Origin of the sequence: Streptomyces sp. NPDC101132, from assembly GCF_044759225.1 — a bacterium.
GTDB lineage: Bacteria > Actinomycetota > Actinomycetes > Streptomycetales > Streptomycetaceae > Streptomyces.
In genome coordinates, this window is the sequence record NZ_JBIVYX010000006.1 from 336,851 (window position 1) to 393,704 (window position 56,854).

General features: G+C 72.5%; 45 protein-coding genes (2 of these 45 cut by a window edge). 22 read left to right on the forward strand and 23 right to left on the reverse strand.

Features of this window, described 5'->3' with window-relative positions; translation table 11 throughout:
- From ACIQUR_RS16835 to ACIQUR_RS16845, 3 genes are all read left to right on the forward strand, one after another.
- Window positions 1–1,078, forward strand: partial view of an FUSC family protein gene (locus tag ACIQUR_RS16835; RefSeq protein WP_403664639.1) — the 3' portion only. 923 nt of this gene lie to the left of the window's left edge; only the last 1,078 of its 2,001 coding nucleotides appear in the window; the start codon falls outside the window, past its left edge; it ends in the stop codon at window positions 1,076–1,078.
- Between the two features lie 66 nt (window positions 1,079–1,144).
- The gene (locus tag ACIQUR_RS16840) at window positions 1,145–1,873 is read left to right on the forward strand and encodes a hypothetical protein (RefSeq protein ID WP_403664641.1); all 729 of its coding nucleotides are present in this window, start codon (window positions 1,145–1,147) and stop codon (window positions 1,871–1,873) included.
- A gap of 12 nt (window positions 1,874–1,885) precedes the next feature.
- Window positions 1,886–3,127: a sensor histidine kinase gene (locus ACIQUR_RS16845; protein ID WP_403664643.1), complete on the forward strand. Its 1,242-nt coding sequence runs from the start codon at window positions 1,886–1,888 to the stop codon at window positions 3,125–3,127.
- Window positions 3,128–3,180: 53 nt separating this feature from the next.
- Here ACIQUR_RS16845 and ACIQUR_RS16850 read toward each other — a convergent pair whose 3' ends face one another.
- Entirely contained in the window at window positions 3,181–5,286 is a 2,106-nt protein-coding gene (locus ACIQUR_RS16850) for a PhoX family protein (RefSeq protein WP_403664645.1), read from the reverse strand.
- Between the two features lie 309 nt (window positions 5,287–5,595).
- Here ACIQUR_RS16850 and ACIQUR_RS16855 point away from each other — a divergent pair, with 309 nt between their 5' ends.
- Window positions 5,596–7,032, forward strand: coding sequence for a VWA domain-containing protein (locus tag ACIQUR_RS16855; RefSeq protein WP_403664647.1), 1,437 nt, complete (start codon window positions 5,596–5,598; stop codon window positions 7,030–7,032).
- Between the two features lie 89 nt (window positions 7,033–7,121).
- Here the strand turns inward: ACIQUR_RS16855 and ACIQUR_RS16860 are convergent, their stop codons facing one another.
- The 5 genes from ACIQUR_RS16860 to ACIQUR_RS16880 form a co-directional block, all read right to left on the reverse strand.
- Window positions 7,122–8,777, reverse strand: coding sequence for an endonuclease/exonuclease/phosphatase family protein (locus ACIQUR_RS16860; protein ID WP_403664649.1), 1,656 nt, complete (start codon window positions 8,775–8,777; stop codon window positions 7,122–7,124).
- Window positions 8,774–9,925 carry a transglycosylase family protein gene (locus ACIQUR_RS16865; protein ID WP_403664651.1) on the reverse strand — a complete coding sequence of 384 codons (1,152 nt, stop codon included), beginning with the start codon at window positions 9,923–9,925 and terminating at the stop codon, window positions 8,774–8,776. Before ACIQUR_RS16865 ends, ACIQUR_RS16860 begins: the two co-directional genes overlap by 4 nt.
- A gap of 152 nt (window positions 9,926–10,077) precedes the next feature.
- Entirely contained in the window at window positions 10,078–11,421 is a 1,344-nt protein-coding gene (locus tag ACIQUR_RS16870) for an FG-GAP repeat domain-containing protein (RefSeq protein ID WP_403664653.1), read from the reverse strand.
- Between the two features lie 300 nt (window positions 11,422–11,721).
- Window positions 11,722–11,991 (reverse strand): hypothetical protein, encoded by a 270-nt coding sequence (locus ACIQUR_RS16875; RefSeq protein WP_403664654.1) that lies wholly within the window; start codon window positions 11,989–11,991, stop codon window positions 11,722–11,724.
- Window positions 11,992–12,002: 11 nt separating this feature from the next.
- Window positions 12,003–12,209, reverse strand: a complete 207-nt coding sequence (locus ACIQUR_RS16880; protein ID WP_403664656.1) for a hypothetical protein — start codon at window positions 12,207–12,209, stop codon at window positions 12,003–12,005.
- Between the two features lie 283 nt (window positions 12,210–12,492).
- Here ACIQUR_RS16880 and ACIQUR_RS16885 point away from each other — a divergent pair, with 283 nt between their 5' ends.
- The 3 genes from ACIQUR_RS16885 to ACIQUR_RS16895 all read left to right on the forward strand — a co-directional run bounded on the left by ACIQUR_RS16885 (window position 12,493) and on the right by ACIQUR_RS16895 (window position 18,852).
- Window positions 12,493–13,479: a LuxR C-terminal-related transcriptional regulator gene (locus ACIQUR_RS16885; RefSeq protein WP_403664658.1), complete on the forward strand. Its 987-nt coding sequence runs from the start codon at window positions 12,493–12,495 to the stop codon at window positions 13,477–13,479.
- A 109-nt stretch (window positions 13,480–13,588) separates the two neighbouring features.
- The gene (locus tag ACIQUR_RS16890; protein ID WP_403664660.1) at window positions 13,589–16,108 is read left to right on the forward strand and encodes an FG-GAP repeat domain-containing protein; all 2,520 of its coding nucleotides are present in this window, start codon (window positions 13,589–13,591) and stop codon (window positions 16,106–16,108) included.
- Between the two features lie 179 nt (window positions 16,109–16,287).
- Window positions 16,288–18,852, forward strand: coding sequence for an FG-GAP-like repeat-containing protein (locus ACIQUR_RS16895; protein ID WP_403664662.1), 2,565 nt, complete (start codon window positions 16,288–16,290; stop codon window positions 18,850–18,852).
- A 118-nt stretch (window positions 18,853–18,970) separates the two neighbouring features.
- Here the strand turns inward: ACIQUR_RS16895 and aspS are convergent, their stop codons facing one another.
- Window positions 18,971–20,788: an aspartate--tRNA ligase gene (gene aspS, locus ACIQUR_RS16900; protein WP_403664664.1), complete on the reverse strand. Its 1,818-nt coding sequence runs from the start codon at window positions 20,786–20,788 to the stop codon at window positions 18,971–18,973.
- A gap of 182 nt (window positions 20,789–20,970) precedes the next feature.
- Here aspS and ACIQUR_RS16905 point away from each other — a divergent pair, with 182 nt between their 5' ends.
- Window positions 20,971–23,214: a SpoIIE family protein phosphatase gene (locus ACIQUR_RS16905; RefSeq protein ID WP_403664666.1), complete on the forward strand. Its 2,244-nt coding sequence runs from the start codon at window positions 20,971–20,973 to the stop codon at window positions 23,212–23,214.
- Between the two features lie 23 nt (window positions 23,215–23,237).
- Complete coding sequence (locus tag ACIQUR_RS16910; protein ID WP_403664668.1) at window positions 23,238–24,305, forward strand: AI-2E family transporter; 1,068 nt, start codon at window positions 23,238–23,240, stop codon at window positions 24,303–24,305.
- A gap of 101 nt (window positions 24,306–24,406) precedes the next feature.
- Here the strand turns inward: ACIQUR_RS16910 and ACIQUR_RS16915 are convergent, their stop codons facing one another.
- The 4 genes from ACIQUR_RS16915 to ACIQUR_RS16930 all read right to left on the reverse strand — a co-directional run bounded on the left by ACIQUR_RS16915 (window position 24,407) and on the right by ACIQUR_RS16930 (window position 27,629).
- Window positions 24,407–25,405 carry a pirin family protein gene (locus ACIQUR_RS16915; protein ID WP_403664670.1) on the reverse strand — a complete coding sequence of 333 codons (999 nt, stop codon included), beginning with the start codon at window positions 25,403–25,405 and terminating at the stop codon, window positions 24,407–24,409.
- Between the two features lie 173 nt (window positions 25,406–25,578).
- Window positions 25,579–25,725 (reverse strand): hypothetical protein, encoded by a 147-nt coding sequence (locus ACIQUR_RS16920; protein ID WP_403664672.1) that lies wholly within the window; start codon window positions 25,723–25,725, stop codon window positions 25,579–25,581.
- A 263-nt stretch (window positions 25,726–25,988) separates the two neighbouring features.
- Window positions 25,989–26,948, reverse strand: coding sequence for a DUF5937 family protein (locus ACIQUR_RS16925; protein ID WP_403664674.1), 960 nt, complete (start codon window positions 26,946–26,948; stop codon window positions 25,989–25,991).
- A gap of 189 nt (window positions 26,949–27,137) precedes the next feature.
- Window positions 27,138–27,629 (reverse strand): SseB family protein, encoded by a 492-nt coding sequence (locus ACIQUR_RS16930; protein WP_403664676.1) that lies wholly within the window; start codon window positions 27,627–27,629, stop codon window positions 27,138–27,140.
- Window positions 27,630–27,749: 120 nt separating this feature from the next.
- Here ACIQUR_RS16930 and ACIQUR_RS16935 point away from each other — a divergent pair, with 120 nt between their 5' ends.
- From ACIQUR_RS16935 to ACIQUR_RS16945, 3 genes are all read left to right on the forward strand, one after another.
- Entirely contained in the window at window positions 27,750–29,576 is a 1,827-nt protein-coding gene (locus tag ACIQUR_RS16935) for an acyl-CoA dehydrogenase (protein WP_403664885.1), read from the forward strand.
- 91 nt (window positions 29,577–29,667) lie between these two features.
- Complete coding sequence (locus ACIQUR_RS16940; protein WP_403664678.1) at window positions 29,668–30,402, forward strand: hypothetical protein; 735 nt, start codon at window positions 29,668–29,670, stop codon at window positions 30,400–30,402.
- A gap of 112 nt (window positions 30,403–30,514) precedes the next feature.
- Window positions 30,515–31,807 (forward strand): M18 family aminopeptidase, encoded by a 1,293-nt coding sequence (locus ACIQUR_RS16945; protein WP_403664680.1) that lies wholly within the window; start codon window positions 30,515–30,517, stop codon window positions 31,805–31,807.
- 63 nt (window positions 31,808–31,870) lie between these two features.
- On the opposite strand, the gene ACIQUR_RS16950 is transcribed toward ACIQUR_RS16945, so the two are convergent.
- On the reverse strand, window positions 31,871–33,718 hold the full coding sequence (locus ACIQUR_RS16950; RefSeq protein ID WP_403664682.1) for a thioredoxin-like domain-containing protein: 1,848 nt from the start codon (window positions 33,716–33,718) through the stop codon (window positions 31,871–31,873).
- Between the two features lie 118 nt (window positions 33,719–33,836).
- Between ACIQUR_RS16950 and ACIQUR_RS16955 the strand changes: the two genes are divergently transcribed.
- Window positions 33,837–34,391 (forward strand): Uma2 family endonuclease, encoded by a 555-nt coding sequence (locus tag ACIQUR_RS16955; RefSeq protein ID WP_403664684.1) that lies wholly within the window; start codon window positions 33,837–33,839, stop codon window positions 34,389–34,391.
- Here the strand turns inward: ACIQUR_RS16955 and ACIQUR_RS16960 are convergent.
- The gene (locus tag ACIQUR_RS16960) at window positions 34,388–35,188 is read right to left on the reverse strand and encodes a hypothetical protein (RefSeq protein ID WP_403664686.1); all 801 of its coding nucleotides are present in this window, start codon (window positions 35,186–35,188) and stop codon (window positions 34,388–34,390) included. The two genes, ACIQUR_RS16955 and ACIQUR_RS16960, sit on opposite strands and share 4 nt — an antisense overlap.
- A 32-nt stretch (window positions 35,189–35,220) precedes the next feature.
- On the opposite strand from ACIQUR_RS16960, the gene ACIQUR_RS16965 reads away from it, so the two are divergent.
- A complete protein-coding gene (locus ACIQUR_RS16965; protein ID WP_403664688.1) occupies window positions 35,221–35,715 on the forward strand; it encodes an LURP-one-related/scramblase family protein in 495 nt (164 codons plus the stop codon).
- A gap of 10 nt (window positions 35,716–35,725) precedes the next feature.
- On the opposite strand, the gene ACIQUR_RS16970 is transcribed toward ACIQUR_RS16965, so the two are convergent.
- The 3 genes from ACIQUR_RS16970 to ACIQUR_RS16980 all read right to left on the reverse strand — a co-directional run bounded on the left by ACIQUR_RS16970 (window position 35,726) and on the right by ACIQUR_RS16980 (window position 39,371).
- Window positions 35,726–37,099: a cytochrome P450 gene (locus ACIQUR_RS16970; protein ID WP_403664690.1), complete on the reverse strand. Its 1,374-nt coding sequence runs from the start codon at window positions 37,097–37,099 to the stop codon at window positions 35,726–35,728.
- 196 nt (window positions 37,100–37,295) lie between these two features.
- Window positions 37,296–38,513, reverse strand: a complete 1,218-nt coding sequence (locus ACIQUR_RS16975; RefSeq protein ID WP_403664692.1) for a low temperature requirement protein A — start codon at window positions 38,511–38,513, stop codon at window positions 37,296–37,298.
- Window positions 38,514–38,591: 78 nt separating this feature from the next.
- Window positions 38,592–39,371 (reverse strand): carbon-nitrogen family hydrolase, encoded by a 780-nt coding sequence (locus ACIQUR_RS16980; RefSeq protein ID WP_403664694.1) that lies wholly within the window; start codon window positions 39,369–39,371, stop codon window positions 38,592–38,594.
- Between the two features lie 203 nt (window positions 39,372–39,574).
- Between ACIQUR_RS16980 and ACIQUR_RS16985 the strand changes: the two genes are divergently transcribed.
- Window positions 39,575–40,408: a maleylpyruvate isomerase family mycothiol-dependent enzyme gene (locus tag ACIQUR_RS16985; protein ID WP_403664696.1), complete on the forward strand. Its 834-nt coding sequence runs from the start codon at window positions 39,575–39,577 to the stop codon at window positions 40,406–40,408.
- Here ACIQUR_RS16985 and ACIQUR_RS16990 read toward each other — a convergent pair.
- On the reverse strand, window positions 40,360–41,784 hold the full coding sequence (locus tag ACIQUR_RS16990; protein WP_403664698.1) for a nitrate/nitrite transporter: 1,425 nt from the start codon (window positions 41,782–41,784) through the stop codon (window positions 40,360–40,362). The two genes, ACIQUR_RS16985 and ACIQUR_RS16990, sit on opposite strands and share 49 nt — an antisense overlap.
- Window positions 41,781–42,470: a GntR family transcriptional regulator gene (locus ACIQUR_RS16995; RefSeq protein WP_403664699.1), complete on the reverse strand. Its 690-nt coding sequence runs from the start codon at window positions 42,468–42,470 to the stop codon at window positions 41,781–41,783. The genes ACIQUR_RS16990 and ACIQUR_RS16995 overlap by 4 nt, the downstream gene beginning before the upstream one ends.
- Before the next feature lie 157 nt (window positions 42,471–42,627).
- Here ACIQUR_RS16995 and ACIQUR_RS17000 point away from each other — a divergent pair, with 157 nt between their 5' ends.
- The 5 genes from ACIQUR_RS17000 to ACIQUR_RS17020 all read left to right on the forward strand — a co-directional run bounded on the left by ACIQUR_RS17000 (window position 42,628) and on the right by ACIQUR_RS17020 (window position 48,210).
- Window positions 42,628–43,818, forward strand: a complete 1,191-nt coding sequence (locus tag ACIQUR_RS17000) for a DUF418 domain-containing protein (protein WP_403664701.1) — start codon at window positions 42,628–42,630, stop codon at window positions 43,816–43,818.
- 168 nt (window positions 43,819–43,986) lie between these two features.
- On the forward strand, window positions 43,987–44,940 hold the full coding sequence (locus ACIQUR_RS17005; protein WP_403664703.1) for a D-alanyl-D-alanine carboxypeptidase family protein: 954 nt from the start codon (window positions 43,987–43,989) through the stop codon (window positions 44,938–44,940).
- Between the two features lie 73 nt (window positions 44,941–45,013).
- Complete coding sequence (locus tag ACIQUR_RS17010; protein WP_403664705.1) at window positions 45,014–45,790, forward strand: hypothetical protein; 777 nt, start codon at window positions 45,014–45,016, stop codon at window positions 45,788–45,790.
- Window positions 45,791–45,839: 49 nt separating this feature from the next.
- Window positions 45,840–47,621, forward strand: coding sequence for an RNase A-like domain-containing protein (locus ACIQUR_RS17015; protein ID WP_403664707.1), 1,782 nt, complete (start codon window positions 45,840–45,842; stop codon window positions 47,619–47,621).
- A gap of 28 nt (window positions 47,622–47,649) precedes the next feature.
- Entirely contained in the window at window positions 47,650–48,210 is a 561-nt protein-coding gene (locus ACIQUR_RS17020) for a hypothetical protein (RefSeq protein WP_403664708.1), read from the forward strand.
- Window positions 48,211–48,539: 329 nt separating this feature from the next.
- Here ACIQUR_RS17020 and ACIQUR_RS17025 read toward each other — a convergent pair whose 3' ends face one another.
- The 4 genes from ACIQUR_RS17025 to pdhA all read right to left on the reverse strand — a co-directional run bounded on the left by ACIQUR_RS17025 (window position 48,540) and on the right by pdhA (window position 54,581).
- A complete protein-coding gene (locus ACIQUR_RS17025) occupies window positions 48,540–50,675 on the reverse strand; it encodes a choice-of-anchor A family protein (protein ID WP_403664710.1) in 2,136 nt (711 codons plus the stop codon).
- 263 nt (window positions 50,676–50,938) lie between these two features.
- Window positions 50,939–52,411, reverse strand: a complete 1,473-nt coding sequence (locus tag ACIQUR_RS17030; protein ID WP_403664887.1) for a dihydrolipoamide acetyltransferase family protein — start codon at window positions 52,409–52,411, stop codon at window positions 50,939–50,941.
- Between the two features lie 20 nt (window positions 52,412–52,431).
- Window positions 52,432–53,412: an alpha-ketoacid dehydrogenase subunit beta gene (locus ACIQUR_RS17035; protein WP_403664712.1), complete on the reverse strand. Its 981-nt coding sequence runs from the start codon at window positions 53,410–53,412 to the stop codon at window positions 52,432–52,434.
- A 2-nt stretch (window positions 53,413–53,414) separates the two neighbouring features.
- A complete protein-coding gene (pdhA, locus tag ACIQUR_RS17040) occupies window positions 53,415–54,581 on the reverse strand; it encodes a pyruvate dehydrogenase (acetyl-transferring) E1 component subunit alpha (protein WP_399943852.1) in 1,167 nt (388 codons plus the stop codon).
- A 321-nt stretch (window positions 54,582–54,902) separates the two neighbouring features.
- Here pdhA and ACIQUR_RS17045 point away from each other — a divergent pair, with 321 nt between their 5' ends.
- Both ACIQUR_RS17045 and ACIQUR_RS17050 read left to right on the forward strand, forming a co-directional pair.
- The gene (locus ACIQUR_RS17045) at window positions 54,903–55,562 is read left to right on the forward strand and encodes a response regulator (protein ID WP_403664715.1); all 660 of its coding nucleotides are present in this window, start codon (window positions 54,903–54,905) and stop codon (window positions 55,560–55,562) included.
- A gap of 167 nt (window positions 55,563–55,729) precedes the next feature.
- A complete protein-coding gene (locus ACIQUR_RS17050) occupies window positions 55,730–56,146 on the forward strand; it encodes a pyridoxamine 5'-phosphate oxidase family protein (RefSeq protein WP_403664717.1) in 417 nt (138 codons plus the stop codon).
- Window positions 56,147–56,237: 91 nt separating this feature from the next.
- On the opposite strand, the gene ACIQUR_RS17055 is transcribed toward ACIQUR_RS17050, so the two are convergent.
- Window positions 56,238–56,854 carry the end of a protein kinase gene (locus ACIQUR_RS17055; protein WP_403664719.1) on the reverse strand. 976 nt of this gene lie beyond the right edge of the window, so the window shows 617 of its 1,593 coding nt (coding positions 977–1,593); the start codon falls outside the window, past its right edge; it ends in the stop codon at window positions 56,238–56,240.

A 56,854-nucleotide genomic window follows, 5' to 3' on the forward strand; every position in this document is an offset into this window, starting at 1 on the left:
CATCGAGTCGGCCCTGCGCCACGCGGCGGCCATCGTGCACGCCCCCGACCCCGACCCGTACCACGTCGACGACCGGCTCGGCCGCCCCGCCGCCCTGCGCACCAGGGCCCGGCACGCGGTGCGGGACGTGATGCTGTCCGGCGACTCCTGGCGCTACGGGCTGCGGCTCGCCCTGTGCATCGGGCTGGCCCAGTCCCTGGTCTCCCTGGTCGAGGTGGAGCGCTCGTACTGGGTGGCGCTCACCGTCACCTTCGTCCTCAAGCCGGACTTCGGCTCCGTCTTCTCCCGGGCCGTGCTGCGCGCCGTGGGCACGGCCGTGGGCCTGGTGCTGGCCGCGGGGGTGCTCGGCGAGGTGCCGCGCGGCTGGTGGGACGTGCCCGTGATGCTGGTGCTCGGCGCCCTGATCCCGGCCTTCTCGGCCAAGGGGTACGCCTTCCAGACCGCCGCCATCACGCCGGTGATCCTGCTGCTCTCCGACCTGCTCAACCACCAGGGCTTCGACCTGATCAGGCCCCGGCTGACGGACAGCCTGATCGGCTGCGCGATCGCCCTGGTCGCGGGCTACCTGCTGTGGCCGGAGAGCTGGCGGACCCGGATCGGCGACCGGCTGGCCGACGCGGTCGACGACGCCGCCCGGTACGTCGAGCGGTCGTTCCGTACGGACCTCGGCGACGACCCGGAGGCGCTGCGGGCCGCCCGGGTGGCGCGGATCCAGGCCCGCCGGCGGATCTACCGCGACCTGTCCTCCGTACGGTCGGAGTTCCAGCGGGCCCTGACCGAGCCGCCGCCCGCCGGCACGCGGGCGGCCGCCTGGTGGCCGCTGGTGGTGGCCGTGGAGCGGATCGTGGACGCCACCACCGCCGCCCGGGTGCGGGTCAACCACGGGGCCGAACCGCCCCGTCCCGAGGAGGTGGAGCGGATCGCCGCACACCTGCGGGAGCTGGCCTCGGAGGTGCGGGACGACCTGGCGGCGCTCCCGGTCCGGCCGCGCCCGGAGGACTCCGACGAGGAGGGCGTGCTGGGACCGCTCCGCCAGGAGGTCGTGGCCGCCCGGGCGATCGCCTCGGACCAGGTCTGAGCGCCGGGTCCCCCGAACGGGCCCGTCACCCACGCCCGGCCCGCGCGGCCGGGGGACCATCGGAACATGTGGCACCCCAGTGAGCGCGTCCTCGGCCCGGTGCTTCCGGCCGTGCTGCTGGCCGTGCCGCTGTCCCTGGCCCTGGCGGGATGTGCCGACGAGTCCGGGCTCCGCAGCCGGGGCAACCTCGGGGAGGTGCACGCGCCGGAGAGCCTGTGGACCGACATCCACCCCTCGCCCCCGGCCCCCGGTGAGCGTCCGGGGCGGCCGGCCGCCGTGCCGGGCCTGCCGCGGGTGCCGGGCGGCGACATGCGGGGCACGGACGTGCTGCGGGTGGTGCGGGCCGACATCGGCTCAGCGACCCGGGAGGACGGGGGCACCGGACGGCTGGTGGACCCCCGGGCGGTGCAGCGGCTGGCGCTCTGCCCCGAGAGCGGGAACCCGGACGAGGGCTGCCCGGTGCGCCGGGCGGTCTTCCACGACCTCACCGGCGACGGCAAGGACGAGCTGATCACGGCCGTGGACGTGGACGGGCGGCTGAGCGAGCTGCGCGTCTACACCGTCCGGGACGGCCGGGTGACGCGCGTGCTGTCCCGGCGCGCGGTGCTGGAGGGGGTCGAGGTCGCCGCCGAGCACCTCGCCGTCCGGGAGCCGACCTCCAACCCGGACCTCGTCTCCATCTCCGACTACGTCTGGGAGCCCGAGAGCGGCAGCATGGCCCTGTCCCAGCTGACCCTCGACGAGTGCCGCCTGCTCAAGGAGGCGTCCACGCCCTGCCCGCCGAGCGAGATCTGAGCGGGGCGGCCCATGTGGACCAGCCTGCGCTGGAAGATCGCCGCGACGACCACGGCGGTGTGCTGCGCCGTCGCGGCCGTCCTCGGGATCCTCGTGCACAACGTCGTCGCCCGGCAGATCTCCGGGGAGGTGCGCAAGGAGGTCGACGAGAAGCTGGAACACGCCATGGGCCACTATCAGTACGGCACCACCCACGGCGACGTGAACAGCTCCCTCGACCCGCCGGACCTGCCCCGCGACCTCGCCGAGCTGGTCGCGCGCGGGGAGACCGGAAGCATGGTCGGCACGGCCGGCGGCAAGCCGGTGATGTGGGCGGCCACCCCGGCCGACGGCAGACCGCTGGCCGTCTGGGTGCCGTACGGGGAGACGCGGGACCGGCTGAACTCCGTCGACGCCGCCATCCTCGCCTCGGCCGCGCTGGCCGCCGGGCTGGTCGCGCTGGCCGGCCTCTTCCTCGCCGACCGGATCAGCCGCCGGCTGGCACTGACCGCGGCGGTGGCCCGCCGGATCACCGAGGGCGACCTGGACGCGCGGGCCGGCTTCCCGACGGACGGCACCCGGCGGCACCGGGACGAGGTGCGGGACGTGGCGGTCGCGCTGGACTCGATGGCCGAGGCGCTGAAGGACCGTCTGGAGGCGGAGAAGAGGTTCACCGCCGACGTGGCGCACGAGCTGCGCACCCCGCTGACCGGTTCGATCGCCGCGGCGGGGCTGCTGCCCGAGGGCCGGCCCAAGGAGATGATCCAGGACCGGCTGCGGGCCCTGCACGGGCTCACCGAGGACCTGCTGGAGATCTCCCGGCTGGACGCGGGCGTCGAGCAGGCGGACCTGGCGCGGATCCAGCTCGGGGCCACCGTCACCCGGATCGTGGCCGGCTCCCGGCTCGACGCCGAGGTCAGGGTGGTGCGCGAGGCCGTGGTGCTCACCGACCGGCGGCGGCTCGACCGGATCCTGGTCAACCTGATCGTGAACGCCCACAAGCACGGGGCACCGCCGGTCGTGGTCACGGTGACCGGTCCGGTGGTCGAGGTCCGCGACCACGGGCCGGGCTATCCGAGCGACCTCGTGGACCGGGGGCCGCAGCGCTTCCGCACCGGGGACCCGGGCCGCGGGAAGGGGCACGGGCTGGGCCTGACCATCGTGGCGGGCCAGGCGGCCGTCCTGGAGATCGGGCTGGACTTCGCCAACGCACCGGACGGCGGCGCGGTGACCACCCTGCGGCTGCCGGCCCGGGTGCCGCCCGACGGGAGCTGAGCCGGGGTGTGTTTCACGTGAAACACACCCCGGCCCACCCCTCAACTACCGGATCAGACGCCGATGTTCTTGCCGTCCTTGCGCCAGACCGCGACGACCGCGGGGCGGACGATCTTGCCCGGTCCGTCGGGCCAGACCGACATCGGGTTCTCGACGGAGGCCCCGTCGAGCTCGCCCGGGTGCTGCACGGCGACCAGGACGCGGCGGTCCTGGACCAGCGGGCCGCAGGTCTCGGCACCGCGCGGGACGGTGAGGAACTGCTTCAGCTCACCGCGGCGCTCGCCGCGGGTGGCCACGCCGAACAGGCCGTCGTGGGAGCCGAGCTGGTTGCCGTCCGTGGAGATCCACAGGTTGCCGTGCGAGTCGAAGGCCACGTTGTCCGGGCAGGAGATCGGGCTGACCTTCTCCTTCGGGAAGCCCGCGAAGTAGGTGGCCGGGTCGTTCGGGTCGCCGGCGACCAGGAACAGGCGCCAGGCGAAGCCGTCCGAGGCCGGGTCGTTCCAGTTCTCCGCGAGCTCCAGGATCTGCCCGTGCTTGTTGGCGTTGCGCGGGTTGGCCTCGTCGGCGGCGGCCTTGCCCGCGGCACCGCGGTCCTTGTTGTTGGTCAGCGCGACGTAGACGCGGCCGGTGCGCGGGGACGGCTCGATGTCCTCGGGGCGGTCCATCTTCGTGGCGCCCACCTTGTCGCCGGCCTGGCGCGTGAAGACGAAGACCTCTTCCGCGGTCATGCCCTCGACGTGCGAGACGGCGCCGTCGGCGGTGGCGGTGGCCAGCGGGATCCACACGCCGGTGCCGTCGAACTCGCCGTCGTTCGGAAGCTTTCCGGTGCCGTCGATCTGGGCGGCCGGGGAGTCGCCGGTGAGCTTGGCGACGTACAGGGTGCCCTCGTCGAGGAGGGTCAGGTTGTGCTCGCGGGCGGCGCGGGACTTGCCCTTCTTCATCCGCTTGCTGGAGACGAACTTGTAGAAGTAGTCGAAGCGCTCGTCGTCACCGGAGTAGACGACCGGGCGGCCGTCCTCGGTCAGGCGCGGCTGGGCACCCTCGTGCTTGAAGCGGCCGAGCGCGGTGTGCTTGCGCGGGGTCGACGTCGGGTCGTACGGGTCGAGCTCGACGACGTAGCCGAAGCGGTTGACCTCGTTGGGCTCCTGGAGCACGTCGAAGCGCTTGTCGAAGCGCTCCCACTTGCGCTCGGAGGCGGCACCGCCGATGCCGTAGCGCTTCAGGCGGGCGGCCTGGACGGGCTCGGTCACGGCGCCGCCGTTGGCGAAGTACTGGTTGAAGTTCTCCTCGCCGTGGAGGGTGGTGCCCCACGGGGTGGTGCCGCCGGAGCAGTTGTTCAGCGTGCCGAGCACCTTGGTGCCGGTCGGGTCGGCGGAGGTCTTCACCAGGTCGCTGCCGGCCACCGGGCCGGTCAGGCGGAACTCGCTGGTGGCGGTGAGGCGGCGGTTCAGCTCGTGGCGGCGGACCGGGGTGAGCTTGCCGCTGCGGTGGTCCTCCTGGACCACGACGACGCCGAGGCCGTGCGCGGCCCAGGCGATCTCGACCTGCTCGCGGGTCGGGTTGTTCGCGTCGTAGTTCGCGAACATCAGGACCTCGTCGGTGTACTCGTGGTTCGCGACGAGGACCTGGCGGCGCGCGTACGCGTCGTCCAGCGGGAGGAGCGCGAGGAAGTCGTTGTTGTAGCCGAACTGGCCGGCCTGGGCGGCGGCGGTCTGGTTCTTCTCGTCGAAGGCCGGGGCACCGCGCAGGATCGGGTCGCCCCAGCGGATCACGACGCCCTGCTCGTAGCCGGCGGGGACGGTGACCTTGTCGTCGGTGTTGGGCGCGACGGGGGCGAAGCGCAGGCCCCGGGCGGCACCGGCGTCCACGGCGGTGGCGGCGGCCCCGGCGCCGGCGGCGGCACCCTCGGCGGCCACGGCCGGGGTCGCGCCCTGGCCGACGACGGCGGTGGTGCCGGCGGCGGTGGCGACGGTCACGACGGCGGCGGCGCGGAGCATCGAGCGGCGCGAGAGCGCACCGGCTATGACGTCGCCGACGTACTCGTTGTCGCTGGTGTTCGGCACCTCGTGGAAGCAGGCGTCACCACAGCGGAAGCGGCAGGTGAGCGCCGAGCGGCCACCCGCGTGCGGGGTGCTGATGAGCGGCAGGAGCTTGCGCACGTATGTCCTCCGGTGAATACACGGCGACGCTTCCCTGCGCCGACATCGTGTCGGAACGAATCCAGCCGCGACGGTAGGAGGCAGTTGCGCCACGGCGGCGGCGTGCGGATGAACGGTGGGTGAATCCGGCACGAAGGGGCGGAAGTTCACTCCGGCGGACCCCGGGACGGGCGCGTGGGGCCTCCCCTCCCTTGTTACGGGGAGCGGTCCCGATAACCTTACGTGTCCACTCTGGTCAGGGATCTTTCGCCAATTCCCCCGCAGTACGGACAAACATCGCACCCCCAGCTCATGCGAAAGGCCTCGCTCATGGGTATTCGGAGTTTGTTGCGCAAGGTGTTCGGCCGCGAGCGTGCGGAGTCCGTCACCGCCACGGGTACCGATCAGCCGGAGCGAGCCGAACCGATGGTCCCGGCCCAGTCCCCGGCCTCGGACAAGGCGCCCCTGGCCCCCCTGGACGCCGCCGCGGAACTCGTCGCGGCGTCCTTCGACAACCCCACCGTCCCCTCCCAGTCCGCCCCGCGCGACTCCGACCCGGTGCCGGTGGGCGCCCCGGAGCAGCGCGCCTCGCTCGGCGTCACGCCCCCGGCGGACGCCACCGTCCCGGAGGCCCGGCGCGAATCCCCGGCGCCGGCCGCTGCCGGGTCCGCTCCCGCCGAGGTCGCGGAGCCCGAGCCCGCCGCCGAGCCCGCGCCTGAGGCGGAGGCCCCCGTGGCGGAGGCCGACCCCGAGCCGGTCGCCGAAGCAGAGCCCGTCACCGCCGAGGCCGAGCCGGCCGTGGAGGCGGAGGCCCCGGTGGCCGAAGCAGAGCCCGTCACTGCCGAGGCCGAGCAGCCGGTGGCCGCCGAGCCCGAGCCGGTCGTGGAGGCCGAGCCGGTCGCCGCCGAGGCCGCATCGGAGCCGGTCGTGGAAGCCGAGCCCGAGCCGGTCGCCCAGGCCGAGCCCGAGCCGGTCGCGGAAGCCGAGCCCGAGCCGGTCGCCGAGGCGGAGCCCGCGGTCGAGGCCGAGCCGGTGGCCGCCGAAACCGCGGAGCCCGAGCCCGTCGCCGAGGCCGAGCCGCCGGCCGCCGGGGCCGAGGTCGTCGAGGGGCCCGCGCGGACCCTCGCGCAGGTGCGGGCCGCGTCCAAGGAGCTCGCCGACCCCTACAAGGCCGCCGGCAGCGTGCTGCGCGGCCGTGGTGCCGCGGGTGCCCGCGCCAAGGTGTACCTGGTGCTGGACCGCTCCGGGTCGATGCGCCCGTTCTACAAGGACGGCAGCGCCCAGTACCTCGCCGACCACGCCGTCGCCCTCGCCGCGCACCTGGACGAGGACGCCACCGTGCACACCGTGTTCTTCTCCACGGACATCGACGGCACCCACGACCTCACCCCCGCCAACCACGCGACCGTGGACGAGACCCACGCGGGCCTCGGCCGCATGGGCCGCACCAGCTACCACCGGGCCGTCGAGCAGGTCCTGGAGCACGTCGGCGGCTCCGACGTGCCCACCCTGGTCGTCTTCCAGACCGACGGCGCCCCGGACGCCAAGCAGCCCGCCCGCCAGGCCGTGGCGGACGCGGCGAGCTCCGCGAAGAACGTCCACTGGCAGTTCGTGGCCTTCGGCGACCACGACAACAAGGCCTTCGACTTCCTGCGCAAGCTCGAAGCGGACGCGGACAACGCCGGCTTCTTCCACGCGGGCCCCGAGCCCCGGGAGCTGACCTCCGCCGCGCTGGTCAAGGGCATCCTGGGCGACTTCCTGCGCTGATCCGGCAGGACGCCCCCGGCACGGCGCAGGGCCCGGAACCGACCTCGACGGTTCCGGGCCCTGCGCGTTTTCCACCTCACCAAGTGGTCCTAGAAGAGCAGCTCCCCGGCCGGGTAGCCGCTGCCGGTCCGGACGCGGGGCGCGTAGCCGCCCGCCCCGTCGCCCTTGTAGAAGTACAGGTCGCCGGCCGCGTCGCGGCCGAGCAGGTCGGCGCGGCCGTCGCCGGTCACGTCGCCGGGCGAGGTGAGGGCGGTGTAGACGTCCCAGTTGGTGCCGATCCTGACCCGGGCCTCGTACCCGCCCTGTCCGGTGCCGCGGAACAGCCACAGGTCGCCGGCGGCGTCGCGGGCCAGCAGGTCGGGCCGCCCGTCGCCGGAGAAGTCCCCGGGGCTCAGCAGGGCCTCGTACCCGGCCCAGCCGGTGCCGATCCGGACGGGCGCCGCGTAGGAGTGCGCACCGGTGCCGGCGTGCAGCCACAGGTCGCCCGCCGTGTCGCGGGTGATCAGGTCGGCGCGGCCGTCCCCGTTGGTGTCGCCGGGCGCGACGAGCCGGTCGTACGCGCCCCAGCCGGTGGCCGCCTGGACCCGGGTGGAGCCCGAGTACGTGCCGGCCGCGTCCGCCGGGTAGTGCCACAGGACACCGCCCGCGTCCAGGGCGGCCAGGGTGGTGCCGCCCGTGGGGCGGGCCACCTGGCGCATCCCCGCCCAGCCGGTGCCGGTCTTGCAGGCGCCGGAGAGGGTGCCGTCGCCCTTGCCCGTGTACCGGAAGAGGGCGCCCGAGGCGTCGCGGCGGAACAGCGCGCCGGTGGCCGGGGCGAAGGCGCCGCAGTCGGCCCAGGAGGCCGCGCCGCGCACCATCCGGTGGTCGGAGACCGCGGGGTCGAGCGGCAGGGCGTCGCCCTTGGGGGTCTTGAAGTGGGCCCGGCTGAAGAACACGTAGTCGAGCTTCTTGTCCAGGCGGGTGGTCTCGCCGGACCGGCAGCGGGTCTGCGTCCCCGGCGTGCAGGCCGCCGGGTCGAAGAACTCCGTGTCGGTCTCGTCGGCCTCCACGAAGGTCCCCTCGGCGGCGTCGCCGATGGTCCTGTCGTAGAAGGGCCGCAGGGAGGTCGTGCGGGGCGTGTGGTTGAAGTCGCCGCCCAGCACCACGGGGATGCCCTGGGCCTGCCACGCCTCGGCCTGCGCCGCGAGCTTCTCCGCCTCCGGGGCGGCGAGTGTGCCGTCGTCCCAGTAGAGGTGGACGGAGCAGGCCCAGTTGGCCCGGCTCTGGATGTAGTTCCTGACGCAGGGGATCTTGATCGGCTCCGCCTCTCCGCCGACCGTCAGGTCGAGGTCGGCGGTGGCCGTGACCGGCCCCTTCACCAGGACGGCGTTGCCGTAGTCGGCGCCGCCGCAGACGGTCGCCTTCCCGGAGACCGTGGGCGTGTAGTGGCCCTTGAAGCCGAGCGGCGCCAGGCGGGAGAGGATCTCGTCGTACTGCGGCCGGCAGACCTCCTGGAGGAAGATCTGGTCGGCGTTCCAGGTGCCGACGGCGGCCTGGGCGACGACGCTGTCGATCCGCTTCGCGTTGTCGTGGTCGGCGCCGACGCACATGTTGCCGCAGATGTTGTAGCTGACGAAGCGCAGCGGCGGTGCGGTGGCCGAGCCGACCGTGTCCGCCTGGGCGGGGGCGGCCAGGCCGACGGCCGCGGTGAGGGCGAGTACGGCCGAACCGAGGGCGGTCCAGGCGGACGCGGTGCGGCGGCTCACCAGTTCGTACCGATCTGGACCGCGCCGCCGCCGGTGAAGGACGGGCCGGAGTAGCGGTACAGGTTGCCCGTGGAGGCGTTGACCGCGACCAGGTCGCCCTTGCCGTCGCCGGTAACGTCGCCCACGCCGGCGAGGCCGCGCATGGTGTCCCAGTTGGTGCCGACCTTGACGCGGGCCGCGCCGCCGACGAAGTTCGGGCCCGAGTAGCGGTACAGGTCGCCGGTGGCCTTCTCGACCGCGACCAGGTCGGCCGTGCCGTCACCGGTCACGTCGTCGACGCCGACGACGGTGGAGTAGATGTTCCAGCCGGTGCCGATCTGCACGCGGGAGCCGCCGCCGAAGGACGGTCCGGCGTAGCGGTACAGGTTCCCGGTGGCCTTCTCGACCGCGACGATGTCGCCCTTGCCGTCGCCCGTGACGTCGCCGACGGCGGCGATGTTCGTCATCGAGTCCCAGTTGGTGCCGATCTTGACCTTGGTGCCGCCGTTGTAGTTGGGGCCCGAGTAGCGGTAGAGGTCGCCGTTGTTCTTGTCGACCGCGACCAGGTCGCCCTTGCCGTCGCCGGTGACGTCCCCGACCCCGACGATGTCCGAGTACGCGTTCCAGCCGAAGCCGATCTTCACGCGGCTGCCGCCGCCGTAGCCCGGGCCCTGGTAGCGGTACAGGTCGCCGGTGGCGGCGTCGACGGCCACCAGCTCGCCCTTGCCGTCGCCGTTCAGGTCCCCGACGCCCGTGAGGTTGTTCATCTTGGCCTGGGGCAGCTCGGGTTCGGCCGGGTACGGGTCGGCGTGGTCGGAGCCGAGGCCCGCGGCCGGACCGCAGTGCGGCCAGGCGCCCTCGCCCTGCTCGGCGAGGACCTTCTCGCCGATGCGTATCTGCTGCTCCTTGGTGGCCTGGTGGGCGTACGAGGCGTACGCCGTGCCGCCGAAGGCGTCCCAGGTGGACTTCGAGAACTGCAGGCCGCCGTAGTAGCCGTTGCCGGTGTTGATGGACCAGTTCCCGCTGCTCTCGCACTGGGCGACCTTGTCCCAGGTGGCCACGGAGGCGGCCGAGGCGGGGGCCGCGGTGAGCAGGGGGAGGGTGAGCGCGGCGACCGGGGCGGCCACGAGGGCGAGCAGGGCGGACCTGTTGCGGGTGAGGACGGACATCGCTGGGGCACCTCTGGTGTCGGGGCGTCAGGGCGGGGAGTCGTGCGGGTCGTCGGGGACCCGGGAGGGCACGGCGGGGCCGGGGGCCGGCCCCGCCGTGCGGGGAAGGCGGTGCCTTCCGGGGTGCCGCCTGTCGGATCAGGCGCCGGGGACTACCACTTGACGCCGATCTGGACCGCGCTGGAGCCGGTGAAGCCGGGGCCGGAGTAGCGGTACAGGTTGCCGGTGGAGGCGTTGACCGCGAGGAGGTCCGGGACGCCGTCCTTGTCGAGGTCGCCGGGGCCCGTGAGGTTGATCATCGAGTCCCAGTTGGTGCCGATCTGGACGCGGGTGCCGCCGTTGAAGTTCGGGCCCGAGTAGCGGTACAGGTTGCCCGTCGAGGTCTCGACCGCGACGATGTCCGCCTTGCCGTCGCCCGTGATGTTCCCGACGCCGACGATGGTGGAGTAGATGTTCCAGCCGGTGCCGATCTGGACGCGGGTGCTGCCGCCGTACGACGGGCCGGAGTAGCGGTACAGGTTTCCGGTGGCGGTCTCGACCGCGATGATGTCGCCCTTGCCGTCGCCGGTGATGTCGCCGACCGAGGCGATGCCGTGCATCGAGTCCCAGTTGGTGCCGACCTTCACGCGGTTCGAGCCGCTGTAGGACGGGCCGTAGTAGCGGTACAGGTCGCCGGTGGAGTTCTCGACGGCGATGATGTCGCCCTTGCCGTCGCCGTTCTGGTCGCCGACACCGACGATCGTGCCCATGGTGTCCCAGTTGGTGCCGATCTTGACGCGGGCGGCCCCGCCGGTGAAGTTCGGGCCCGAGTAGCGGTAGAGGTCGCCGGTGGCGGAGTCGACGGCTATCACGTCGCCGACGCCGTCGCCCGTGATGTCGCCGACCGCGGTCACGTCGGTCATGCCGGTGTCCTTCACCGTGGCCGGGGATTCCGCGACCTTGTTGTAGCGGTACGCGGACATGCCCTCGCCCTGCATGTAGCTGCGGGTGACCTTGATGTGGCGGGCGTTGGTGCCCGGGCGGGCGTGCTCGTAGATCCACATCTCGGTGTGGGAGGAGTCGACCCACTTGTCGAAGAGGACGACGTGGGCGTTGACGTTGTTCAACGCGTCGCCGGGCAGCAGCTGGTCGTAGCTGGAGAGCTTGGTGGAGTAGTCGGGCAGCGTCCAGGTGACCGCACTGGTGTTGAGGTGCCAGGCCATCGAGACCAGGCCGGAGCAGTCGGTCCGGTAGTAGCGGCCCTGCGGGTCCTTGGCCGTGGCCCCCTGGTTGTACGGGACGGCGTTGTCCACCCAGAACTGGGCGCGCTCCAGGATCTCCTGACGGGTGATCTGGCTGCCGACGGTCGAGGTGGCGGTCACCGCGCTCACGGCCGCCGGGGCCGCCGCGGGGCTCGCGGCCTGGGCCGGGGACAGACCGCCGAGGGCCAGGGCGCCGAGCGAGGCGGCAACGGCGGCGGCGGAGGCGACACGACGGGTCGAGAAGGTCATGGACATGACAGAGATCTCCTGGTGAGGATGTCGAGGTGAGGTGAGGTGAGGTGAGGTGGTGCACGTCGAGGTGACGCGGGGCGGACCGGCGCCGGGGCCGGCGGGTCCGGGCGCTTCCGGGCAGCGCGCACCGCGGCGCCGGCCGGCACGCGGTCGGGCGCGCCGGAGGAACCGGGCGGCGCCGGGAAGGCCGTGACCCGCGTTCAGGGAGAGGGGGAGAACCGCACCGGGACGGAGCCGGTGCGAGGGGACCGGGGCGTCAGCGCGCCGGTCGGCGGCCTGCGGCCGCGGGGAGGTGGGTGCCCGTCACTCCACCGGTCGCATGGGGGTGTACCCCTGCGCGGCGAGCGGGGCGGAGGCGCGGCCGAGGAGCGCGAGCGCTCCGCACGGGACAGCGGCCCCGTAGGCACTGCTCAGCAGGAACACCGCCTCCAGACCGACCCAGTGGGGCCGTACCCGGATGTGTTCGAGGTGGTCGGCGGGTTCCGTGTGGGCCCAGAGCAGGTCCTGGACGAGGTCGGCGCGCTTCCGGCTGCCGTCCACGTCCGCCGCACCGAGCAGCAGCGCCGTGACCATGTGCATGAGGGTCAGTCCCAGCCGATCACACCCGCACCGCCGCCGGCGACCGCCGTCGAACCGGCCGGGGACGAGTCCCAGCCGATGACGGGCTTGCCGGACGCGACCGCGCCGGGCGTGGCGGAATCCCACCCGATGACCCCCTGGGCCGCGCCGAGGCCGGCGGCGGCGAGCAGGACGGTGAGAGCGGCGGTGGCGAGGTGCTTGGACATGGACATCGGATCCCCCTGAGGTGCAGACTTTACCGTCAACTTGGCTTCTTCTCCCGAGGCGTTGGGCCGTTTCCGGTGTCCCGCCGCCCTCTCGGTGATCACCATCCTGCAGGGGTCCGGAACCCTCCGGAAGGCATTCGGGGTGGCACCAAGAGGGCTGGCACGGAGGTGCCACCTCACCCGAACCGCCTTGCGGATCGGTGGCCGTATGCCGACGATGGGCCCGGGGGACGATCAAGATCACGGCGGGCACCCGGATGCGCGCCGAGGACCCGGGGGTGGGGAAAACATGCTGGAAGTGCTGGGTCTGGGAGCCTCGGCGGAGTCCGTCTACCGAGGCCTGCTGGAGCAGCCGGGCGCCGGCGTCGCCGAGTTGTGCGAGCTGCTCGGACTGACCGAGACCGAGGTACGGGACGGGCTGGACCGGCTCATCGACCTGGAACTGCTGCAGCCGTCGCGCGACGTGCCCGGCCTCCTCCGGGCGCTCACCCCGGACGTCGGCCTGGAACTGATCCTGCGCCGGCAGGAGGCCGAGCTGGTGCGCCGCCAGCAGGAGCTGGCGGCCGGCAAGGAGGCGATGGCCCGGGCCGTCGCCAGCTTCTCCGGACTGCGCACCGGGACCGAGGTGGACGGCGCCGAACGGCTCATGGGCCTGGACGCGATCCAGCGGAGGCTGGAGACGCTCGCCCGGGACCTGCGCCACGAGTGCCTGGCCATCCAGCCCGGCGCCCAGTCCCAGGCCAGCCTGGACGCCTCGCGCCCGCTGGACGAGGACGCGCTGGCCCGCGGCATCAGCCTGCGGGTCATCCACCAGGACTCCGCCCGCAACGACCCGCCCACCCGGGCCTACGCGCGCTGGATCACCGAACTGGGCGGGGAGATCCGCACCAGCCCGGTCGTCCCGCCCCGGATGCTGATCTTCGACCGGACGACCGCGCTGGTCCCGATCGACCCCACCAACAGCAGGCTCGGCGCCCTGTGCACCAGCACGCCGGGCATCGTCAGCTCCCTGATCGCCCTCTTCGAGCAGACCTGGGAAGCGGCCGTCCCGCTGGGCGCCGACACCCGCGGCCGCGGCGACGGGGACGGCCCGTCCCCGGCCGAGCTGGAACTGCTGAAGCTGCTCGCCTCCGGCCTGACCGACGAGGCCGCCGGCAAGCGCCTCGGCGTCTCGCTGCGCACCGTCCGCCGCCAGATGTCCGCCCTCATGGAACGCCTGGACGCGGGCAGCCGCTTCGAGGCGGGCCTCAAGGCCGCCCAGCGCGGCTGGCTCTGAGCGCACCGCCCGCCAACTCCCGGCGAACGACGGCCCCGCGGCGTACAACCCCGCGGGGCCGTCGTGTGTCTCCTGTGCGAAACCAATCAACTTCCGTCACGGGGAGAACATGCGCCACTCCTTCTCTGTCCGCTCGCGGCGTTCGCTGGCGACCTTCGTGGCCCTGGCCGCAGTGGCGGGCGTCGCGCCCGTCCTCACCGCGGGTACGGCCCTCGCCGCCGGGCCGCAGCCGTGGACCGCCGGTGCCAAGGTCACCGGGGCGGACGCGGTCACCGACGTCCAGGACCTGGTCGTCTCGTCCGACGGCTCGGCCGTCGCGCTGTGGAACCAGCGGAGGGCGACCGAGACCGGTACGGAGCGCGTGCTGTACGCGGCCGTGCGGCCGGCCGGCGGCGACGTGTGGGCGGCGGCCGCTCCGCTGGCCGTGACCCCCACCGCCACGGGCGCGGCGAAGCTGGTGGCCGCGGGCGACGCGGTCGTCGCGGTGTGGACGGAGTACCCGGACGCCACCGACGACCCGGAGGACCGCACCAAGCCGGCCGCCCGGATCATGAGCGCCGTGCTCTCCGGGGGCACCTGGTCGGAGCCCACCACCGTGATGGGCCTGGACGCACAGCGCGAAACGGTCGGCATGGACCTGACGGCCGCGGCCGACGGCACGGTCACCGCCGTGTGGAGCGACCGTCCCCTGACCGCCGAGCTGATGGAGATCCGCACCGCCACCCGGGCCGCCGACGGCACCTGGTCTCCGGCCGTACGCGTGAGCAGGGCGCCGGAGGCGGGCGGCGAGGACGCGTACGGCGGCGAGGTCGCCGTGGACGCCGCGGGCAACACCGTGATCGCCTTCTCGCAGGTGCTCTCCGGGGCCGGCACCGAGCAGGTCCACACCGTCGTGCGCCCCGCCGGCGGCACCGCGTGGGGCACCCCGGTCGGCCACACCGGCCCCCTCAAGCAGTCCACCGCCGTCCCCCGGCTGGCCGCGGGTGCCGACGGCACCGTCGCCATGACCTGGTCCGGTCTGACGGGCGACATGACGGCCGGCAAGCCGCTGCTCGTCTCGACCACCAAGGACGCGGCCGCGGGCTGGACCCTCACGCAGGCGGCCCTGTCCGACGGCGTCGACGTCCTGCCGGACCCGCTGGTCGGCCCGGGCGGCGCGATCTCCCTGGTCTGGCGGAAGGACCCGAACGGCGGCAGCACCCTCACCGTCTCCCGGCCCGCCGGCGCGAGCGCCTGGTCCGAACCCCAGGCCCTGTCCACCGGACCGGTGCCCAAGGGCTACGACGGCGCGGTCGGCAAGGACGGCAGCGTCCACGTCGTCTGGGGCCAGCAGACGGCCGACGGCGGCGAACAGCTCGTGCAGGCCGCCAGGACCGGCGGCGGCTGGACCCCGGCGGCCCCGCTGCAGAACGGGACCGCCGCCGCCTTCGACGCCGAGGTCGCGGTCGGCGCCGACGGCGTCGCCACCGCCGCCTGGTCCGGCACCGCCCTGTGGGCCGCGCGCAGCCTGCCGCAGGCCGGGGTGGTCACCTCGACGGTGCCCGCCACCGCCTCCCTCACCGGCGTCACCGGCTCCACCACCCCGGTCTGGAAGCCGGTCTGGGACCTGGACCGGCCGGTCTCCGGCTGGACCCTGACCCTCACCGACCCGGCGGGCGCGGTCGCCCGCACCCTCACCGACGGGACACGGACCACCAGGATCGCCCCGGTGTGGAACGGCCTGGACGCGGCCGGACGCTACGCCGCCAACGGCCCGCTGAAGTGGACCCTCAAGGCCACCACGGCGGGCGCCGCCACCCCCGCCACCCTCGCCACCGGCACCCTCACGGTCACCGGCGGCACCCCCGGCGCCCGCGACCACGGCAGCGCCTCCGCCACCCCCGACGGCACCGGCGACGCCCTCGTGCTCACCACCAACGGCGGCATCCGGTCCGTCTACGGCGACCGCGCCACCGGCAGGTTCAACGGCACCGCCACCGGCTACGGCTGGCCCGCCGGCATCCGCCCGGTGCCCATCGGCGACATGAACGGCGACCGGTGCAACGACCTGCTGGTCCGCAACTCCGCAGGCGAGCTGCGCCGGTACACCCCGGCCTGCGGCAAGACGGTCACCCCGAGCACCACGAACAAGCCGATCGGCACCGGCTGGAACCAGTACGACGTCCTGACCTCCCCCGGCGACGTCACCGGCGACCGCCGCGCGGACCTCGTCGCCCGCAACGCCTCCACCGGTGCGCTGTACCTGTACGAGCGGCTGAGCACCGGCGTCTTCGCCGCCCGGGTGCAGATCCCGGGCGCGTACAAGGCGTACAAGAAGGTCCTGGGGGCCGGGGACCTGAACGGCGACGGCCACGGCGACCTGGTCCTGCACGACACCGGCAACGAGCTGTGGCGCATGAACGGCCTGGGCGGCGGCAGGTTCGCCGCCCCGGTGAAGATCGCCACCGATTGGGGCACCACCACCAACGCCCTGGTCGCCGCGGGCGACCTGAACGGCGACGGCCGGGCCGACCTGATCTCCCGCGACACGTCCGGCACCATCTGGCGCCACTCCGGCACCGGCAAGGGCACCTTCGCCTCCCGCGTCCAGATCGCCACCGGCTGGCAGGTCTACTCCGGGCTGTTCTAGTCCGGTCCGGAGGGTCCGGTCCGGAGGGTCCGGTCCTGCGGGCCCGGGCCCGCGGGTCCGGTAGTCCGGTCCGAACCGGCCGGAAACCGTCGGCGAAAAAGGTCCCCGCGGCGTACAACCCCGCGGGGACCTGGCGGGTCTCCTGTGCGAAACCAATCGACTTCGTTCACGGGGAACCCATGCGTCGCTCCTTTTCCGTCCGCTCCCGGCGCTCGCTGGCCACGTTCGTGGCCCTGGCCGCCGTCGCCGGCGCCGCCCCGGTGCTGGCCTCGGCCCCGGCCGTCGCCGCCGACCTCGCCCCCTGGTCACAGGCCTGGAAGGTCAACGGCACCAACGCGACCACCAGCCCGCTGGACCTGATCAGCACGCCGGACGGCTCGGCCGTCGCCCTGTGGCACTGGCGCCTCCCCGGCACCACCGAGTGGAAGCTGTACGCGGCCCGCCGCCCGGCCGGCGCCAACTGGACGGCCCCGCGGCTGCTCGCGACCACGCCCACCGAGGCCGGCTGGGAGAGCGCCCGCCTGACCGTCGCCGGCAACCGGGCCGTCGCGATGTGGATGGAGTTCCCGGACGACACGGGTCCGGGCAACGAGGCCCTCACCGCCGGCCGGATCATGACCGCGACGCAGAACATCGACGGCGACACCTGGTCCGCCCCGCAGCCCCTCGTGGACGAGGAGGCGGGCAGCCACCCGGCCGACCTGGACCTGGCGGCCGCCCCCAACGGCGCGGTGACCGCCGTGTGGACCGCCCGCCCGCTGGGCGCCGGCCACCGGGAGGCCTGGGCGGCCACCCGGTCCGCGGCCGGCACCTGGTCCGCGCCGGTCCAGATCAGCACCACCGCCGCGGACGGCGACACCGGCGTCGACGGCCCCCGCGTGACCGTGAAGGCCGACGGCACGGCCGTCGTCGCCTACCGCCAGAGCAACACCGACCCCGAGACCGGCGGCGGCAGCAGCATCCGTACGTCGGTCCGCGCGGCCGACGCGACCTCCTGGAGCAAGCCCGTTCCGGCCGCCACCTCCAGCCGGTCCCTCGGCTTCCCCCGGCTGTCCACCTCCTCCGGGCAGCTCGCCGCCGGGCAGGTGTCGCTGACCTGGACCTCGTCCGACCCCGAGACGGGCGACTCGACCATCCACACGGCCCTCTCCGCCGACCCGGCCACCGGCTGGACCGAGGCGAAGCCGTTCGCCGTCGGCGGGAACACCGGCACCCCCGAGACCGTCCTGGAGCCCGACGGCGACCTGACCGCGGTCTGGGTCGGCTACCAGGACGGGGACTCCTTCGCCACCCGCACCACCACCCTGGACCACGGCACCGGTGCCTGGTCCCCCGTGAAGAAGCTCTCCACGCAGTACGTCCCCGAGCAGTTCGACGTGGCCACGGGCACCGACGGGACCGTCCGCGTGCTGTGGACGCAGGAGCAGGCGGACGGCACCGGCCGCGAGCTGTTCCAGGCCGCCCTGACCGGCGACACCTGGTCCGCGAGCAGCGCGATCAAGGGCTCCCAGGCCGACTGGGCCCGGGGACAGGTCACCGTCGACGGCAAGGGCGACGCCGTCGCGATCTGGTCGGGCGAGACCGGCAGCACCGAGTACCTCTGGTACGCGTACACGACCGTGTACGTCCCGCCGCTGAAGGTGGTCTCCTCGACCGTCCCCGCGACGATCCCGCTCGCCGGGACGATCACCGGCAGCAAGCCCTGGGCGGCGGTCTGGACCGTCAACCACTCCTCCAGCAACTACACGCTGACGGTCACCGACCTGCGCGGCAACCTGCTGAAGGAGCTCAAGGGCGTCACCAGCACCGACAGGATCGCGCCCGGCTGGAACGGCCGCACCACCTCCGGCTCCGTCGCCCCGAACGGCCCGGTGAAGTGGACCCTCAAGGGCATCGCCGGGGGCCAGACCACCGAGGTCACCCTCGCCTCCGGGAACGCCACCATCACCGGCGGCGGCGCGGTCTACCGCGACTTCGGCAGCGCCTCGGGCACCCCGGACGGCTTCGGCGACGCCGTCGTGACGACCGCCAACGGCGGCATCCGGTCCATCTTCGGCGACCGCGCCACCGGTGCGTTCAAGGGCTCGGCCACCGGCTACGGCTGGCCCGCCGGCATCCGCGTGGTGCCGGTCAAGGACATGAGCGGCGACCGCTGCAACGACTTCCTGGTCCGCAACGCCAAGGGCGAGCTGCGCCGTTACACCCCGGCCTGCGGCAAGCTGCCCACGCCGACCACCACCAGCCGCCTGATCGGCGGCGGCTGGAACCAGTACGACGTCCTGACGTCCACCACCGACGTCACCGGCGACGGCCGCCCGGACCTGGTCGCCCGGAACGCCTCCACCGGTCACCTGTACCTGTACGCCCGCACCGGCGACGGCATCCTCGCCCCGCGGGTCCAGCTCCCCGGCGCGTACAAGCAGTACAAGAAGGTCGTCGGCGCCGGCGACCTGAACGGCGACGGCAAGGGCGACCTGCTGCTGCAGGACGCCAACAACAACGCCTACCGGATGTACGGCCAGGGCAACGGCACCTTCTCGAACCCGGACTACATCGGCGCCAAGTGGGGCGTCTCGTACAACTCCGTGGTCTCGGCCGGCGACTTCAACGGCGACGGCAAGGACGACCTGCTCGCCCGCGACACCTCCGGCAACATCTGGCGCCACCACGGCACCGCCAACGGCGCCCTCGGCGCCGGCGTGAAGATCGCCACCGGCTGGCAGGTCTACGGCGGCCTGGTCTAGCAGGACGTGCCGGGGGCCGTACGGACGTACGGCCCCCGGGCAAGCCGAAGGGGCCCGGGATCCTGAGCGGATCCCGGGCCCCTTCGTACGACCGGTACGACCGGTGCGACCGGTACGACTAGCGCGCGGCGTCCGGGTGGACGGCCTCGGAGACCGGGCGGTCGCCGGTGGCCTTCTTCTCGACCGGCTTGCGCAGGGCGATGTTCAGCTCGCGCAGGCGGGCCTCCTCCAGCTCCGTCGGCGCGCCCATCATCAGGTCCTGGGCGTTGCCGTTGAGCGGGAAGGCGATGGTCTCGCGGATGTTCGGCTCGTCGGCCAGCAGCATCACGATGCGGTCCACGCCCGGGGCGATGCCGCCGTGCGGCGGGGCGCCGTACTGGAAGGCGCGCAGCATGCCCGCGAACTCGGTCTCGACGGTCTCCTTGGAGTAGCCGGCGATCTCGAAGGCCTTGAACATGATCTCGGGCTCGTGGTTCCGGATGGCGCCGGAGGAGAGCTCGATGCCGTTGCAGACGATGTCGTACTGCCAGCCGAGGACGTCCAGCGGGTCCTGGGTCTCCAGGGCCTCCAGGCCGCCCTGCGGCATCGAGAAGGGGTTGTGCGAGAAGTCGATCTTGCCGGTCTCCTCGTCCTTCTCGTACATCGGGAAGTCGACGATCCACGCGAAGCGGAAGACGCCCTCCTCGAACTGGGCCGCGCGCTTGGCGGCCTCGACCCGGACCGGGCCCATGATCTTGGAGACCTCGTCGAACTCGCCGGCGCCGAAGAACACGGCGTGGCCGGGGACCAGGCCCAGGCGCTCGGTGAGGACCTTGACGTTCTCCTCGGTGAGGAACTTGGCGATCGGGCCGGTGAGGGCGTTGCCCTCGCCCACGCGGACCCAGGCCAGGCCCTTGGCGCCCAGGGAGACGGCGAAGTCGCCCAGGCCGTCGAAGAACTTGCGCGGCTGGTCGCCCGTGTCCGGCACCGCCAGGGCACGGACGTGCTTGCCCGCGAAGGCCTTGAACTCGGAGTTCTCGAAGACGTCGGTGATGTCGACGAGCTCCAGCGAGGTGCGCAGGTCCGGCTTGTCGTTGCCGTACTTGAGCATCGACTCGCGGAACGGGATGCGCGGGAACGGGGAGCTGACGTGGCGGCCGCCGCCGAACTCCTCGAAGAGCTCGGTCATCAGCTTCTCGACGGGCTGGAAGACGTCCTCCTGCTCGACGAAGGACATCTCGATGTCGAGCTGGTAGAACTCGCCCGGCGAGCGGTCGGCGCGGGCGTCCTCGTCGCGGAAGCAGGGCGCGATCTGGAAGTAGCGGTCGAAGCCGGAGATCATCAGCAGCTGCTTGAACTGCTGCGGGGCCTGCGGCAGGGCGTAGAACTTGCCCGGGTTCAGGCGGGACGGGACCACGAAGTCGCGCGCGCCCTCGGGGGAGGTCGCGGTCAGGATCGGGGTCGCCATCTCGTTGAAGCCGAGGGACACCATCTTGTGGCGGATCGCGCCGATGACGGCGGAGCGCAGCATGATGTTGCGGTGCATGCGCTCGCGGCGCAGGTCGAGGAAGCGGTACTCCAGGCGGCGCTCCTCGTTCACACCGTCGTCGGTGTTGATCGTGAAGGGCAGCGGGGCGGCGGCGCCGAGCACCTCGACCGCGGCGGCCTCGATCTCGATCTCGCCGGTCGGCAGCTCGGGGTTGATGTTCTCCGCGCCGCGGGAGACGACCTTGCCGTCGACCCGGACCACGGTCTCCTTGGAGAGCTTGTCCAGGACCTCGGCGGCCGCGGTGCCGGGACGGGCGACGAGCTGCGTGATGCCGTAGTGGTCGCGCAGATCGATGAAGAGGATGCCGCCCAGGTCTCGACGATTGTGCAGCCAGCCGCTCAGCCGGACGTCGGTGCCGACGTCAGAGGCGCGGAGCTCGCCGCAGGTGTGGGACCTGTACCGATGCATCGTTCATCCAGTTCTTCGCGACAGCGCGTCTTTCGCGACGCGATAGCAGGGTGTGATTCAACCCTCCCAAGGTTACCGTCCGGGCGCGACCGGCACGGCGGGCCGCCGCGGAGCCCGTCGGGCGCCCCCCGCGGGGGTGCCGCGACAGGCAGCGCGCGCCGATGACCTGTAAAGATGAATCAATGCGCACCGAGGACGTCCTGGCCGCGATCGCGACCGGCCTGTGGCGGTGGGACAACGCCTCCGGGACGGTCACCCTCGACGGCGAGGCCGCCCGGCTGCTCGGCCTGCCCGCGGAACCCGTGGAGCTCCCCGAGGTCGCCGTCCGCTCCCGCTTCCACCCGGTGGACTGGAACGAGATCAACGGCATCGTGAACCTCGCCGTCGCCGAGGGCACCCTCGCCGAGGCCCGGCTGCGCATCATGGACGAGGACGGCCGGGTGCTGCGCACCGTCCGCAGCCGCTCGAAGCCGCTGGTGAACGTCACGCCCGAGGGCCGCCAGGACTACGAGCTGATCGGCACGATCCAGGAGATCGCCGAGCCGCAGCCGGGCACCACCGCCGCCCACACCCCCATCACCGGCGACTGGCGCCGCTCCCGCGAGGCCTTCCTGCTGGACGCCGGCCGGGCGCTGGCCGAGGCCAGGTCCACCGCCGAGGTGCTGCGGGTGGCCGCCTCGCTCTCGATGCCGGGGTTCAACCCGGACGGGCTGGCCGTCTTCGGGGTGGCCGGGGAACGGCTGTCGATCATCGGGCACCACGGGCACCTGCCGGGGGACGAGATCCCCTTCAGCGACATGCGGCTGGACACGGACTACCCGGCGGCCGAGGTCGTACGCACCGGGCGGGCGATCTACCTGCCGACGCCGGAGGAGTACAAGCGGCGGTTCCCCGCGACCTGGCCGCTGGCCCAGCGCTTCGGACGGATCTCCTGGGCCTACCTGCCGCTGATCGTGGCCGGCCGGACCATGGGCGCCTGGATGGCCGCGTTCAAGCACCCGGTCTCCTTCTCGCCCGACGAGCGCTCGGTGCTCACCACCGTGGCCAGGATGCTCGCCCAGGCCCTCCAGCGGGCGGGCGTCGCGGAGTCGGAGAAGGAGCTGGCCACCGGCCTGCAGCGGTCGATGATGCCCACCCTGGGCCCGTCGATCCCGGGCATGCGGGTCGCGGCGCGGTACGTGCCCACCGGCGGCGGCCTCCAGGTGGGCGGCGACTGGTACGACATGATCCCGCTGCCCTCGGGCCGGTTCGCCCTGGTCATCGGGGACGTCCAGGGGCACGACGTACGCGCGGCCGGGCTGATGGGCCAGCTGCGGATCGCGGTGCGCGCGTACGCCTCCGAGGGGCACCGCCCCGACGCGGTGCTCTCCCGCGCCTCCCGCTTCCTGGCCGGGCTGCACGCCTCCTCCGAGGAGGAGGCGGAGCCGTACGACGACGCCGACTTCCGCAGCCCGCGCTTCGCCACCTGCCTGTACGTCGAGTGCGACCCGGAGACGGGGGTGCTGGAGGTGGCCCGGGCCGGCCACCCCGATCCGGCGGTCCGGATGACGGACGGCACCGTGCTGATGCGGTCCACGGCCGGCGGCCTGCCGCTGGGGATCATCCCGGACACGGACTACCCGACCACCCGGTTCACGCTGGAGCCGGGCGAGACGATGATGCTCTGCACCGACGGCCTGATCGAGACCGGCGGACACGACCTCGACACCGGCTGGGCCCGGCTGCGGGAGGTCCTGGAGGGCGAGACGCACCGGGCGGAGAGCCTCGACAAGCTCGCGGACGCGCTGGTGTCCGCCGTGCACGGCCCGTCCTCCCACCACACCACCGGACCGCTGGCCGACCGCCGCGAGGACGACATCGCGGTGGTCCTGCTGTGCCGCGAGGGCCCCGGCTGCGGCTGCGGCGACTCCGTCACGCACCCGTCCCGGCCGGCCCGCCGCACCATGCTGACGGTGGCGCAGGCCGAGCCCGAGCGCATCGCGGGCGCGCGCCGGCAGATCCGGGAGCTGCTGCACGACTGGGCGGACGCGGAGCAGGTGGACTCGGCGGTGCTGATGGTCTCCGAGATGCTCACCAACGTGCTGATGCACACCGACGGCGACGCGATGCTGCTGGCCGAGGCCAGCGGCGAACTCGGCGCCCGGCGGCTGCGCGTGGAGGTCGCCGACGGCAGCGACGAACTCCCCCACAAGCGCCAGCCCGGCGAGATGGCGAGCAGCGGGCGGGGCGTGCTGCTGACGGAGATGCTGGCCGACACCTGGGGCGTGGACCCGCGCGGCGAGGGCAAGTCGATCTGGTTCGAGCTGTACGAGCGCTCGAAGCCGGCCGAGGACGCGTCGGCGGACGGGATGACGGGCGCGCCGACGGACGGGGCAACCGACGCGATGACGAGGGCGACGACGGACGCGGGCCCCGACCGCCCCTGAACGCACCGTGGTTGGATGACGGGATGCCGAACAGTCCCCTGCTCCCCGACCCCGTGCGCCGCGTCGCCGCCTGGTGCGCCGTCTTCCTCCTCGTCACCGGCGTGGCCGCGGTCGTGGTCTGGCTGTGCATCACCTTCAAGGCGGCCGTCACCCCCGTGCTGCTCGCCGTCCTCGGCGCGGCCCTGCTCCGGCCGATGCACGGGCGGCTGATCCGGATGCGGGTGAACCGTTCCCTCGCCGCCGCGCTGACCTGCCTCGCGGTGGTCGCCGTGGTCGGCGGCGCGACGTACGTGGTCGTGCTGGCGCTGATCGAGACCGGCGACCAGATCGTCCTGTCCCTGCGCAAGGCCGGCGAGGACCTCCGCGAGCACTTCGGGGCGGCCGGCACCTCGCTGTCCGACCTGGCCAAGAACTCGCGGGAGCTGCTCTCGAAGTTCGGCGGCACCGCTGCCTCCGGCGTCATCACGGGCCTCAGCGTGGTCGGGCAGATGTTCGCGACCGCCCTGCTCGCGATGCTCCTGATCTTCTTCTTCCTGCGCGACTCCCACCGCGCGGCGGCCGGCCTGCGCTCCCTGGTGCCCAGCCACTCGGGCGACCTGATCGAGGCGATGGGCCGGCGCGCCTTCGACGCCGTCGAGGGCTTCATGCGCGGCACCACCTTCATCGCCGCGATCGACGGCGTGCTCATCACCATCGGTCTGCTGGTCCTCAAGGTGCCGGGCGCGGTGGGCCTGGGCGCGCTGGTCTTCGTGACGGCCTACATCCCCTACCTCGGCGCCTTCCTCTCGGGCGCCATCGCGGTGCTCGTGGCCTTCGCCGACCGGGGCTGGGTGGTCGCGCTGTGGACCCTGGGCGTGGTGCTGGCGGTCCAGGTCATCGAGGGCAACGTGCTCCAGCCGGTGGTGCAGAGCCGTACGGTCCAGATGCACCCGGCGGTGGTCATGCTGGCCATCACCGCGGGGGCGAGCGTCGCGGGCATCCTCGGCATGCTGTTGGCCGTCCCGCTGACCGCCGCGGCCTTCGGCGTCATCTCGGAACTGCGGGCGCGGTACACGAACACGCCCGGACCGGTGCCCGACGAGGCCGGGTGACCCGTCGGGCCGTGCACGACAGGAGCCGGCCGCACGCTTCCGCGTGCGGCCGGCTCCGTTGCGTTGCGTTCCGTTCCGTCCTGCGCCGATCCCGCGGGACGTCAGTCCTCGTCGGCCTCACCCGTGCCGCGGTGGCCGAGGCCGGTGCGGGCGGTGGTGGGGATGACGCCCAGGCGCCCGGCCTGGAAGTCGTCGAAGGCCTGCTGGAGTTCGGCGCGGCTGTTCATCACGAACGGGCCGTAGTGCGCCATCGGCTCGCGGATCGGGCGGCCGCCGAGCAGGACGACCTCCAGGTCCGGGGCGTTGGAGTCCTGGTTCTCGTCGGCCCGCAGCGTGATCGAGCCGCCCTCGCCGAACACGGCCGTCTGGCCGGTGTGGATCGGGCGCCGGTCCGTGCCGACGGTGCCGCGGCCGGCCAGCACGTACGCGAGGGCGTTGAAGTCCTCGCGCCAGGGCAGCGTGAGCTGCGCGCCCGGGGTGACGGTGGCGTGGATCATCGTGATCGGGGTGTGGGTGATGCCCGGGCCCTGGTGGCCGTCGAGCTCGCCCGCGATCACGCGGAGCAGCGCGCCGCCGTCGGGGGTGCTGAGCAGCTTGACCTTGCCGCCGCCGATGTCCTGGTAGCGCGGGGGCATCATCTTGTCCGAGGCGGGGAGGTTCACCCACAGCTGGAGGCCGTGGAAGAGCCCGCCGCTGACGACGAGGGACTCCGGCGGGGCCTCGATGTGCAGCAGTCCGGCCCCGGCGGTCATCCACTGGGTGTCGCCGCCGTTGATGACTCCGCCGCCGCCGTTGCTGTCCTGGTGCACGAACGTGCCGTCGATCAGGTAGGTGACGGTCTCGAAGCCGCGGTGGGGGTGCCAGGGCGTGCCCTTGGGCTCGCCGGGCGCGTACTCCACCTCCCCCATCTGGTCCATCATGATGAACGGGTCGAGGTGGCGGTAGTTGATCCCGGCGAAGGCACGGCGCACCGGGAAGCCCTCGCCCTCGAATCCACCGGGCGCGGTGGTCACGGCCAGCACGCGCCGCGCCTCCGTCCCCTGTCCGGGCTCGGCGACGCGGGGAAGCGTCAACGGGTTCTCAACAGTCACTGCAGGCATGGTCCGGCCTCCTTCTGCCTCGAGTTTAGTTGAAACTCGAACTTTCTGCCATCCCTGCAACCCGAATGGCCCCGGAGGAATTTCCTCCGGGGCCATTCTGGGCGCTGACCTGGACCTCTTGCGGCAGGCAGTGGGGTGCCTGGACTCGGCCGGCCGGGTCAGCAGGCCTGCGGTCAGGTGTTGCAGGCCGGGTTGGTGTCGCGGCACAGGTGGGCCGGCGCGGCGGCCGCCCCGCCCGCCGAGACCACTCCGACCCCCAGGGCCAGCGCCACCACGGCCACCAGTGCGGCCGCCTTCGCGCGGATCGACGTGCGCGTCATCCCTGCCTCCTCCGGTCGACGGGCGGGGGCTCCCCCGTTGGATCCCCCGTGCCCCTTCACCCGCCCGGGCCCCCGTGCGTCGGAGGGGCCCGGGCGGGCGGGCCGGGGGTTCCCCCGAACTCCCCCGGCACACCGATCTTCCGGCCGGCGGCGGCGGGGCCGCGATGGTTTCGGTCCTGGCCGAAGCGAGGCCGGGCGGCGGGGGGCGGGGGTCGGGTGCCGCCGGGGCCGGGTGCTGCCGTCGGGGCCGGGTGCCGCCGGGGTCAGGTGCCGCTGTGCAGGAGGTCCACGCCCAGGCCGGTGACCGAGTGCAGGACCGCCTTGCCGTCGCGCTCGGTGGTGATCAGGCCGGCCGCCCGCAGGGTGCGGGTGTGCTCGGAGACCGAGGGCAGGCTGATGTCCAGGTCGCGGGCGAGTTCGCTGGTGGTGCGCTGCTGGACCAGGGACTGCAGCACGGCGGCCCGGGTACGGCCGAGCAGCGCGTCCAGCGCCCCCTGCGCGGGTTCCGCCGCGGCCAGCGGGAGCGGGGTCATGGCCGGGTACAGGAGCAGCGGCGGGCCGTCGCCCTCGGCCGCCAGCAGCGGGCGCCCGGTCCAGAAGGCGGAGGGCATCAGCGTCAGACCGCGCCCGTCCAGCCGTACCTCGTAGTCCGGGGGCAGGCCGACCTCGAAGGCGGTGCCGTGCCAGCGGGCGGCGGTGTGGGTGCTGGCGAGCGCGGCCCGGATGCCGTGGGTGGCCATCAGCCGGGTGCGCCAGGCCACGTCCGCCCGGAAGGACTGCCGGACGCGGGCCCAGTGCGGCGCGAGCACGGCGTCGTGGGCCGCCCGCAGCGCCCGCTCCAGGTCGTCCCAGGCGTCCGCGTCACGGCCCCACAGGGAGCGCAGCCAGGAGGGGGTGCCGGGCGCGCGGCCGGCCGTGCGCCGCAGGGCCTCGGGGGTGAGCGTCCCGGCGGCCGCGCGGACCCGTTCCAGGCCCTCCTCGAAGTCGTGGGTGGGCGGCTCGACGAAGGAGGGGTTGTCGCCGTCGGGGCCGAGCAGGTCGAAGAGCGGGCGGACCCGGGCGGGCAGCTCGCGGCCCAGCCGGCCGCGCCAGCGGCCGAAGACGGCCTGCTGGTCGGTGCGCTGCCAGGCGACCAGCGCCAGGGCCAGCTCGACCAGCGGGTACGGCTCGGGCGCGAACGTGACGCCGAGCAGGTCCTCGGCAGTGAAGTGCACCCGCAGCATGAGCCCCCCTCGGTCCCCGCCGCGCGCCCGCGGCCCGGCGGCCGTCCGGGCCGCCCCGCCGGGTCCGCCGCCGTCCTGGCGGCCATGATGGAACTCTTCGACGTGGAGGACAACAGCGACCCGTCGGACCTCGGCCACCCGCCGCCCGGCCGCGCACGGTGCGGCCCGGAGGGCTACCCGCACATGCGGCTAGCCGTACATGCGGCGCATCGCGTAGTCGACCATCTGCTCCACGGCCTTCGCGTCGAAGACCATCCGGTGGTCGCCCTCCATGTCGAGGACGAAGCCGTAGCCGGTGGGCAGCAGGTCGATCACCTCGGCGCCGGTGATGACGAAGTACTTGGACTCCTTGCCGGCGTACCGGCGGAGCTCCTTGAGGGTGGTGAACATGGGGATCACCGGCTGCTGGGTGTTGTGCAGCGCGAGGAAGCCGGGGTTGTCACCGCGGGGGCAGTAGACCTTGGAGGTCGCGAAGATCTGCTGGAAGTCCTCGGCCGCGAGCTGGCCCGTGGTGAAGGCGCGTACGGCGTCGGCGAGCGACGGCGGCGAGGGCTCGGGGTACAGCGGCTGCTCGGCGTACCCGCCGGCCATCTGCCCCGGCATCTGCTGGGCCATCTGCGGCGGGGACTGAGGGGCCGCGTACTGCTGCTGGCCCGGCACGTTCTGGTCGTAGCCGTACATGGCCCAAAGAGTAACGAGTCACAGATGGCCCGATAGGGGTTGCTTCTTATTACCGGTGGGTAGCATCATCGTAGCTACTTGCTGGTAGATGTAACCGACCCTGCTTACGGAGCCGTCGCCATGGGGCACTACAAGTCGAATCTCCGCGACATCGAGTTCAACCTCTTCGAGGTCCTCGGCCGCGACAAGCTGTACGGCACCGGCCCGTTCGCGGAGATGGACACCGAGACCGCCAAGGACATCCTGTCCGAGATCGCGCGCCTCGCGGAGAACGAGCTGGCGGAGTCCTTCGAGGACGCCGACCGCAACCCGCCCGTCTTCGACCCCGAGACCAACACCGCCCCGGTCCCGGCCTCCTTCAAGAAGTCCTACAACGCCTTCATGGAGTCCGAGTACTGGCGCCTCGGCCTGCCCGAGGAGATCGGCGGCACCACCTCCCCGCGCTCCCTGATCTGGGCCTACGCGGAGCTGCTGCTCGGCTCGAACCCGGCCATCTGGATGTACTCCTCCGGCCCGGCGTTCGCCGGCATCCTCCACGAGGAGGGCAACGAGGCCCAGAAGAAGATCGCGCAGATCGCGGTCGAGAAGCGCTGGGGCTCCACCATGGTCCTGACCGAGCCCGACGCGGGCTCCGACGTCGGCGCCGGCCGCACCAAGGCCATCCAGCAGGAGGACGGCTCCTGGCACATCGAGGGCGTGAAGCGCTTCATCACGTCCGGCGAGCACGACATGGAGGAGAACATCCTCCACTACGTCCTCGCGCGCCCCGAGGGCCACGGCCCCGGCACCAAGGGCCTGTCGCTCTTCCTCGTCCCGAAGTACCACTTCGACTGGGAGACCGGCGAGCTGGGCGAGCGCAACGGCGTGTACGCCACCAACGTCGAGCACAAGATGGGCCTCAAGGCCTCCAACACGTGCGAGATGACCTTCGGCGACCAGCACCCCGCCAAGGGCTGGCTGATCGGCGACAAGCACGACGGCATCCGCCAGATGTTCATGATCATCGAGTTCGCCCGCATGATGGTCGGCACGAAGGCCATCGCGACGCTCTCGACCGGCTACCTCAACGCGCTGGAGTACGCCAAGGAGCGCGTCCAGGGTCCCGACCTGGCCAACTTCATGGACAAGACCGCGCCCAAGGTCACCATCACGCACCACCCCGACGTCCGCCGCTCGCTGATGACGCAGAAGGCGTACGCCGAGGGCATGCGCGCCCTGGTGCTCTACACCGCCTCCGTCCAGGACGAGATCGCCCTGAAGCAGGCGGCCGGCGAGGACGCCTCCGCGGCCATCGGCCTGAACGACCTGCTCCTGCCGATCGTGAAGGGCTACGGCTCGGAGCGCTCGTACGCGCTGCTCGCCGAGTCCCTCCAGACCTTCGGCGGCTCCGGCTACCTGCAGGAGTACCCGATCGAGCAGTACATCCGGGACTCCAAGATCGACACCCTCTACGAGGGCACCACGGCCATCCAGGGCCAGGACTTCTTCTTCCGCAAGATCGTCCGCGACCAGGGCGCGTCCCTGAACATCCTCTCGGAGACGATCAAGAAGTTCCTCGCCGAGGGCGAGGGCGGCGAGGAGCTGGCCCCGGCCCGCGACGCGCTCGCCAAGGCCGCCGTGGACCTGGAGGGCATCGTCGGCAAGATGATCACCGACCTCACCGCCACCGGCGAGGACGTCAAGAACATCTACAAGGTGGGCCAGAACACCACCCGCCTGCTGATGGCCTCCGGCGACGTCGTGATCGGCTACCTGCTCCTCAAGGGCGCCGCCGTGGCCGCCGAGAAGCTGGCGACCGCCTCCGCCAAGGACGTGGCGTTCTACCAGGGCAAGATCGCGGCCGCGAAGTTCTTCGCGAGCCAGGTCCTGCCGGGCCTCGCCGTCCAGCGCCAGCTGGCCGAGGCCGTCGACAACACGCTGATGGAGCTGGACGAGGCCGTCTTCTAGGCCTCCCCTCCTGATGGGGACGGGGTGCGGGGTGCCGTGTGCGAGCGGCACCCCGCACCCTTTGTCGGCGGTCCGTGGCACGCTCGTACCCATGAGTCCACACGAGCAGCACGGCGCCAGGGGGTACTCCGTCCCGACCGGACGGCCGTACGCCCTCAAGGAACTGCAGGCGCAGCTGGGCACCCTCGGCGACCGCGTCCAGGAGCTGTACGAGGGGGCGCACCCCACCGAGTACGACCCCGTCGCCGACGCGCTCCACGCGGCCTTCCAGCAGGCCGCCGGACTCGCACCCGCCCGCACCTACACCGGCTGCCCCGACCACCCCAACGGCGCGCTGGACCCCGAGGCGCCCGAAGGCTGGGGCCGCTGCCTGCTCTGCAACGACCGCAGGAGGATGGCCGCCCGGCGCCAGGGCACCCGCACCCCGGCCCCCGTACCCGCCGGCGAGCACCCGCGGCTCGGCTACCCCGTGCCCGAGGGCCCGTACACGCTCCAGCTCCTGCGCGCGTACCTGCGCAGGGTCGAGGAACAGCGCTTCCACCTGACGCCCTCCTCGTCCGACGAGGACTTCGTGCGGCTCGCCGACGACCTGCACCGCTCGTTCATCGTGGCCCGCGAACTCTCCCGTCCCCGCAACGCCTCGGGATGTGCCGAACACCCCGGAGCACCCATCGACCCCGACGCCCCTCCGGGGGAGGCCTGTATCTTCTGCGCCGGACGCAAAAGGCGCGCCCAGCGGTCACCGCAGACCCCCGAGATGCTGCCGCGCATCCGCCGGGGAGAGCGGCGGCAGCTGCACCGGCGCTTCGACCGTCCGACGGGCTGAGACCGGGCCGTGGGCGCCTCGCACCTGAAGGCGCCCCGCGACACATCCCACCTCTTCGGCTACCCGCCGCAGTCCGGACATGGCGAACACGACCGTCGTTAAGGTGAACCACATGAGCTCTCCCGCCCGCTTCGACCGCGGCCACACCGACGACCTGATGACCTTCCTGGCGGCGAGCCCCTCGCCGTACCACGCTGTGGCCAACGCGGCCGAGCGCCTGGAGAAGGCCGGATTCAGGCAGCTGTCGGAGACGGACGCCTGGGACTCGGGCGCGGGGGGCAAGTTCGTGCTCCGCGGCGGGGCGATCATCGCGTGGTACGTGCCCGAAGGCGCCTCCGCGCACACGCCGTTCCGCATCGTCGGCGCACACACGGACTCCCCCAACCTGCGCGTGAAGCCGCTGCCGGACACCGGCGCGCAGGGCTGGCGGCAGATCGCCGTCGAGATCTACGGCGGGACGCTGCTCAACACCTGGCTCGACCGCGACCTCGGCCTGGCCGGCCGGCTGACCCTGCGCGACGGCAGCCACCGCCTGGTGAACGTCGACCGCGCGCTGCTGCGCGTGCCGCAGCTCGCCGTCCACCTGGACCGCTCGGTCAACAGCGACGGCCTCAAGCTCGACAAGCAGCGCCACATGCAGCCCATCTGGGGCCTGGGCGACGTGCAGGAGGGCGACCTGATCGCGTTCCTGGAGCAGGAAGAGGGCCTGGCGCAGGGCGAGGTGGCCGGCTGGGACCTGATGGTCCATTCGATCGAGCCCCCGTCGTACCTCGGCCGCGACCGCGAGCTGGTCGCCGGCCCGCGGATGGACAACCTGATCTCCGTGCACGCCGGTACGGCCGCGCTGGCGGCCGTCTCCACGCGCGAGAAGCTCGACTACATCCCGGTACTGGCCGCGTTCGACCACGAGGAGAACGGCTCGCAGTCCGACACGGGCGCGGACGGACCGCTCCTGGGGAACGTGCTGGAACGTTCAATCTTCGCCCGCGGCGGTACGTACGAGGACCGCGCCCGCGCCTTCGCCGGCACCGTCTGCCTGTCCTCGGACACCGGCCACGCGGTGCACCCCAACTACAGCGAGCGGCACGACCCTTCGCACCACCCGCGGGCCAACGGCGGCCCGATCCTCAAGGTCAACGTCAACCAGCGGTACGCGACGGACGGCAGCGGGCGCGCGGTGTTCGCGGCGGCCTGCGAGCGGGCCGGCGTGCCGTGGCAGACCTTCGTCTCCAACAACTCGATGCCTTGCGGGACGACGATCGGCCCGATCACCGCCGCCCGCCACGGCATCCACACCGTCGACATCGGCGTGGCCATCCTCTCGATGCACAGCGCGCGTGAACTGTGCGGCGCGGACGACCCGTTCCTGCTGGCGAACGCGCTGGTGGCGTTCCTGGAGGGCTGAGGCCCCCGGCGGAGCGGGAGGGGGTCGCCTGCCCGGCCGGGCAGGCGACCCCCTCCCGCGTTCCTAGGCCTGGGCGTCGTCCATCCCGGCGAGGACCAGCGGCAACCGGGCCGCGCCGCCGGGCACCACGCGGACCGGAACTCCCCAGTCCTGCTGGTGCACGTGGCAGGCCGGGTACTCGATGTCCGCGTCGTCGTCGCAGGAGGCGGCCATCGCGGAGACGTGCAGCACGCCCTCGGTGACGCCCTCGGCCAGGGTGAGTTCGCGGGACAGGTCCGTCCCCTTGCCCTCGCCGGCCGCCAGCAGCTCCGGCGGGGTCGAGCTGACCAGCAGGCGGGTGGAGGGCCCGTACCGGGTGTCGAGCTTCTGGCCGGCCGGCGCCTGGAACACCACGTCCAGCCGGAGCGTGCCGGGGGCCACCTCGGTGGCGGCCCGCTGGGTGCGGTGCGCCACCGCGTCCACCCGTACCGCCTCCTCGGGCAGCCGGAGGCGGGTCAGCCGGTGCCGGGCCGACTCGACGACCACGATGTCGTCCCCCACGAGGACGGCGTCGCTCGGCTCGCGCAGGTCCGTGGCGAGCGTGGTGACCTGGCCGGTGGCCGGGTCGTAGCGGCGCAGGGCGTGGTTGTACGTGTCGCAGACGGCGACGGAGCCGTCGGGCAGCGCCGTGACGCCGAGGGGGTGCTGGAGCAGCGCCTGGGCGGCGTCGCCGTCGCGGTGGCCGAAGTCGAAGAGGCCGGTGCCGACGGCCGAGGCGATGGCGAAGCCGCCGTCCTCGGTCCGGTGGACGTAGCGCAGGGCGCTGGTCTCGGAGTCGGCGATCCACAGCCGGTCGCCGGCGGCCGCGAGCCCGGAGGGCTGCGCGAACCAGGCCTCGGCGGCCGGCCCGTCGACCAGGCCCTCGTTGGTCGTGCCGGCCTCGACCCGCACCGTGCCGGTGGCGGGGTCGTACGACCACAGCTGGTGCACGCCGGCCATGGCGATCCACACGCGGTCCGCCCACCAGGCCACGTCCCACGGCGAGGACAGGTCCACCTCCAGGGCGGGCCCCGAGGTGGGGGACCCCTGCCACCACTGACGGCCGGTGCCGGCGACGGTGGTGACCTCGCCGGTCGCGAGGTCGAGCCGGCGCAGCGCGTGGTTGACGGTGTCGGCGACGATCACGCTGCCGTCGGGCAGCAGGCACAGCCCCTGGGGCTCGCTGAAGGAATCGCTCCCGAAGCCGCGCTCCCCGGACCCGATCCGCCGCACGACGGTCTCGCCGTCCGGCTCGACCTCGACGAGCTGGTGCCGGGTGGAGTCGGACACCAGGAGGTTCCCGGACGGCAGCACCAGGGCCTTCCCGGGGAACCGCAGGTGCGTCGCCACGGGCTCGGGAGCCACGTACGGGCCGTCCCCGCGCCGCAGCGTCCCCTTGGCCTCGTGCTCGGCCTCCAGCTCCTCGACGAGCCGCGCGATGGCGTGCGCGTGCCCCTCGCCGGCGTGCTGGGCGACGACGTACCCCTCGGGGTCGATCACGACGAGGGTGGGCCAGGCGCGGACGGCGTACTGCTTCCAGGTCACCAGCTCCGGGTCGTCGAGCACCGGGTGCTCGACGCCGTACCGCTCCACGGCGTCCACGACGGCCGCGTGCTCCGCCTCGTGCACGAACTTCGGCGAGTGCACGCCGATGATGACCACGGTGTCCCGGTGCTTCTCCTCCAGCTCGCGCAGCTCGTCGAGGACGTGCAGGCAGTTGATGCAGCAGAAGGTCCAGAAGTCGAGGACGACGATCTTGCCCCGCAGGTCGGCGAGGCCGAGGGCCTTCCCTCCGGTGTTGAGCCAGCCCCCCTCCCCCACCAGCTCGGGAGCACGGACACGGGCACGGCGGGGCGCGGGCGCGGGGGTGGGCGCCGGAGCGACATCGTTCATGCTTCAAGCATGACATCCCTTGCGTGTCGCCCCCAGGGGTGACCGCCACCCGACATCCAGCCGACACGAACGCCTGTGTGGGAGCGTGACACCGGCACCTACGGAGGGAGCACCCCGCATGGCCACTGCGCCGGAGTACGGCGAGGGGATCGACCCCGAGCACGCGCTGAAGTACGCCATCCAGCACATCGCGGGCGACCGGGTGGAAATCGTCGAGGGGGTGATCGTGCCCGTGACGCCGACCTGGGACCACGAGAACGCAGCTGCCGAGATCCGGGACCAGATCAACGCCCGCGCACGGGAGCTGGAGTGCGTTATCGGCTCGGGGAACCTGGACCTGCCGAACTCCTCCAACTGGTATGTCCCTGACCTCGCCGTCGCACCCAAAGCCCTGGCCAAGGGCGGTTCCGCGCTGCTGCCCGACCAGACGCTGCTCGTCGTAGAGGTCACCTCTGAGTCCAACGCCGAGACCGACCGCGTCGTGAAGCGCAGGCGGTACGCCGAGTACGGCGCGCCGCTCTACCTGCTGGTCGACCGGCAGGAGGAGACCGTCACGCTCTTCTCCGGGCCCGGGCACCTGGGCTACGCGGCGGCCGACGGGCCGCATCCCTTCGGGACGCCGGTCCGCCTGCCCGCGCCGTTCGACCTGACCCTCGACACCACCGGGCTCTAGGCCAGGAACGACCGCAGGGACCGCGTGAAGGCCGTGACGAAGGCGTCGCGGGTGGCCTCCGGGAGGAGGTCCAGGGAGAGGTACGGGTTGAGGTCCTCCAGTTCGACCAGGAGGAGGTCGCCCGAGGGGGCGCGGCAGGCGTCCACGCGCTGGATGCCGTGGTCGAGGGTGTTCCACGTGACGAAGGTGCGGGCGAAGGCCAGGTCCGCCGGGGTGGGGTCGTACGGCTCCAGGACCCAGCGGCGGGCCGGGTCGGGGGCGTACAGGGCGTACTGGAAGGCGGCGTCCACGAAGTAGAAGGACACCTCGTACGCGAAGTCGATGCGCGGCTGGATCAGGATCTCGCCGGGCGTGCCCGCGGGGGCGGCCGTGAAGTGCAGGCCCATGGAGTCGGCGCCCCGCTTCGGCTTGACCGCGTACTCCGGGACCGCCGGGAGCCGGTCCAGGTGCGCCGGGTCGTCCACGGTGGGGATCACCGGGTGGCCGGTGCGGGTGAGCTCCAGGAGGTAGTCCTTGCCGGCCATGTCGCCGCGGCCGGTGAGCGGGTTGTAGACGCGGGTGCCGGCGGCCAGGGCGCGGGCGCGGAAGTCGGCGTACGCCTCCTGGTGGCCGAGGACCGGGCCGCTGTTGCGCACCACCACCGCGTCGAAGCCGTCCATCAGGCGGGGCGCGTCGAGCGGGTGGCAGAGCGCGAGGGGGAACTCCTCCCGCAGCCGCGAGGTGAGGAAGACGTCCTCGTCTCCGTAGCGGCGGCCGCGCGCCGGGTAGGCCAGGTCGGTCACGTAGAGAAGCTGCATGGGGTCAACGTAACCCGGGCAACGATCACGGCATGAAATACCTCGTACGGGACAAAATCTTCGCGGTCGGCGACGACTACTGGATCGAGGACGAGTTCGGCCGCCACGCCTTCCTGGTGGACGGCAAGGCCCTCCGGCTCCGCGACACCCTGGAGCTGAAGGACCCCGACGGCCGCATCCTGATCACCATCCGGCAGAAGCTGCTCAGCCTGCGGGACACCATGACCCTGGAGCGTGACCTGGCCCCGCTCGCGACGATCCGCCGCAAGCGGCTGTCCCTGATCCGCAACCACTACCGGGTCACCCTGGTCGAGGGCACCGAGCTGGACGTCGGCGGGCGCGTCCTGGACCGCGAGTTCCGCGTCGACTACGACGGCGAGCTGCTGGCGCTGATCTCGAAGCAGTGGCTGACGGTGCGCGACACGTACGCCGTCGAGGTCGTCCGCGAGGACGCCGACCCCGCGCTCCTGGTGGCCGTCGCGGTGTGCGTGATCCGGATGGCCGAGAGGGAGCGCGAGGGCGACTGATCCGGCGGTCTCAGCCGAGCTTGCGGAGCCGGCAGCGGGCCGGGCCCTCCGGGCGGAGGGTGATCTCGGCGTTCACCGGTACCTCGGTGTCCACCGCGGTCAGCTCGTACCCGTCCAGCACCATCGCCAGCGTCAGCACCGACTCCAGCATCGAGAAGTGCTGGCCGATGCAGGCGCGCGGGCCGCCGCCGAAGGGGAACCAGGCGTAGCGCGGGCGGCCCTTCTCCTCCTCCGGCGTGAAGCGGGAGGGGTCGAAGCGCTCGGGGTCAGGCCAGTAGAGCGGGTTCCGGTGGGTGACCCAGGGGGCGACGAGCACGTCCGCGCCGGCCGGGATGACGTACCCGTCGATCTCCGTGTCGGCCACGGCCCGGCGGCCGATGACCGGTGCCGCCGGGTAGAGCCGCATGGCCTCCTTGAGCACCTGGGTGAGGTACGGCAGCGCGTCGAGGTCGGCGGCCGTGGGCGTACGTCCGCCCAGCACCCGGCGCACCTCCTCGCGGGCCCGGTCCTGCTCCTCGGGGTGGCGGGCCAGCAGGTGGAGCGCGAAGGCCAGGGAGGTGGCGGTGGTCTCGTGGCCGGCCAGCAGGAAGATCAGCACCTGGTCGCGGAGCTCGGAGGCGTCGAAGGTGCCGTCCTCCGCGCTCTCCGCCTCCGCGAGGAGGGTCAGCAGGTCCTGGCCGGGGTCCCCGTCGGCGCCGGAGCCCGCCGCGCGCCGCTCGGCGATGATCCGGTCGCAGACGGCGTACAGCTCGGCGGTGGCGGCCGCGGCGCGGCGGTTGTCGGGGGTGGGCCAGTGGCGCGGGAGGTTCACCGGCGCGTACCCGCGGCGCAGCACGTAGTCGCCGATCACCGGGAAGGACCGCTCGACCACCGCGACGGCGGCCTCCACGTCCGCGCCGAAGAGGATCCGGGCCACCGCCCGCAGGGTGAAGCGGGTCATCTCGCCGATGAGTTCGACGTCCTCGCCCCAGGCGTCCGTCATGCGGGCGGTCTCCTGGGTGACGGCCTCCGCGTAGCCGTCGACCCGGCGGCGGGTGAACAGCGGCTGGACCAGGCGGCGCTGGCGGAGGTAGTCCTCGTCCTGGGCGGTCAGCAGGCCGTTGCCGAAGGACTCGCGGAGCTCCTGGTAGAAGCGGTTGTCCTTGCGGAAGTTGGCGGACTCGGTGGCGAGCACCCGCTGGGCGCCCTCCGCGGAGAACACCGCGTGCACCTCGGCGCGCAGGCCGGGCGGGCCGCCCCAGATGCGGACGACGTCGCCGTGCTCGCGCTGGGCGCGGAGCAGGGTGTCGATGGTGCTCTTCTTGAGGTCGAACAGCGAGCCCAGCAGCGGCACGCCGGCCGGTCCCGGTATCTCCCGCTTGCCCGTCACGGTGTGCGTCGTCATGCCATGGCCCCCTGTGTCGTCGTCCCGGCAGAGATTGTTTCGCAGTCGGGAGGCGGCACGGGGGGCCTTTTCGGCCAATGCGGTTGCGGTTTGCGGCAGTTGGACGGCTATGCGGCTTGCTTCGGGGCCCAGGTGCCCGCGGCGGCCACGCGCTTTCCGGGGCTGCCCGCCTTCGGGGGCCACGCGTCCGCGGCGGCTACGCGCCTTCCGGGGCCACGGCCTTCCCGCCGGCCGCACCGGCGACGCCGGCCGCCTCCGCCCGCCGCACCCCGCGCGACTCCGCCACCAGCGTCGCCACCAGCACCAGCAGCAGCGCCCCCAGCTGGACCGCGCCGTTGAACCGGTGCCCGGCCGCGGCCGTGGCCAGGGCGCCCGCCAGGGCCGCCGCCCGGTAGCGCAGCACGCCGATCCTGAGCACCGTACGGAAGGCCAGGTCCCCGGCCAGGTAGAGCGCGACCCCGCCCGCGAGGGCCAGGGCGGGCCCGGCGGGCAGCGGCTCGCCGAGGTGCCCGATGGTCTTCTTGACGCCGGCGGCGAAGGTCGCGACGCCGATCAGCACCGGCAGGAAGAAGTAGTAGTACGCGAGCATCGACAGCTTGAAGCGGCGGGCGCCGTCCGCCGCCGCGAGGTACTCCTCGGCCCGCCCCTCGTCCCGCACGAAGTACAGCCACCACAGCGCCGACGCGATGCCCAGGGCCAGGAACGCGCCGCCGAACAGCCCCACCGTCAGCGGCAGTCCCTCGACGCCGATGCCGATCGCGATGACCGACTCGCCGAACACGATGAGCAGCAGCAGCCCGTGCCGCTCGACCAGGTGCGCCGCGCTCATCCCGCCCAGCTGGCTGCTGACGGTCTCCTCCTCGGCCTCGGCGGGCGTGCCGGCGAACCGGACGACCAGCTGCGTGCCGAACTGGAAGACCAGCGCGAGTACCCACAGCGCCCAGGCCGGGCCGCCGTCGAAGAAGCCGGCGGCCAGCACCGACAGCGCGCACAGCACGTTCGGTGCGGCGAACCAGATCACGCTGCGCCCGTGCGCCTCCGTGTACATCAGCCCGTGCACGACCGTCACGAGCAGGTAGCCGATCCCGAAGGGGACCCCGCCGGCGCCGAACGCGGTGGGCACGGACAGGGCGCACATCAGGAAGCCGCACATCGCGAGCATCAGCAGCAGGCGGCGCCGCGGGCTGTCCGGCGGGACCTGGTTGGTGAGGTGCGCGTAGCCGCCGTACATCCAGAACAGCACGGTGAAGACCAGCACCACCCGCAGGAAGCCGGTGGCGTGGAAGCCGTGCGAGAGCAGCACGGTCAGCTGGGTGACCGTGAAGACGAAGACGAGGTCGAAGAAGAGCTCCAGGGTGGTGACCCGGCGCTCCCCCTCGCTGGACAGCTGTGCTGCGGTGCTTCCGGTACTCACGTGCTCTCCCCCTGAGCGGTGGCCGAACCCCTTCGAGCGTCGCCGCCAGGGAACCACACACCACCGCCCCGGGAGGCCCTACCGTCCCAGAACCCGGTCCTTCAGCGCCGGGAACTGCTCGCGCGTGACGGCGACCTTCTCCGGGTCCAGCTCCACGACGAGCACCTCCTCGCCCGCCCCGGCCTCCGCCAGCACCTCGCCCCACGGGTCCACGACCAGGCTGTGCCCGGACATCTCGACGCCGGCGTGCGTACCGGCCTCGGCGAGCGCCAGGACGTACGCCTGGTTCTCGATGGCGCGGGCGCGCGCGAGCACCGTCCAGTGCTCCCGGCGGCGCTCCGGCCAGCCGGCCGAGACGACGAGGGCCGTGGCGCCGGCGTCGACCAGCCCGCGGTACAGCTCCGGGAAGCGGAGGTCGTAGCAGGTGGACAGGCCCAGGGTCAGTCCGCCGGCCGGGAGCGTGACCAGCTCGGTGCCGGCGCCCATCATCACGGCCTCGCCCTTGTCGAAGCCGAAGCGGTGGATCTTGCGGTAGGTGGCCACCCGTTCGCCGTCCGGCGCGTAGACCAGCGAGGTGTTGTACATCCGGCCGTCCGCGGCCCGCTCGACCACCGAGCCCGCGTGCAGCCACACCCCCGCGTCGCGGGCGGCCGCGGCCATCACCGCGTGCGTGGGGCCGTCCAGCGGTTCGGCCTCCGCTTCGAAGAGCTCGTACGCGAAGGCGCCCGTCGGCCACAGCTCCGGCAGCACCACCAGGTCCGAACCGGCCTGACCGCGCACCAGCTCAGCGGCCCGCAGCCGTCGGTCCGCGACCGACTCGCCCCCGTCGATGGCGATTTGGATCAGAGACGCGCGCACACTGCCACCGTTCCGCCGGGCGTCCGCTGGGGGCCGGGCTCATGACTCGTCAATTCGGGCCTACGATCGTCACACGAAAGCACTGCCGGGGTGCTGCCCAGCAGCGTAACTTTGGCAGAAAGACTCCCCAGCCGGCCCCAGCCAGCACCCAGCCACCCGTCACCCGTCACCACCTGTCCGCACTGAACAGCACGAGGGGTCCCGTGACCGTCGAGACCGTCCATCCCAGCCTTCAGCCCTATGCCGACGCGTGGACCCACTCCATCGAGGCGATATCCGAACTCGTGCAGCCGCTGGCGGAGGGCGAGTGGAACCGGGCGACGCCCTGCCCTGGCTGGTCGGTCCGTGACGTGGTCTCGCACGTCATCGGCATAGAGACCGAGATGCTGGGCGACCCGCGGCCCATCCACAGCCTCCCGCGCGATCTGCGGCACGTGGTCGACGAGTTCACGCGCTACATGGAGGTGCAGGTCGACGTGCGGCGCCACCACACCGCGCCCGAGATGACCTCCGAGCTGGAGTACACGGTCATCCGCCGGTGCCGCCAGCTGCGCACCGACAAGCGGGATCCGGCCACGCTGGTCCGCGGCCCGCTCGGCGACCAGGTCACGCTGGAGCTGGCGCTGCGGCTGCGCGCCTTCGACGTGTGGATCCACGAGCAGGACCTGCGCACGGCGCTCGGCGTGCCGGGCAACCTCGACTCCCCCGGCGCCCACATCGCCCGCGACATCCTGCTCCAGGGCCTGCCGAAGGCCGTCGCCAAGCGGGCGGGCGCGCCCGCGAACTCGGCGGTCGTCCTCGACGTCCACGGCCCGCTGGAGTTCATGCGGACCGTCCGCGTGGACGCCGAAGGGCGCGGCACGATGGACGCCTCGGTCTCGCTCGGCCCGGCGGTCACGCTGGGCATGGACTGGGAGACGTACGTGCGCCTCGCGGCCGGCCGGGTCAGGCCGCACGCCGTCGCCGACCGGGTCAAGGTGGAGGGCGATCAGGACCTGGCGGACGCGATCCTGCGGGAGTTCGCCGTCACGCCCTGAGCGGGCGGCGGGGCGGCGGCGCGCTCGCGCTCGCGGTGCAGGGCCCGGGTGCGCAGCCGCAGGATCTGTACGACGCCCAGCGCCTCCAGCACGAACACGGACGAGAACGCGATCCGGTAGTCGTCCCCGGTCGCGTCCAGCAGCACGCCCACGGCCAGCAGGGTGGTCATCGAGGCGATGAAACCGCCCATGTTGGTGATGCCCGAGGCGGTGCCCTGACGGGCGGCCGGGTTGGCGGGCCGCGCGAAGTCGAAGCCGATCATCGAGGCCGGCCCGCACGCGCCCAGCACCGTGCACAGGGTCACCAGCAGCCACATCGGCGCGCGGTCCCCGGGGTACGCGAGGGTGGTGCCCCAGAGCAGGGCGGTCACCGCCACCGTGCCCAGGGCCAGCGGGATCCGGGTGGCCTGGCGCCGGGCGATGAGCTGCCCGTACACCAGGCCCAGCGCCATGTTGGAGGCGACGACCAGGGTCAGCAGGGCGCCGGCCGTGCCGCGGTCCAGGCCCTGCGCCTCGACGAGGAAGGGCATCCCCCACAGGAGCAGGAAGACCATCGCGGGGAACTGGGTGGTGAAGTGCACCCACAGGCCCAGCCGGGTGCCGGGCTCCCGCCAGGACTCGGCGATCTGGGAGCGTACGAAGCCCAGCCCGGCGCGCTGCACCGGCTCGGGCTCGTGTCCCTCGGGGTGGTCGCGCAGGAACAGCAGCAGCGGCACCAGCACGACCAGCCCGGCCGCCGAGCTGCCGGCGAAGGCGGCGGTCCAGCCGACCCCGTGCAGGACGGGGGCCAGGACGAGGGTGGAGACCAGGTTGCCGGCCATGCCGACGAGCCCGGCCAGCTGCGCCATCAGCGGCCCGCGGTGCGCGGGGAACCAACGGGTGCCCAGGCGCAGCACGCTGATGAAGGTCATGGCGTCGCCGCAGCCGAGCAGGGCGCGGGCGGCCAGGGCCATCCCGTAGGACGGGGAGAGCGCGAAGCCGAGCTGGCCGAGGGTGAAGAGCGTGACGCCGAGGGTCAGCACGCGCTTGGTGCCGAGGCGGTCCACCATCAGGCCGACGGGTATCTGCATGCCCGCGTAGACCAGCAGCTGGAGCAGCGAGAAGGTCGACAGGGCGGAGGCGTTGACGTGGAAGCGGTCGGCCGCGTCGAGTCCGGCGACGCCGAGGCTGGTGCGGAAGATGACGGCGACGAAGTAGACGGCGACGCCGATGGACCACACGGCGACGGCCCGCCGCCCGCCGGGGGGCTCGCGGTGGGCGGGGGCGGGGGTCTCGGGAGGGGCGGTGTCCGCGGCCCCGGCGGGGTTCGCTCCGGCCCCGGGGTGCGCTCCGGCGGCGGGGTTCGTTCCCTCCCCGGCGTTCGTTCCGGCGGTCATCGGACCTCGCCGCCCCGGACCAGCACCTCGACGCGGCTCAGGTGGGCGCGTACGGCCGCCGCGGCGGCGTCCGCGTCCCCGGCCCTGAGCGCCTCCAGGATCTCGGTGTGCTCGGTGACGTTCTGGGCGATCCGGTCGGGGTGGGCGTGCATGAGGGCGACGCCCATCCGCAGCTGGCGGTCGCGCAGCTGGTCGTAGAGGCGGGACAGGATCTGGTTGCCGGCGTGCCGGACGATCTCGGCGTGGAAGCACCGGTCCTCGACGGCGAACGCGGCCAGGTCGCCGCTCTCGACGTGCCGCCGCTGGGCGGCGAGCAGCTCCTCCAGCCGGGCCAGCAGCGCGGGCGGAGCCGGCACGGCCCTCCGCACGGTGAACTCCTCGACCAGCACCCGGGTCTCCACCACGTCCGCGATCTCCTGCGCGGAGACGGGCAGCACCAGGGCGCCCTTCTTGGGGTAGAGCCGCAGCAGCCCCTCGGTCTCCAGCCGCAGCAGCGCCTCGCGCACCGGCGTCCGCGACACCCCGACGGCCTCGGCCAGCTCGCCCTCGGTGAGCAGCGTGCCGCCCTCGTAGCGGCGGTCGAGCACGCCCTGCTTCACGTGCTGGTAGACGCGGTCGGCGGCGGGCGGCAGCTTGGCGGGCGCACTGGCTGCGGTGGTGGGCGCGGAGGCCGGGACTGATGGCATGGGCACAGCATAGATACAACAGAGGTGCAACCGGAGGGCCGTTCCACGATCCGGACGCCAGGCGGAGCGGCACTGCACCGAAGGATGTACCGCCGCCCCGCAAGCTTTCCTCCGGCCGCACGACGCAAGGGCGTTGGCGCGACGGGACGCTGTGAGCATGTCCCAGACAGCCTCGCCGTCCGTCGCCGCGCCGGCCCCCGCCGGTACGCGCAACCCGCTGCTCGACGTCCTGCGCGGTGCCGCCATCCTCGGCACCCTGATGACCAACGTCTGGATCTTCTCGACCCCGGGCTCCGAGTGGTCCGTGCTCCAGGGCGTACGCCTGCCCGACCCGGTCGCCGACCCCTCGGCGGCCGTCCTCTCCGAGACCGTCTTCCGCTTCCTCGCGGACGGCAAGTTCCTCGCCCTGCTCACCGTCCTCTTCGGCGCCGGCCTGGCCGTCCAGTACGACTCCGCCGTGCGGCGCGGCCGCCCCTGGCCGGCCGGCTACCGGCCGCGGGCGTGGTTCCTGCTGGCCGAGGGCACGCTCCACTTCGTCCTCGTCTTCGCGTGGGACGTACTGATGGGCTACGCCGTGACGGCCCTGCTCACCGCCTGGCTGCTGGCCCGCTCCGAGCGGGTGCGGGGCCGCGTGATGTGGACGGCCGCGGGCCTGCACCTCGCGTTCATGGCCGTCCTCACGGCGGGCCTGGCCGCCTCGGGACCGGACGACGGGGGCTCGGTGAGCGACCGGGCCGTGGACCTCTACGCCCACGGCGACTACCTCGCCCAGGTCTCCTTCCGCCTCCAGAACGCGCTCGCGCTGCGCATCGAGCCGGTGATCTCCTTCGGCCTGCTGCTCTTCCTCTTCCTGCTCGGGGTGCGCCTGTACCGGGCCGGGGCCTTCGGCGCCGACCCGCGCGGCCGCCGGCTGCGCGCCCGGCTGCTGGGGTGGGGCCTGGGCCTCGGCCTCCCGCTGAACGCGGCGTGCACCCTCGGCGGGGAGGACTTCTTCCTGCTGGGCCGGTACGCGGCCGCGCCCCTGGTGGCCCTCGGCTACCTGGGCCTGATCGGCCTGGCACTGGACCGGGCCTGGCTGCCGCGCGCCGTGACAGCGGGCCTCACCTCGGTCGGCCGGACCGCCCTGTCGGCGTACGTGCTCCAGAACCTGCTCTGCATGCTGGCCTGCTACGGCATCGGCCTGGGCCTGGCCGAGCGCTTCGCGGACGACGGCCCGTGGTGGGTCTTCGGCCTGTGGGCGGCGGTCTGCGCGGTGCTCGTCGCCGGCTCGACGCTGTGGCTCCGGCGGTTCCGGTACGGACCACTGGAATCCGTCCAGAAGCGGCTAATCCACTCCAAATCACAATGAACCCGACTGCCAGCATCTCAAGTTGGTCAAAAAATGAGATGTTCATGCAGCCATATGATCCCCTTGCACGTCTTGGTCAAGTAGGCCCGCACCGCAGGCGGTCCTGAAATGCCAAGAAACGTGAACGAACCACACACACCTGAACATTCGCGAACTCGGGGATAACACTTGATATTCAGCCTCACCCGCGTGCGCCGCGTCGCGGCCGCCACCGCGGCCGCCGGCGCCCTCCTCGCGGCCCCGCTCGCCACGTCCGCCACGGCTGCCTCCGCGCCGGCGACGTACGCCAAGGGTGCGTTCCTGATGAACAGCACCACCGGCTCGACGCTCTACACCAAGAACGCCGACACGAAGCTGCCCCTGGCCAGCACCGCGAAGATCATGACGGCCCGCGTCGTCCTGACCACCCCGGGCCTGGACCTGGACAAGCGCATCACGATGAAGCAGGCGTACAACGACTACGCCGACAAGGTCAGCGGCAGCAAGGCGTGGATCGTCAACGGTGACCGCCTGACCGTCCGCGGCTGGCTCAACGCCCTGCTGACGCCGTCCGGCTGCGAGGCCGCCGCCGCGCTCGCCGACACCTTCGGCAAGGGCTCGACGCAGTCCGCCCGCTTCGCCGACTTCATCAAGCAGATGAACGCCAAGGCCGCCTCCTACGGCCTGAAGAACACCCACTTCGACTCGTTCGACGGCAACTCGCCGGTCAAGACGGGTACGTACTCCACGCCGCGCGAGATGGCGAAGCTCGCCCAGACCGCGATGAAGAGCGCCACCTTCCGCGGCATCGTCGACGGCTACGGCAAGGCCACGGCCATCGCGTCGAACGGCAACTACCGCTACTACACCTGGAAGAACTCCAACCTCCTGGTGCGTCCGACGAACGACGGCGGCTACGGCTACTCCGGCGCGCTCGGCATCAAGACGGGCACCAACACGCCCGCCGGCAAGTGCCTGGTCTTCACCGCCACCCGCAACGGCAAGACCGTCGTCGGCGTGCTGCTGAACGACGAGGAGCGGTACGCCGACTCCATGAAGCTCATGAACTGGGCGTTCGGCGCGGCCGCGACGTCGTCCACGATGCGCGCCGAGACGAACCCGATCCCGGACGTGCTCGACTAACGGCTTCGGCCTGACTGAAGGTGCCGGGTCCCCACGAGGGGGCCCGGCACCGCCGTTTTGAGGGGGGAGACACATGTCGAGGAAATGGCTGACCGCCGCGCTGGCCGGCCTGGCCGTGCTCGTATTGGTCGTGACGTACCTGACCAGGTGGAACGAGCCGGAGATGCGCGGCATCGAGAGGGCACTGGCGGCCGAGCCCAACCCGTACCGGATGTCTCTGCGCGTCACCGTACGGGACGTCGACGGCGAGGCCCGGATCACCCGGACGCCGGAGGATTGCGAGACCTCGCCCGACCGGATGCTCTCGCTCTGCTCCGTGCCGCAGGGGCAGGAGGCCCTGACCGTCGCAGGCTTCGGCGCCACCGGCGCCATCCGCAACCATCACGATCCCTGCTGCTGGGACCAGGGCGACCTCACCTTCAACTGGCGCGGCGGCGGAATCGGCTTCGGCTACCAGAGCCGCCTCATGAACGGCAAGGAGGGGCCCTTCGACACGGACTGGTACGTCCGGCCCCTGACGCTGAGCGGTGAGGTGGGCGACGAGGTCATGGTGGGGCTCCCCCAGGACAGTGGGGTTCCCCCGTGGGAGATCTGGGTGCAGCTGCCGGAGGGAGTGTCGATCGTCGACATCAGCGACAGGTACGCGTCCGAGTACGACTGGTGCTACGAGATGCGGGAGAAGCCCGGGTGGGCGGCCTGCCCGGTCGCCGAAATGGTCTACCCCCTCTACCTGAGCGTCCGCCTGGACCGGAAGGTCGAGGGCGCCAAGGGCCGGATCATGGTCGGCCACCACCCCGGCGACCCGGACGCGTCCAACGACCGCGCCGAGATCACCGTGGACATCCGATGAGGCGCGCGTCGGGCGAGGCTGTGCTCCTGGGGTGGGGAGGTGGCGCCTGATGGCCGGCCTCACTCCGGCGCCGCCTGCAGGAAGCGGCAGCATCGACGTCCAGCCGTCGCACCTGTGGACCGTCTCGGGCCGGGTTGCCGGAGAGCAGGACGGCATGATGCGCGGCGCGAACACGCTCCTGCAGGAACTGCAGAAGTACCCCGACGCCGGCGGGGCAGGCACTGCCGCCGAGAAGTTCGCGCAGGCCTACAAGAAGATCGGCAACCTCTGGCTGGAGGTCTGGGCCAAGAGCGTGTTCAGCGTCGGCGGCCTGGCCGTCGGCTTTACGGAGACCGCCAACGCCTACACCAAGGCCGATGCGGCAGCCCACCCCAAACCCGGGCAGGCCGCGGAACAGCGTCCGCTGCCCACGGTCATCCACAAGAAGCCCAAGTTCGGCAGCGTCCCCGACATCAAGTGGGGTGACGACGATGGCGGCGACGACCTGACCCGCAGTGCGATGGAGGGCATACCGGAGATCGTCCGGGACCTCCTCCAGCCCGTCGCGAAGCACGTCTTCCGTGTCGGCAAGGTGGCGGACGTACACCCCTTCCCGCAGCAGCACTACCTCAACTCGCACTGTCACAGCTGGATGAAGGCCTCGACCGTCGTGACGACCACGGCGGACAACCTGACCATGGCCATCGGCCAGATCACCAACCACCATCAGGCGGACTGGGAAGCCGCCATGCGGACGTTCTGCAGCGCTCTGTGGGGCGGGACGGCGTGGGGGCGGTCTCGGCACGGCTACCAGTGGGCCCACACCACAGGCCCGCACGGGTCACAGGTGGCCACGGGCAGCGAACCGGTGATGACCGTCCTGAAGGACGCGGCGATCAAGATCAGCGACTGCCTGCGCGAGTATTCGGAAGCTGCCGTCGAGTTGAACAACGATGTCTTCGAAGAGCTCAAGCGAGCCATGAGCCAGGCCGCGAAGAGCATCGTCGACGACATCGAGAAGGCCAAGGAGAAGCCCAGCCTCAAGAGCATCGCCGGTGCCGTCAGCAGCGTAGCCATGGGGATCGGCGGGGCTACCGGCCTTCTGCTGAAGTTCGATGTCAACACGGTCCTGAATCTGGACAAGGCCAAGCTGAACCGGATCGTGGACGAGTACACCGGCATTCTGGACGGCCTCACCACGCGCATGAACGCCCTCAAGGACGTCCTGGACGAAGCTCACCTGAGCGCCCCGAAGTTCGAGGCCGGCGTCGCCCGCGCGCACGGATTCGGTGCCCGTGCCCTGGAGGACTTCAAGAGCACCTCACAGACCTGGTTGAAGATTGACTCGGTCACCGGCAAGTACACGCTGGACCTGGCCGCCAACGAGTACATGGCGGACGGCCACACGCTGGACAAGCACGTGGGCAAGACGGACCTGCAGCTGGCCCAGCGCCTGCGCGACCAGCAGTCGAACGGCCCGACCGCGGCCTGGCCCCACGGCAAGCCGAAGCCAAGCGGCTCCTCGTCCTTCCTGAACTACCAGCGGGCCCAGGAACTCACCCAGTACAACCTCAACCACAACGCCGCGGCGATCGAAGCCTGGATCAAGGGGCCGCCGCCACCGGCCGAGGGCGAGGTGGGAACCTTCAAGGCGACGGCGCCCCATGGCGAGATCAGCGGCCGCAGTGTGAGCAAGCAGCCGACCGACCCGACCGATCCGCTGTCCGGATACAAGCAGGGCGGCATGCGCGCCAAGGCGGAGAACGTGACGGGCATCGACACGAGGATCAAGTACGACAGCAGCCGCACCCCGCCGTTCACCGTCATGACCTCGATGCCCTGCACGTCCTAGCCGCTCAGCCGAGGAAGGCCAGCACCACATGTCCGTCGACCAGACGTCCTGGGAAGCCGCGGTACGCCACCTGTACGAGGACGCGTACCCGTACGACGCCACGGGCCCGCGCCGCCACCAGAACTGGGTCCTCGACCTTCTCGCACTGATGGCCCGGGTTCCGGACCCGCGGGGCTGGACCGGTCTCGACGACGCGGCACAGAACCCGGAACGCAAGGCGTCCCCGACCTTCCCCTTTGTCGCCCACCCCCCGGAGTACGTCGCAAGGCGTCTCCAGGAGATCGACCGGGACAGCGCCGAGAACCTGCTGCTGGCCCTCACGGACGACCGCTGCACCCTGTCCAACCTGGAGCGCTTCACCGAGAGCGAGGAGGAGTTGCGCGTGATGGCACGCACGATCCTCGCGCGTTATGGGGACGGGGCCACCTATCACACCAATGTCAAGATGCCCGGCCACGTACGCGGCACACTCGACTTCACCTCGTCGGGCTGGGCGTACAGCCCGCTGAGCGTCTACTCGGAGGACTACGGTCTGATCATCGTCTCCGACGCCGAGGTCGGCATGTTCTGGAACTTCTCCGACCACTGATCCGACCGGCTGGTGCGGGGCGAGCCCGAAGCGGCCGCGTTGGGTGCGCTGGGCTGGTCCCCCGACGGCCCGAACCCGGCCCACAACACCGCCGCTCTCACGGTGGACTTCCGGTGACGGGCGCGGCCCGCGCCTGCGGCGAGGGCCGGATCATCTCGCTGGTCCGCGAACGAGAGCACGTCGAACGACCCTGGCCCCGACCCCCACGGCGCGGAGCCCGCGTCCGGACGAGCAGTTCGGACGCGGGCTCCGCGTGGTGGAGGCGCTCACCTCCGGCTGGGCGGTCAGCCCCCTGGTGGTCGGCAAGACCACCTGGGCCGACCTGCCCCTCAGGCGGCCTTGGGGCCCTTGCCGCCCTTGTCCGGCTCACCGCGCTTGTTGGTCAGGCGGAGGGTGACTTCCGACGAGCCGTTGTCCTCCGTGACCCGCACCGGGCCCGTCACCGGGTTCCGCGGCAGGACGTAGCCCTCCGGCACGTCGATCTCGTTCAGGTAGTACTCGCCCGCCGGCAGGTCCTCGAAGCGGCACTCGCCCCGCTCACCCGTGGCGCAGCCCGCGTCCACCAGCTCGTCCGCGTTGATGCCGACGGTCTGGAGGCCCGCCGTGGCGTTGGTCTCGCGCCACAGCTCGAAGACCGCGCCCTCCAGCGGGCGGCCCGTCTTGGAGTCCGTCTTCAGCACCACGATCCGGCCCCGCGCCGGCGGTTCGGGCGTACGGGTGTTGCGTGCGGTGATCTCCACGCCCGCCGAGGCGTTGCCCGCCGTCAGCTCCAGCGGGCCGAAGACCGCCGGGGACGGGAGGTCGTAGCCCGTGGGCGCGGCCGTCTCCTGCCAGTAGTACGTGCCCACCTCGACCGTGGCGACGCAGCCGCCGCTGGTCGGCGTGGTGCAGGTGGCCACCGCGGTGTCCGGGGTCATGCCGGCCGTCTGGAGGCCCGCCGTCCCGTTCGTCTCCCGCCACAGCCGGAACGCCGCACCCGGCAGCGCCGCGCCCGTCTCCGCGTCCACCTTCCGCACCCGCACCTCACCCCGCGCCGGCGGTTCGGGCGTACGGGTGTTGCGTGCCGTGATCCCGACGCCCGCCGACGCGTTCTCCGCCGTCAGCTCCAGCGGCCCGAAGACCGCCGGGGACGGGAGGTCGTAGCCCGCGGGGGCCGCCGTCTCCTGCCAGTAGTACGTGCCCACCGGCACGGTCGAGGCGCAGCCGCCGCTCGGCGGGGTCGTGCACGTGGTGACCGCGGTGTCCGGGGTCGTGCCGCCGGTCTGGAGGCCCGCCGTGCCGTTCGTCTCGCGCCACAGCCGGAACTCCGCCCCGGACAGTGCCGTGCCCGTCGCCGCGTCCACCTTCTGCACCCGCACCTCGCCCCGGGCCGGCGGCACCGGGTCGTCACCGCAGGACGGCAGGTCGCCGTTGAAGGGGTACGCGTGGAACTCCGCCCCGGCGCTGTCCGAGGTGTGGGTCAGCGAACCCGCCGTGAAGAAGCGGCCGTTCATGCCCGGCAGCGAGACCGTGGTCGCGGAGGCGTCCTGGCCCACCAGGACGCTGCCCTGGAACTGGCCCGAGCCCGTCAGGTCCACCCGCGTCGCGTCCGGGAAGTTCCACAGCAGCCGGTCGCGGTACGGGCTCTCTCCGGAGTACGTGCTGATCGTGCGCGCCGCACCCGTCAGGTTGACCAGGATCGTGGCCCGCGCCGGGATGTTCGCGAACTCCAGGCCCTGCGGCCCGCCCGTGCCGGGGTTCACCAGGTCGAAGCCCACGTTGAAGACCTGGAGGGCGGACGTCCCGTCGCCCGTGAAGACGGTCGCGTAGCCGTTGTTCACCGCCCGGCCCGTCGGCGTGCGGGGGTTCCCGTCCACCCGCGCGTAGCACTGGCTCGCGGCCGTGAGGCGCGGGCGCAGCCCGAGGTAGGGGGTGGCCGCGTTCGCGTCCTGGGTCTTCGTGCCGTCGACCGTGCCGGTCAGCGTGCCCGCGTGCCGGACCACTCCGCCGTCCGCGATCAGCCGCTCGCCGGCCGCGACGGCGACGTTGCCGCCCGTCGTGAGGAAGTCGGAGCGGAGCGGCGGCCGCACCTGCGAGCCCGCGCCGACGATCCCGATGTTGTACACCGAGCTGCCGGCCGGGTCCTTGTCCTGGTCGAAGCCGCCCAGGACGACGACCTTGCCCTCGGCCTCCGCGGCCCGGCCGCGGACCCGGAAGTCCCCGCCGACGAAGATGCTGATGCCGCGGTCCTCCCCCGTGGGGTCGCCCGTGTGCACGGGCGGGTACGGGTCGGGGCACCGGCCGGGGAGGCAGGGGCCGAGGCCGTCCGGCAACGGGGCGGCGGCCACCGCCCGCGGAGCGCTCGTACGCGCGGCGCCCCCCGTACGCGCAAGGTCCTCCGGTCCCGCCCCCGCGGCCAGGGCGGGAACGCTCCCGGCGAACACCGCCACCACGGCGAGCGCGACGGCCCACTTCCTCACAGGCATGCCACTTCCGTCCCTCGTATCCGACTTGGCGTCAGACAGCCTGTGCGGCGCGGCCGCGGCCCCGGGCCGACGACACTCCTTTACGACCGTACGGTCGTAGGACGATCACCCGACCGGACGGCACGCCCGGTCGCGCGGCGGCCCCGTCGGGCCTGCGGCGGGCACGGGAAAGCCGGCCCACCTGGTGGTGGACCGGCTTCCTCATGACCACTGCGGGACGGCCGGACGGCCGGCCCGTTGCGGGACCGGCCGCCTCGCTCCGGCTACGACCAGGTCATCAGGCGCTTCGGGTGCTCCAGGACCGCCGCCACGTCGGCGAGGAACTTGGAGCCCAGCTCGCCGTCGATGAGCCGGTGGTCGAAGGAGAGCGCGAGGGTGGTGACCTGCCGCGGCTTCACCTTGCCCTTGTGGACCCAGGGCTGGAGCCTGATCGCGCCGACCGCGAGGATCGCGGACTCGCCCGGGTTCAGGATCGGGGTGCCGGTGTCGACGCCGAAGACGCCGACGTTGGTGATGGTGATCGTGCCGCCCTGCATGTCCGACGGGGAGGTCTTGCCCTCGCGGGCGGTGGCGACCAGGTCGGAGAGGGAGTGGGACAGCTCCGCGAGGGTCTTGGCGTGCGCGTCCTTGATGTTCGGCACGATCAGACCGCGCGGGGTGGCCGCGGCGATGCCCAGGTTCACGTAGTGCTTGAGCACGATCTCCTGGGCGGCCTCGTCCCAGGCCGCGTTGACGTCCGGGTTGCGCTTCAGCGCGACCAGGACGGCCTTCGCGATGATCAGCAGAGGGTTGATCCGCAGGCCGGCCATGTCCGGGTCGGCCTTGAGGTCCGCGACCAGCTTCATCGTGCGCGTCACGTCGAGGGTGACGAACTCGGTGACGTGCGGCGCGGTGAACGCCGAGCTGACCATGGCCTGCGCGGTGACCTTGCGGACGCCCTTGACCGGGATACGGGTCTCCCGGGCCGCGTCCGAGGACACCGGCGCCGGAGCGGCCACCGGGGCCGCGGCCGGGGTGGGGACCGCCACGGGTGCCGCGGCCGCGGCACCGGCGTGCGGCTGCTGGGCGGCCTGGGCCGCCGCGTGCACGTCCTCACGGGTCACGATGCCGTCCGGGCCGGTCGGGGTGACCGTGGCCAGGTCGATGCCCAGGTCCTTCGCCAGCTTCCGCACGGGCGGCTTGGCCAGCGGGCGGTCGCCGTGCGTGCCGTGCCCGTTGAGCGCCCGGGCGGCGGCAGGTACGGGCGCCGGAGCGGCCGGGGCCGGGACCGTGGGGGTCACGGGGGCCGCGGGGGCCACCGGGGCCGCGGCGGCCGGCACCGCGCCGGCCTTGCGCGGGCGGCGCTTCGTCGAGGACTGGGAGACGCCGTAGCCCACCAGCACGGGCTGGCGGCCCTCGGGCGCGGCCTCCTCGGCGGCCGGAGCCGCGGCCGGAGCCGCGGCGGGCGCGGCCGCGGGGGCCTCGGCGGCGGCCGGAACCGCACCGCCGTCACCCGTCTCGACCGCGATGATCACCTGGCCGACGTCGACCGTGGTGCCCTCGGGGAAGCGCAGCTCGGCGACCACCCCGTCGAACGGGATCGGCAGCTCGACGGCCGCCTTCGCCGTCTCGACCTCGCACACGACCTGGCCGTCGGTGACGGTGTCACCCGGCTGGACGTACCACTTCAGGATCTCGGCCTCGGTGAGTCCCTCGCCCACGTCGGGCATCTTGAACTCGCGCAGTGTCGTCGTCATCGTCGTCACGACCCTCTCCCTCAGTACGCCAGCGAGCGGTCGACGGCGTCGAGCACGCGGTCCAGGCCGGGGAGGTACTCCTCCTCGACGCGGGCGGGCGGGTAGGGGGCGTGGAAGCCGCCGACGCGGAGCACCGGGGCCTCCAGGTGGTAGAAGCAGCGCTCCGTGATGCGGGCGGCGATCTCCGAGCCCACGCCCAGGAACACCGGGGCCTCGTGCACGAGCACCAGGCGGCGGGTCTTCTCGACCGAGGCCTGGATGGTGTCGAAGTCGATCGGGGACATCGAGCGCAGGTCCACGACCTCGATCGACTTGCCCTCCTCGGCGGCGGCCGCGGCGGCCTCCAGGCAGACCTTCACCATCGGGCCGTAGGCCGCGAGCGTGAGGTCGGTGCCGGCCTGGGCCACGCGCGCCCGGTGCAGCTCGCCCGGGATGGCCTCGGTGTCGACCTCGCCCTTGTCCCAGTAGCGGCGCTTGGGCTCGAAGAAGATCACCGGGTCGTCGCTCTGGATGGCCTGCTGGAGCATCCAGTACGCGTCGGAGGCGTTGGAGGGCGAGACCACCTTGAGGCCGGCCACGTGGGCGAAGAGCGCCTCGGGGGACTCGCTGTGGTGCTCGACGGCACCGATGGCACCGCCGTAGGGGATGCGGACGACGACCGGCATCTTGACCTTGCCGAGCGCGCGGGCGTGCATCTTCGCGAGCTGCGTGACGATCTGGTCGTACGCGGGGAAGACGAAGCCGTCGAACTGGATCTCCACCACCGGGCGGTAGCCGCGCAGGGCCAGGCCGATGGCGGTGCCGACGATGCCGGACTCGGCGAGCGGGGTGTCGATGACCCGCTCCTCGCCGAAGTCCTTCTGGAGACCGTCGGTGATGCGGAAGACACCGCCCAGCTTGCCGACGTCCTCACCCATGATCAGGACCTTGGGGTCCGTGTCGAGGGCCTTGCGCAGCGACTCGTTGAGCGCCTTCGCGATCGACATCTTCTCGATTGCCATGATCAGTGACCCTCCTCGAAGGACGCGAGGTAGGCCGCGAACTGCGCGCGCTCCTCGTCCACCAGCGCGTGGCCGTCCGCGTAGACGTTCTCGAAGATCGACATGGTGTCCGGGTCCGGCATGGCGCGCACGACCTCGCGGACGCGCTTGCCCATGGTCTCGCTCTCGGTCTCCAGCTCGGCGAAGAACGCCTCGTCGGCGCCGCCGGAGGCCTCCAGGTAGGTCTTCAGGCGCAGGATCGGGTCCTTGTGCTCCCAGGCCTCGCGCTCCTCGTCCCGGCGGTACTTCGTCGGGTCGTCGGAGGTCGTGTGGGCACCCATGCGGTACGTGAAGGCCTCGACCAGCGTCGGGCCCTCGCCGCGGCGGGCGCGCTCCAGCGCCCAGCGGGTGACCGCGAGGCAGGCCAGGACGTCGTTGCCGTCGACGCGGATACCCGGGAAGCCGAAGCCGGAGGCGCGCTGGTAGAGCGGCACGCGGGTCTGGCGCTCGGTGGGCTCGGAGATGGCCCACTGGTTGTTCTGGCAGAAGAACACCACGGGGGCGTTGTAGACCGCCGAGAAGGTGAAGGCCTCGTTGACGTCGCCCTGGCTGGAGGCGCCGTCGCCGAAGTACGCGATCACGGCCGAGTCCGCGCCGTCCTTGGTCACGCCCATGGCGTAGCCGGTGGCGTGCAGCGTCTGCGAGCCGATGACGATCGTGTACAGGTGGAAGTTGTTGCTGTTCGGGTCCCAACCGCCGTGGTTCACACCCCGGAACATGCCCAGCAGGTTGGTGGGGTCGACCCCGCGGCACCAGGCGACGCCGTGCTCGCGGTAGGTCGGGAAGACGTAGTCGTCGTCGCGCAGGGCGCGGCCGGAGCCGATCTGCGCGGCCTCCTGGCCCAGCAGCGAGGCCCACAGGCCCAGCTCGCCCTGGCGCTGCAGGGCGGTCGCCTCGGCGTCGAAACGGCGGGTCAGGACCATGTCGCGGTACAGCCCGCGCAGGTCGTCGGCGGTGATGTCGGCGACGTAGGGGGCGAACTCCGGGTCGTCCACCCGGTCCCCTTCAGGCGTCAGCAGCTGTACGAGCTGGGGCTCGGCACTCTGCGCGGCGGCGGCGGTCTTGCCGGCCGTCCGCTTGGTGCCGCTGCTGCGTCGCGGCTTGCGCGCGGCAGTGCTCTCCACGGTCACGTGTGCTCCTCCGTCGGTCCGGCGCCCGGGGTCGTCCGGGGACCAGTGCGGCTCGCCCGCTCCGTACCGCGCACGGGGTGGGTGCGACTCGACGGGAAACAGGCGTGACAGGTGCCCCGGCTAGTGCCCTGCGCAAAGCACGTTACCCAGGTTGCCGCATAACTGCGAAACCCCGCTTGACCTGGGATTTTGCTTGGAAATCCAAGTAAATCCGGGGAATCGGGAACAACCACTGGTCACAGCCTTGCAGGGGGCCGGAACAACGGCACGTTATCCCGGGTAACTGCGGCAGGGAAGGGGTGAGTGTGTGAAACTGACTCTGTGCGCGAAGATGGAAAAATCACGGTATTCCTCCTTGACGACCACGAAGTGGTGCGTAGGGGCGTCTACGAGCTCCTCTCCAGCGAATCGGACATCGAGGTGGTCGGCGAAGCGGGCACCGCGGCCGACGCCCTGGTCCGCATTCCGGCCACCCGTCCGGACGTCGCCGTCCTCGACGTGAGGCTGCCGGACGGCAGCGGCGTCGAGGTCTGCCGCGAGGTCCGGTCGCAGAACGAGGACATCAAGTGCCTGATGCTGACCTCGTTCGCCGACGACGAGGCGCTGTTCGACGCGATCATGGCCGGCGCCTCCGGTTACGTGCTGAAGGCCATCCGGGGCAACGAACTGCTGAACGCCGTGCGCGACGTCGCGGCGGGCAAGTCCCTGCTGGACCCGGTGGCCACCGCCCGGGTGCTGGAGCGCCTGCGCGACGGCAAGAACGGCAAGGGCGACGACCGGCTGGCGAACCTGACCGAGCAGGAGCGCAAGATCCTCGACCTGATCGGGGAGGGCCTGACCAACCGGGCCATCGGCGAGCGCCTGCACCTCGCCGAGAAGACGATCAAGAACTACGTCTCCAGCCTGCTGTCCAAGCTGGGCATGGAGCGCCGCTCGCAGGCCGCCGCCTATGTGGCGCGGCTCCAGGCCGAGAAGCGCTGAGGCCGGCTCCCGCGGGCCGCGGAAACTCCTCGGCGCGGGCCCTTTCCGGGGTTCCGCGCCGATTCCGCTTTTCCACCGGACACGATCTTCATATCGGGACCAACGTCCTGGATCATGGGGGCCGCGGCCTCTTTTCCGGCACCGTGTCGGTATCGCAGGGTGGGGGCATGTCGCCCGAGGAACTCCACGCCATCGAACTGCTGCGCCGCGTCCCGTACGGCCGCGTGGCCACCAGCATGCGCGCGCTGCCCTTCCTCGCGGCCGCCCGCCACATCGTGGTGGGCGACCGGGTCGTGCTGAGGATGCACGCGGGTTTCGGCTACCACCAGGCCTGCAACGGCAGCGTGGTGGCGTACGGGGCCGACAACTTCGGCACCGGGGACGACCGGTTGTGGACGGTGCAGTTCACCGGCACGGCCCGGATCGTCGAACCCACGACGGCGGAGCTCGAACTCTTCGGACCGGGCCCGCACTACGTCGACGGCGAGCTCTTCGAGCCCGTGTACATGCGCATCGAGCCCCACTTCGTCACCGTGCACTCCATGGCCGCCAACGTCGAGCGGCAGTACCAGCACGCCCTCTGACCGGACCCGAACGCACGGAGGGAGCGGCCCCGTCGGGGTCCGCTCCCTCCGTCGTCGGTGCACCGCGCCCGCGGCGCGCGTGAGCCGTCCGTCAGGTGCCGGACTGGCCTTCCGTGGTGCCCGCGTCGGTGCCGGGCGACTCGTTGTTGCCGTCCGTCGGGTCCGTCGTCGGCTCGGTGGTGTCCGTCGGGTCCGTCGTCGGGTCCGTGCTCTCCGTCGGGTCGGTCGTCGGCGGCGTCCACGAGGGCGTCGGCGACGGCCGGTGCGTCGGCGGGTTCCAGGACGGCTTCTGGCTCGGCGTCCAGCTCTCCTGGCCGCCCGAGGACGAGCCGTCCTCGGTCTCGCCGCCCTTGGAGGACTGCTCGGGCTTCGGGACCTCCGCGGTCTCCTGCTTGGGGCTCTCGATGCCCGGGTTGTTGGGCTTCTCGGTGGTGCCGCCCCCGGTCTTCGCCTTGTCGAGGGCGTACGTGATGCCGCCCGCGATCGCGACCACCGCCAGCAGGGCGACCAGCCAGATCTTCCAGCGCCCGCTGCCGCCCTGCGCCGTGCGGTCGCCGTGGTAGCCGCCACCGCCGCCGAAGGCCGAGCCGTCGTCCGGGTTCAGCGGGGGCACCATCGGGCCGCCCATCGCCGAGGTGGTGGCGTGGGACGGGTACGGCTGCACGCCCGGGCCGCCGGCCGCGGGGTTGACGGCGGTCGCGCCGGGGC

What these genes read in the sequence shown, in the direction of transcription:
- ACIQUR_RS16840 (WP_403664641.1), top strand. Translation starts at nt 1,145, where the DNA reads ATGTGGCACCCCAGTGAGCGCGTCCTCGGCCCGGTGCTTCCGGCCGTG.
- ACIQUR_RS16845 (WP_403664643.1), top strand. Translation starts at nt 1,886, where the DNA reads ATGTGGACCAGCCTGCGCTGGAAGATCGCCGCGACGACCACGGCGGTG.
- ACIQUR_RS16855 (WP_403664647.1), top strand. Translation starts at nt 5,596, where the DNA reads ATGGGTATTCGGAGTTTGTTGCGCAAGGTGTTCGGCCGCGAGCGTGCG.
- ACIQUR_RS16865 (WP_403664651.1), bottom strand. Translation starts at nt 9,925, where the DNA reads ATGTCCGTCCTCACCCGCAACAGGTCCGCCCTGCTCGCCCTCGTGGCC.
- ACIQUR_RS16870 (WP_403664653.1), bottom strand. Translation starts at nt 11,421, where the DNA reads ATGTCCATGACCTTCTCGACCCGTCGTGTCGCCTCCGCCGCCGCCGTT.
- ACIQUR_RS16875 (WP_403664654.1), bottom strand. Translation starts at nt 11,991, where the DNA reads ATGGTCACGGCGCTGCTGCTCGGTGCGGCGGACGTGGACGGCAGCCGG.
- ACIQUR_RS16880 (WP_403664656.1), bottom strand. Translation starts at nt 12,209, where the DNA reads ATGTCCATGTCCAAGCACCTCGCCACCGCCGCTCTCACCGTCCTGCTC.
- ACIQUR_RS16885 (WP_403664658.1), top strand. Translation starts at nt 12,493, where the DNA reads ATGCTGGAAGTGCTGGGTCTGGGAGCCTCGGCGGAGTCCGTCTACCGA.
- ACIQUR_RS16890 (WP_403664660.1), top strand. Translation starts at nt 13,589, where the DNA reads ATGCGCCACTCCTTCTCTGTCCGCTCGCGGCGTTCGCTGGCGACCTTC.
- ACIQUR_RS16895 (WP_403664662.1), top strand. Translation starts at nt 16,288, where the DNA reads ATGCGTCGCTCCTTTTCCGTCCGCTCCCGGCGCTCGCTGGCCACGTTC.
- aspS (WP_403664664.1), bottom strand. Translation starts at nt 20,788, where the DNA reads ATGCATCGGTACAGGTCCCACACCTGCGGCGAGCTCCGCGCCTCTGAC.
- ACIQUR_RS16905 (WP_403664666.1), top strand. Translation starts at nt 20,971, where the DNA reads ATGCGCACCGAGGACGTCCTGGCCGCGATCGCGACCGGCCTGTGGCGG.
- ACIQUR_RS16910 (WP_403664668.1), top strand. Translation starts at nt 23,238, where the DNA reads ATGCCGAACAGTCCCCTGCTCCCCGACCCCGTGCGCCGCGTCGCCGCC.
- ACIQUR_RS16915 (WP_403664670.1), bottom strand. Translation starts at nt 25,405, where the DNA reads ATGCCTGCAGTGACTGTTGAGAACCCGTTGACGCTTCCCCGCGTCGCC.
- ACIQUR_RS16920 (WP_403664672.1), bottom strand. Translation starts at nt 25,725, where the DNA reads ATGACGCGCACGTCGATCCGCGCGAAGGCGGCCGCACTGGTGGCCGTG.
- ACIQUR_RS16925 (WP_403664674.1), bottom strand. Translation starts at nt 26,948, where the DNA reads ATGCTGCGGGTGCACTTCACTGCCGAGGACCTGCTCGGCGTCACGTTC.
- ACIQUR_RS16930 (WP_403664676.1), bottom strand. Translation starts at nt 27,629, where the DNA reads ATGTACGGCTACGACCAGAACGTGCCGGGCCAGCAGCAGTACGCGGCC.
- ACIQUR_RS16935 (WP_403664885.1), top strand. Translation starts at nt 27,750, where the DNA reads ATGGGGCACTACAAGTCGAATCTCCGCGACATCGAGTTCAACCTCTTC.
- ACIQUR_RS16940 (WP_403664678.1), top strand. Translation starts at nt 29,668, where the DNA reads ATGAGTCCACACGAGCAGCACGGCGCCAGGGGGTACTCCGTCCCGACC.
- ACIQUR_RS16945 (WP_403664680.1), top strand. Translation starts at nt 30,515, where the DNA reads ATGAGCTCTCCCGCCCGCTTCGACCGCGGCCACACCGACGACCTGATG.
- ACIQUR_RS16950 (WP_403664682.1), bottom strand. Translation starts at nt 33,718, where the DNA reads ATGAACGATGTCGCTCCGGCGCCCACCCCCGCGCCCGCGCCCCGCCGT.
- ACIQUR_RS16955 (WP_403664684.1), top strand. Translation starts at nt 33,837, where the DNA reads ATGGCCACTGCGCCGGAGTACGGCGAGGGGATCGACCCCGAGCACGCG.
- ACIQUR_RS16960 (WP_403664686.1), bottom strand. Translation starts at nt 35,188, where the DNA reads ATGCAGCTTCTCTACGTGACCGACCTGGCCTACCCGGCGCGCGGCCGC.
- ACIQUR_RS16965 (WP_403664688.1), top strand. Translation starts at nt 35,221, where the DNA reads ATGAAATACCTCGTACGGGACAAAATCTTCGCGGTCGGCGACGACTAC.
- ACIQUR_RS16970 (WP_403664690.1), bottom strand. Translation starts at nt 37,099, where the DNA reads ATGACGACGCACACCGTGACGGGCAAGCGGGAGATACCGGGACCGGCC.
- ACIQUR_RS16990 (WP_403664698.1), bottom strand. Translation starts at nt 41,784, where the DNA reads ATGACCGCCGGAACGAACGCCGGGGAGGGAACGAACCCCGCCGCCGGA.
- ACIQUR_RS16995 (WP_403664699.1), bottom strand. Translation starts at nt 42,470, where the DNA reads ATGCCATCAGTCCCGGCCTCCGCGCCCACCACCGCAGCCAGTGCGCCC.
- ACIQUR_RS17000 (WP_403664701.1), top strand. Translation starts at nt 42,628, where the DNA reads ATGTCCCAGACAGCCTCGCCGTCCGTCGCCGCGCCGGCCCCCGCCGGT.
- ACIQUR_RS17010 (WP_403664705.1), top strand. Translation starts at nt 45,014, where the DNA reads ATGTCGAGGAAATGGCTGACCGCCGCGCTGGCCGGCCTGGCCGTGCTC.
- ACIQUR_RS17015 (WP_403664707.1), top strand. Translation starts at nt 45,840, where the DNA reads ATGGCCGGCCTCACTCCGGCGCCGCCTGCAGGAAGCGGCAGCATCGAC.
- ACIQUR_RS17020 (WP_403664708.1), top strand. Translation starts at nt 47,650, where the DNA reads ATGTCCGTCGACCAGACGTCCTGGGAAGCCGCGGTACGCCACCTGTAC.
- ACIQUR_RS17025 (WP_403664710.1), bottom strand. Translation starts at nt 50,675, where the DNA reads ATGCCTGTGAGGAAGTGGGCCGTCGCGCTCGCCGTGGTGGCGGTGTTC.
- ACIQUR_RS17030 (WP_403664887.1), bottom strand. Translation starts at nt 52,411, where the DNA reads ATGACGACGACACTGCGCGAGTTCAAGATGCCCGACGTGGGCGAGGGA.
- ACIQUR_RS17035 (WP_403664712.1), bottom strand. Translation starts at nt 53,412, where the DNA reads ATGGCAATCGAGAAGATGTCGATCGCGAAGGCGCTCAACGAGTCGCTG.
- ACIQUR_RS17050 (WP_403664717.1), top strand. Translation starts at nt 55,730, where the DNA reads ATGTCGCCCGAGGAACTCCACGCCATCGAACTGCTGCGCCGCGTCCCG.